The organism is Reichenbachiella sp., from assembly GCF_039941815.1.
In the GTDB taxonomy this organism is placed as follows: domain Bacteria; phylum Bacteroidota; class Bacteroidia; order Cytophagales; family Cyclobacteriaceae; genus Reichenbachiella.
On record NZ_JBDVDW010000008.1, the window covers coordinates 1 to 46,102 of the forward strand.

A 46,102-nucleotide genomic window follows, 5' to 3' on the forward strand; every position below is an offset into this window, starting at 1 on the left:
CCAATCATAAAGCACTTTGAAATAGACACTTAACATATATTTATTGAATCACCATAGCGGTGCTATGCCTCTTCAATATAAGTGCCTCTTTCTTTGCGCTTTATAGCTTTCATCACGATTCCTAATGCATAATCCAGGTTAGATGAAGTCTTAAAGAAAAACTTGAAGTAGCTATATATAATAACTTATCTACTTTTTACTTAATACGCATCAGTAGATTTACTGCACGATGCCCTGTTTCTTTAGTGTATAGGCCGCTGTAAGCCCTGCTAACCCACCTCCTATTATTACCACTTGTTTCCTCATGCAATTGAATTTCGTACTGCAAAATAGAAACTCTGTTGTTTAACTGACGGATATTTCACTACTATACAAAAGGATAGTTTATTGAATGATTTTATCTCAAGACGAAGCGTAAAGAAATACGCCATTTTATGTGTAGCTCGATATTTGATAAGACTTTCAATAAAAAACCAGCTTCAAATACTGAAGCTGGTCATAAAACCTTCTCTGTATAGGCAACAGACAACTAAACCAAATCATGGATTAGGCTTGCTCTATTTTGACTTTAGGATACCATACTCCGGTTTGTTTGGTTCGAGCCACGTATTCACTAAAGTCTTTGGCCTTCCTGCCTAATACACGTTCAATATCATTTGAAATTATTTGATTTTCAGGGTTGCCCAATACCTCTTTAAACAAATAACTAAAAAGCCAAACGTAATCATCAGGAAGTCCGGCATCTTTCATCATTGATTCATACATAGGAATAGAAACTGGCTGGAACGCAATTTCTCTATCCGTAGCCTTTGCAATCTGATCAATCACCGTTGCGAAGCTCAATTGATTAGGTCCCGTGACCGTTATCGTTTCGCTATTGTAGCTGTCTTCCATTAGAACTTTGGTGACTACATCGGCAATGTCCTCTACATCCACAAAAGGGATTTGAGCCTCCCGCATAGGCAGTGCCACATGTCCGGCCAATATCGGATCCAAGAGAAAGCTTTCGCTAAAATTCTGATTGAACCATGAGGCCCTGACTATAGTATAATTCAATCCAGAATCAGCCACGATCTCCTCGCAAGCTTCCGCTTCTTTTTCTCCCTTGCCAGACAAGAGTACCACTTTTTCCAACCCTTGTGCGAGTGCTTCTTCGGTTAGAAGTTTGATGGCGGTTTTTGCACCAGGCACCGCCAAGTCCGGAGAATAGACTATATATGCTCTATCTATTCCTTTTAAGACTTCTGCATAAGTAGATGGGTCATCCCAATCAAAGGCAGGATTACTTCCTCTCGAACCAATCCTTACCTGATGATTCGCCTGATTCAATTTTTCGACTACTCGGCGGCCGGTTTTACCTGTTCCTCCGATTACTAAGATGTTATGTGTCATATGTTTGATATTATATATGTGAATTTGATATTTAGGTATTTCTAGTATTTTGTACTTAATCCCAATGCAATTGCTGAAAGAATGAAGGAGATTATGGCAAAAACTGTTCTGTAGAGGTGCAGCTGATTCCAACCAGACTCGTAAAAGGTCCTAAAGCTGGCCAGTTTGTCCTTACCCATTGCATTCAGATTCATCACATCTAATTGATTGTTGAGCGGTACATTGCCGAGCGCGGTCACTCCTATTGTGCCTGTTAGGTAAATCAGTGCTGCTGATAATATCAGCCAGAAGGTAGGTTTGTATGCTGCGTATTGAAAAATACTACCCAGTCCCAAGAAGATAAAGCTTCCAAAAAATATGAAGTAAAAGACTGGATTGAGTATTGCCCGATTAATGGATTGCATCGTCTCTAAATATGAGGTATCAGATAAATTGAGTGTGCCGGGAATCACTGATACGGACCAAGCATAGAACAGACCTGCGGAAAGCCCTGTTAGAATTACTGATCCCATCAGCACAAATGTTTTAATTGTGATTTCCATAATTATTTGATTTTCTGTGTAATTAGCCATTCTTTTAATAGGCTATATTCTTCTTTTGATAAGTCACTTTCACCTTTGGGCATCCTTTGCTCAAGAAACACAGCCTTGTAGATTCGGGCCGCGCGTTTCCCCATATTTCGCTGATTGAACACCATGAAAGGATTTGACTTTCTATGACAGGTGTTGCACTTATTCTCAAGAATATTAAATGCAGAGCTCTGAAGGTTATTACCCATGCTAAAAGAGATAACTACCTCTTCTCTAGCCTTATATGCAGTGAGGAAAATTAGAGTCGCAGCGAGTAAACCTAACCACAGCGTGCCTGTTTTTATTAATTTCATAATGCTTTCAATTAGACTATGATGCAAATTGAAGCGAGAATGAAACTTATTCTTGACCGCTCAGGCCAATCTTTTGACAGTTTGCGCCAAATGGAGATTTAGTTGACTTTTCGAAACTCTACAGGAGACTGTCCCGTCCAGCGTTTGAAGGCTCGGTTGAATGCACTCTGTTCTGAGAAGCCTGTTTGAAAGGAGATTTCAGCTATGGAGTGGGTAGAATTTTTGAGCAAATCTTTGGAAACCTTTAACTGTATTTTTTGAATGATGTCCCTGACGGTCATGTTGTCTTCAGCGAGCCGTCTGGTCAAGGTTCTGTTACTCATACCAAGATGTTCGGCGAGCATAGCGACACTCGGAATTCCGCTTGGGAGTGCATCCATTACCAGCATTTCAACATCAGCGATAATTTTGCTTATTCTAACTTGGATTCCGCTCGTTTCTTCCGCTACGCGCTCGACCAAAAAAAGGTTTATCGCCGTATCAGCTTTTGCCGTGCGTAGCTCAAGGTCTTGAGTTTTATAGGCTAGATAGTTCTTTTCCTGATCAAACAAAATATCACAACTAAAAGCTTGCTGATGACTTTTGAGATTACTCGGGGCCTCATGTTGGAAACAAACACGTACTGGCGAAATGTCAATTTCGGTCATAGCCTGTAGGACTACCACCGCCGCTGAAAAAGTAGCTTCGTTCGACAAAGCAATTCCCTTTCGGGTGGGTTCACGGTGTAAATAAATATGAGAAACGTCAGGATTTTTTTCTACTTGAAAAATGTAGGTATCTGACAGCAACTTGAAATACCTTTCGCTGCGAGCAAAGATCTCACCAGCCCAAGAACACGTCCGCCAGGAGAGCCCAAGTACACCATAGTCCTCGATTTTCATTTCTTGTCCTACCCTTACCGAAAACCCAGGTCCTAATCGCTCATCCAATTTTTCATGAAGGGCAAAGAATTGATCCGCTGGTACTGCCTGGATCTGCTCTATGACATTGATAGAAGTTGGCAAGTCACTAAAATAATCCAAGGGTAATCCTTCTTTTATGGCGTGGTCAATGACCTTTCGATAAAGACTAGTGGAGATGTAATTCATCTATGCATTCTATTATCAACTCAATCAATGTTTTCTTGATCAGCGATGAAATCAAGTAGATAAATATAGCTTCACCATTCCGTTAAACTTACCAATAGTGGATTTAATTATCTTTAAAATACAAGATTACCAGAGGAAAGAGTAAGGCCAAGTTGACCATTTTGATGGGGATATAGACCAGTAATAATACTACTTCTAGAAGGGCTACAATTTGCCTGAGTTACATATGCATTTTTAAACAAAATGCCTTCCTCAACCAGACTAGACAACTCCGGAACAGATACTGCACTATCTCCATACATGGGGAGGTCTACTCCCAAATCATCAGCAATAATCAGCCGTACATTTGGTTTGTTCTGACTAAATACATTACTAGATAAGGCATGTACAACAAATATTAAGAATCGTTTTGCATGTTCAGATAATGCAATTTACGCTTCAAGTTAAGAATAATTAATCAAGCCCACCGGAGGATGGGATTAATTCTGAGTGTAACATTTACGCAAAGTTGTTGAATGCGGAATTCAACAATTATGACCTAAAAACATAAATACAATCTTTCTAAGTGATATGCAATCTTATTTTTCGAGCTTGTATATGCACTAGCGATTCAAAATAAACTTGCCGGCATGCAAGTATTCGCCAACCCACAGACGATAGATATATACCCCATCTGCCATATGAGTAGCATCCCATTCTACCTGATGAGCGCCAGCTTGCAATCGGTGGTCAATTAGCCTTGATACTTCTTGCCCATAGAGATCATAGATACCGAAGGTAACAATAGTCGCATTTTTCAGCTCCAGATTGAAGTGTGCCTTATTAGCAAAAGGGTTGGGATATACCTGAAGGTTGAAGTCAGCATGGTCTTCTACAGCCAAAGTATAGGCTTCTTCGTAGGGTTCGATCTCCGGAATAGAATCTACGACTGAGACAAGTTTCTCTAGCAGTTCCATGTCAATATCAGAAAGAAGTCCATCACCATCTATGTCACCAGGGTGACCCAATCCGTCTGTAAAAGTATTGAGCAAAGGAGCCAGGGCAAGAACATCTGACTCGTCTACTTGACTGTCTTCGTTTACATCTCCTACTGTGGCCAGCTTGGGTTCGATCATGATATAAGTGAGTGCTGTATCTTCTGGAGACAGGAAGGTATCGATGATACTCAGGGTGTCTGCCGATGACAATACGGCAAGTACGTCGTCATCAACACCGATAAGTTCATAGGTATAGGCACCAGGAACCGGTTTAGGTATCAATACCAGCTCCACGTTGCCATCGCCGCTATAGAAGGAGTTTGGGATTTCGTTGATTACACCAGTTTCACTGGTGTATCCCAATCTCCTGCCCAATGGGTCTGTAATCATAAAATCTACCGGATCAAAGAAGCCCTGAACCCACTGCTCGGTGTTTTCTAAGATTTGCTGACTTTTCACGGCATAGTTTAGTAATTGAGGGGAAAGAATGGGTACTTCGATTGTTGCGGAAAATGGATTGTTTGGGTCTGGTACTGTCACAGACTCAAGACTGTTTAATATAAATCCTTCCCCCCCGTTATGACCGGCTTGTTCTGCCGCCCATTCTACTAAACCAACACAGGTAAATGACCCTGATCCGCCCTTTTGAGCAGAGGGCGATAGTGTTTTTAATAAACCATCTAGGTCAAATCCTATAAACTGAAATTCTTGTCCCATCACAGATTGGATTTGTGTGAGCATCAGAGATGCTAAGTCTTCATCAATGGGAATTTGTACAAAATCTTTGACCGGGGACACTTCTCCCAGCTTGGCATCATACTCAAATGAACCTAAGGTATGCTGGGCCTGTACTCCTTCAAGGGTCGTAATATTGACTATATCATCGTCTTCGGCTGAATAATACTCTCCAGCATCATACCCCGGATGTGATTCATAGACCAGACCGTTAGTATAAAATCCTACATGATCAAACCCAGGGATTTCATCATCACCAAATCCCCAGCTCCCATCTTTTTCGCTATCTCTTTTCTCTCTAAACAAGAGTTGGGAGTTGGCTTCCACATAGCTTACATTGTCTATGGCAAACCCTGAAGGTTCGTTCTCAATCACTGAAATCGTCCAGCTCCCAATATTTCCTCCTGTCATTTTCAGATTTTCTATCCCAAATTCAGAATTGATCTTTTGCCCAAGTTTGTTTCCATCTACATCAAACCATTCTACCCTGGTGCTTCCAAATGCATCGAAGTATCCAGCATCAAATGAGAATGACTGTACGCCTACAGGGTTTCCATTGATAGGGTCGACAAAAGTGCCGGTAATAGATCCTTGAAAGATCGGGCTTCCTGAGAGAACCGGACTTGTGGGATTGGCACCATCTGAGGTGATAAATGGTGAAGCGCCGCTAAAAATAATACCGTAGGATTGGTACTGATTGGTGATATATGTGCCCGTCGAATATTCACTAAACGTGATGACTTGAGATTCATTTTGTTCAGCTTTCCTGAGGTATTCATTCCTTTCTTCTTCGGTCGTTTTATGGTAAGGTGAAGTAGATTGAGCGATGCCCTCCAGGGCAAAAAGTAAAACCAGATAGATTAGAAGTAAGTTTTTTTTCATGGCCATTCATTTAGGTTATTTATTATATGAGCAATTCACGTCAGTGAGCAATTGGCCTTTATTGTCAAAACTGGCAGTACACTGATAGGCGGGAATCACTCCTCGAGAGGTAATAGAGGTATACCAACTGCTGTCATTTCGCTGTACAGCATAAAGCAACCATCCATCTAATCGGATGTTTTTTTCCTTGATTTTGGATTCGAATTCCTGAACTTTAATCTTGATATCGGCATGACCAACAATTAGACAAATGGCATCATCATAGGTGATAGTAGTTGCTTGCGTCTGGTCACAATTCAATTCGTCCAGGCTTTTGACAAATAATTCATCAGAAAAACAACTTGTGAACAGTGTGATTATGAAACTCCAGGCGATAACTGAAAATGATCGAATCATTAGATTTTGTTTAGAATCACCGATAGCATACAAGGATGTCTATTAGTGAAAATTGATAGGTATAAAGTTTGGATTTATTATTAACTCAGACAATACCGAAATACAGGTATTTCTACTTAAAGAATGGGAAAATGGAGGGTGTCCTATCTACATAGGCCCGATATTCGTCATTCGTTTTGTATTTTTCTTCGAGCATGGGTACACCGGAAACGCTGGTGAGTAAATAGGTAATCAGCACCGGACTGATGATGGCCCATATCCCATGTTCTATCTCAAGTACCATTAGAAAAAGGCTCCACCACATCACAATTTCACCGAAATAATTGGGGTGTCTTGAGTATTTCCATAGGCCGGAGGAAAGTACTTTACCCGTATTTTTTCTTTTGAATGCACTGAGCTGATAGTCAGCTATAGCCTGCCACATGAAGCCCGCTATCCAGCCAACAATTCCGATCACCTGAAGTAAGCTCAAATAGGCCGACTCCTCTGCTATAGCAGCTACTATAATCGGACTGGATATAACTAATAGAATAAGCATCTGAAGGACAAAAACCTGCAGTAGAGATCGCCAGTAGAAGTGTTTGCCCCATTGCATTCTCCATTTTTTATATCGAAAATCCTCTTCTTTTTTGCTGTTTCTGATCCCGATATAAAAGCTCAATCGAAATCCCCATAGCACAACCAGAAGATATACAAGAAGTGCCAGAGGTGAAGTTGAACCGCTGATATAGAAGTACAGACAAACTAAAATAAACCCTATGCCCCAGCTTACATCAGCTACGTCGTTTCTTTTCAGAACTAGTGCGATCCCATAGTTGATTAGGGCAAAGCTCATGAGCAAGATCAGCAGGTGCCAAAGGATAGTTAGGAAATCCATTTTGTAATATAATAACCGGATAAGCTCACTGTGGAAGTGAGTACAATACCCCAGGTGATATCAACAAACACTACTTTTAGCGGCCAATCCTGTAGCGTCGCCAAATTGGTAAGGTCGTATGTGGCGTAAGTAAAAAAACCAAATAGTGCACCCAATGTCCAGGCTTTGGCTGCCGAGCTTTTTTCTACTGCTGGCAGTATTGCAAATATGAATATACCTATGATAAAAAGAAGGTAGAAAATAATGGCTGCGGGCCAATTGATTTTGTCTGCAAGGAAACTCGCTAATTGTTTATCATAGAACTTTTTGGCTATCAGACCAAGCCAAAGCAGGTCTACTGTGAAAAATACAATTGCGGTCAACAAGTAGCTTATGATCAGCTTATAGATTTGCAAATTGTTTTGATTTAAGGCTACCGATGAATAGAAAAAGACGCATTAAGAAATAGTGGCTTCAAATTCTCCATTGACTACTGAAATTACACCTCCCGATGTTTTCCCTTCAATGCAAGCTTCAAACGAAAATACTCCGCTCATGCATATCTCATTAGTCGGAGATACAAATTCTTGTAGGGTTATTACACCCGAGTTGGCAATATAAGTGATCACTTTATTGTTATCCCCGGCCACATCAATCGTAATGGTGTTGGACATAGATACTGCATAATCTCCTGGTCCTGTATAACGCGGGATTCCAAAACTCAGATTGATTCCATTGTGCTTGCCGATCACATACATGCCGCTAGGTGTAGAATAGGCAATAACGTTACCCATAGTATTTCCGTCCGCCTCGAAACTGGCATTCACCTCCCCCATCAACTGGCTTTTCACAAATTGAAGCTGACATCTGGTATCCAGTTCAGGCTGATTGCTGTCTAAGACCTTGTCGAAGGGTGGCGCTTCGCATGATGCAATGATGAATATTAATAATATTGGGGCAATGAAGTACTTCATTTTATGTAGGAATCTTTATCTAAATATACTAAGAAATAGTCTCATTCAATGAAATCAAGGGAGACATGCACACTTAGTCTAAGAATTAGTATTTGGCTAGGATACAACGCTAGACAAAAAAGAGTTCCTCGTCCATCCTACTATCAGTAGTTTAGTATAATTCCGAATACACCTTTCGTTCAACAATGGATTTTAAAACCAGAGAAGTAGTCAGTTCGCCGTAGGCAGCCAATCTGGTATTCAATTCTTCGAGGTGAGCCGGGTCACGGACATAACCTTTCATGAGCATACAATCATGGCCTGTAAGTTTATGACATTCACAAATCTCCGGTACCTTGGGGATAAACTCTTCAAAAGCCTGAACCTGACCGAATCGAATTTTGATAGAAATAAAAACACCCATCAGATATCCCAAACTTCTCATATTCAAACGGGCTTCGTAGCCATCAATAATTTGAGCGTTTTCAAGTTTTTGGATGCGCTCAGCTACCGTTGGTGATGTCATATCTACTTTTTTGGAAAGCTCTGTCAAAGGCATACGAGCATTGTTTTGCAATTCTTCTAAAATAATCCAGTTTGTTTTATCAATTTTCATTATTAAGTATTTAGTTGTTGTATACTTTAATATAGTAGGTAATTAATTATTTGTGCCAAATATATTAATTGTTGATGAAAGTCGACTCATCTAACTTTGCTTAGTCACTAATCATCACATAAAATGAATGTAAATCAATTGGATAAAAATGAATATGATCCATACTATCACAGGTATATTTCTCAGCTGTCGGCCGGCACTCCGCTCATAAAAGGATATGAGGATGGCAAACATGCGGTGTGCCGATTTTTCGAATCTATTCCCGAAGAAAAATGGGATAATCGGTACTTGCCAGGCAAGTGGACAATCAAGGAGGTCCTTCAACACCTGATAGATACAGAGCGAATTTTTATGTATAGGTGCTTCAGGATTGCAAGACTTGATGACACCCCATTGGCTGGTTTTGATCAGCAAATCTATAATGAGCCATCCGGAGCTACGGAGAAATCTATGCATGCGCTTTTGCATGAATTTACAACTACAAGAATCGCATCAATCAGCTTGCTTATTGGTCTGAATGAGCAATGTCTTAAACACATAGGGCAGGCAAATCAGTCGGCGATGTCCGCACGAGCCGCAGCATTCATTGTTATCGGTCATGAAATATGGCATATGGATATCATCAAAGAGCGATATCTCAAGGACCTTAAAATGAATGTCAATTAGTAATAGATCAAACAACAATAAAAATCCATCTCTATGAAAAAACTCGTACTCACTCTCCTATTGAGCACAGTCCTTTTCACTCCTGTCGTGAAATCTCAAGAAGTAAGATTAGCCACCGTTACAGGTCAAATCGTCGACGAAGAGCAACAGCCAATAGCAGTTGGCAATGTAGTCATACTCAACCCTGAAGACTCCACCATCATTACCGGAATGGTGTACATGGAGGGTGAATTTAGTCTAGCGGTTCCTAGTGAAAAAGATCTGCTTCTCAAAATTACATCCATCAGTTATATGCCTCATTTTCAATTAATTAATATACCTTATTCTAATCAAATTATAGGAATTGGCAGCTTTGAATTAAGAGCAGATATGCTCGCTACAATTGAAATCAACGCAAATCAGCAACTAATGGAAAAAGAAGGCTCAAATACGATTGTAAATGTGGCTAATACCTCTCTTAGTAATGCGGGTACCGCGCTGGATGTCATGCGCAACGCCCCGAAGATCGACATCAATAGAAATGGCCAGTTAGCCATTCTTGGTAAAGGTAACGCTATTGTCTATTTGGATGGCCAACGCGTGGCTTCGTCTACCCTATTGAATGGTCTTTCATCAGCCGAAATTGATCGTATCGAAATTATAGAAAACCCCACAGCGAAATATGATGCAGAAGGCAATGGTGTAATCAACGTTATCACAAAGTCAAAGAATGTTGAAGGGTACAAAATAGGACTGATTCAGGAAGTTGGCTATGGCAAGTATTTTAGATCCTTCTTTCAAGGAAACGTTTACTTCAAAGTCAAACGCTTAATGATTCAGGGAAATTATGGTATCAGACCTCAAACCTTGGGTAGCCGATTTAGACAATCCAGAGAACTATTGGATGAGTCGCAGTACTTTACCGACAACCGCTATCACCTAAAAAATCAGCAGCTTGGTCACAACTTCTCTCTACGTGCGGCCTATACTCTATTAGACAAGTTCAAAGTTGGGGTGAATTATACAGGTACCAAAAACATAACTGACAAAGAAGGTAACAACGACAGAATTGCCACGGTAAATGGGACCGAAAATCTAAATATTGGTACGTTGGTACTTGGTACTACAGATCAAAGTAGCAATACGGCTACGGCGTATCTTTATTACATCAATGCAGACAAAGGGATCAATTTTCAATTCAATCTTCAATATGCAGACTTCAAATTCGGTCGTGACGAAACCATAGATCAAAACATAAGAGAAAGCATGGTCGATTCCCGACTTCTACGACAAAGTCGCAATATCAATGACATTCGAATCTATACTGCGCAAGCGGATATGCAAAAAGTAATCAGTCAAAACTTAAATCTGGAAATAGGCGCCAAAAGCACCACTATCACCAATGATAGCCGTGTAAAGCTTAGCGAACTTGATGATGGTGCCAGCACACCGCTACCTGATTTTAGCAATAGCTTTAGCTATGATGAATCCATCACAGCTGGCTATGCTCAATTGAGTTGGAATCAAGGCGGTACTCAAACCGTAGCCGGTCTTCGAGGAGAATGGACCAATACGAATGGAATCACAGATGATCCGGAGGACGTACAGGCACTAAGCCGGACTTACTTCAATCTCTTCCCATCCGTGTCTATAAAGCATACGCTAAGCGAGAATTTGAGCCTTTCTGGTGCTTATTCTTATCGTATCAACAGACCTCTGTTTCAAGATATTAATCCCTATGTTTTGTATGTAGATTCGCTGGTTTCGTTGAGGGGCAACCCGGGGCTCTTGCCAGAGTACAGCCATGCAATTTCTGGTGAGGTCAATTATAAAACCTGGTCATTGGCGCTAAACTATACCTATAACAATCACAAGGTTAATCAAATCTTCAGGTCATTGGATGAGTCAAACCCGAACGTCATTTCGTTTGTCAAAGAAAATCTGGAATACACGCAGCTCTATTCAGCTACGATTTCTAAATCAGTAGTGTATAAGAGTTATTCCGCCAATTTCTTATTTGCAGGATTTTATGACCAGCATCAAATTACGGATACTCGGGGTCAGTTGAATAATAACAAGCCCGGGTATTACTTCCAGATCAATCAATTTTTAGATCTTCCTTGGCGTATGAAGCTAGCCACGTACATCAGATATACGTCCAATCGGGTCGATGGAGTGTATACCGACAATCCTATATCTTTTATAAATGTGTCTTGGAGCCGAAAATTTCTTAATGATAAATTATCGGTTCAGATTTGGGCCAATGATATACTCGATAGATTCAAATTCACTGGTGATTCCAATTTCAACAACATGTATATGACCTATCTCTCGGAAGGCGATTGGCGATTTGTAAAGGTGACCTTAAGCTGGAATTTTGGCAAACTAGGTGCCGCTGGATTTAACACTAAGAAAATCTCTCAAGAAGAGGTCGGCAGAATCAATAAAAATCAATAGTTCTTAAGCAATGGATTGTGTGGTATTATTGAGGAATTGGGCATGAAAAAAGGCAGCCTGGTCAAAGCTGCCTGATATCCCATTAGTATGGGATACGCCCACTCTATCTCAATATGAAAACTTTACTGTTGATACACTTCTTGTTCAATTAATTTATCACTATTATCACTAAATGACCGTGGTTCTTCTTTCAATATCTCCCAATCCAGAATATAACTCGCCGTGCTGCCTTTCTCTACCAGATGCATGGAGTTGGTGTAGTAGCCAGGAGTCTGGTCGACCTTGAATCTAAAGGTTCCGAGAAAATCGTTTCTACTTAGAAAATCGAAATCCCAAAGCTCGATTTCATTCCAGCCTTCTTCTACCTCCATGATCAGATTTACTGGAGCTACATCGCCTGTGTCTACACTATAATAAATAGCCCCTTTAGGCCATATTTTCTCACCTTTATGCCGAAGATACATTTCATCCTTATCGACTTCGTCTGGTAGCGTGCAATGCACTCTGTTCAATTTGATCCTTGGCATAACTGTCTGATTTTTTGTTTGAATGATTCAAATGTAAATCAGCAGAATCAAATTTTACATAAAATATCATTTATTGATTTTATTATTCACATAAACAAATACTTATACATAGTGTCTATTATCTGGAAAGAAAGTTTTCTATCAATGCAGTTACCTTTTCGCTTTCATCCTGCTGAATAAAATGTCCACTATTGTTGAGGATTTCAATCCTGAGATCGTTGTCTACATAGTCCCAGGTATTATTGTGAGATGGAGTGAGTGCATAAGGATCATTTTTGCCATGAATAATTAACACCGGCATTTTCAAATTTGGAAGTTCACGACTTCTGTTTACATATACTGGATCGTTAAGATTTTCCAGCGTAGGGAAATTAGCTCGGTAGTAGTTGATCATGGCTTCTGGATCAGATCGTCTAAAGGCTTCTTTGTACCTTTCTTTGGCGCTCTGGTCTTTGACCCATCCGGAAAACCAATTTTCCGTCAGCTGATTTCGAAATTTTTCTGATACGAAATAGTCAGCATACGACGGCTGCTTTTCTCCTGTAGATACCGGAGGTTTCTTATTACCGGCCTTCGGATGTGAAATACTCAAAATAACCAACTTTTCTACCAGGTCGGGGTATTTTGCAGCGACTTGCCAAGCAATGCCGGCTCCCCAGTCATGTGCTACAAGGCAGACCGATGTGACTCCCGTGTCTTGGATCACCGCTACGATATCCAGGATCAGCTCCTTGTAATCGTATCTATCCACTCCTGTTGGGCTATCACTCCTATTATATCCTCTAAGATCCATAGCAGCGACCCGATATTCATTGGAGAGAGAATTCATCTGATTTCTCCAAGTGTACCAGAAATCCGGGAATCCATGTACAAAAAGAACTACTTGGCCTTCGCCTTTGGTTACATAGTGAATCCGAACGCCGTCATTGTCAGCATAGTGATGTTCTACGGTCTCAAACAGTGTTTGATTGGAGGACGTTGGAGAGTTATCCTCTGATTCTTGGGCATTTGCTTTTGCAATGAAAAATAGAATTAGAAGAATAGCGATTACAAATCTTGACATGTTTTTTATGTGTTTATAAGCAAAGACGTAAAAGTTATCCTCTATAGAAAAACATTTGCAGTGAAGTCAGCAGATTCTGCAGTGTAGCATTGTACAATATTTAGTTTCAATTAAAAAATCTGAATATATAGACCATCTTAATCTCTTCAACATCTTTTAAACCTTGATTTTTAAAAGTTATTGATTACCTTAAATGGTTACAATTAAACCCTACTACTCTTTAAAACTAACCAACTCCTAAATAATGATCGGTCTACACTCGGATGCGGAAAAAAGCCTTTACGCCTCACTAAGTCATCTCTTCCATAGAAAGTTCAAAAATGAAGCCCAAGACCCTTTTGAGTTCAAAAGTGTATTTGAACCAAAATTAAGAAAGAATCTTGGTGAGGAAGCATGCAATCTTATTCTGGTAAAGGTCAAGCGAAATGATGGGATGACCTGGCTCAGTAATCAAATCGCTGATCTGGTCAGTAGCTGCGTCTCTGTTCCAAAAAAAAAGTGTTATCATAGTCTCATTTTAAATGATAATCGATTCTCATTACTGGTTGACCTTGTGGGTGAATTCAGATTTAAGTTAAAGTCGGATTTTTATTTAAAAACGAATTTTATTATTCCTAAAAGAATAGGTTTTTTTGTATCCTCCCTCATTTTTAATGTGCTGGCTGTACTAGGTCGTACGCCGCTACCAATTGTTCTCCTCATTTTGGCCGCCATTTTAATCGTAGGGTATTTTTTCAGAGGCGACGAATCGAATGAATACCAAAAAATATTTAATTCTATTAGTGACCCCGGGGAAAAAAAGCAGATCAACAGACTTGTGTCGTCCTTGTCATCCGACATGATAAAAGGGACATTTCCCAGAGTAATTATAGTTGACAACTTCGCCAATGCAGACAGTTTAACAAAAGCAACTGTTAGAAAATATTTCACCAAATACAAAAGAAAAACAGTCGGTTGGGAGACTTGGGTATTGCTGGAATACGACTACAATGCTCCTATGTATGAAAGCCTTTTGAATTTCCGAGCGAAATTCAATGACAATAATTTTAACCTGTCTTTTTTTGAGACCCAATACTTTGATATCAAAGTAAGAAACAGATTGATTGCTGAGTATAATTTAATTTCTGGAGGTGGAAAAATACCAATAGAGTCTAATAAATACCCATCTATAAAAAACCTGGTGGGATCAGTTGGAATTGATCCAGAAGAGCGGTTTTCATTTGAATCAACCATTTCTAATCTGGATTTCAATTTATTAAAACTTTGTTTTCTGCTATCCGGCAATACTTACTCCACCAACACGCCAATCGACGCTTCTGGATTATCATCTACAATATATCCACCACCAAATAAGAGTGATGATTTAAGCATTCTTCTAAAAATTATTTGGCCTGAATTCAAGAATCACTATCCCAGATCCAAAAATTTAAATAATGATTTGGATCGATTGAAGGCCAACTTTAGTAGTTACCTAATTGACAAAGAAAGACTCTTATTTAGTCCTAAGCTGTACGACCTTCTTAGAGATTATAATCTTACACATAAATTATTTGAGGAAGAAGAAATCCAATTGTTTCACTCTGTTTATTGGGGGCTCAAAAACAAAGGAAAGTTAATTCTTGAAACTTCCTGGTCGATCAAGTTGTACGAGCACCTTCGAAAGGCTCTGGACGATCCCGAGTTGCTCGCTGCACATGGGGCTATCAAATCATATAGCAAGGAGCTGATTTTTAAACTTTTGGAATCGCTCCGTAATACACCACAGGGGAATTCAGTTATTCCATTTGACTTAATTCAAAAGGCAATACCATTTCTCAAAGACGTCCAGAATGATCTTATCAGGCTACGAGAGTTTTCATGGGAGTTTTATTTGATACACCATGATACAGCCTATATCAATCAAATCAATCATATTGGTGCTATTCTACCAGATTCACCCAGGGCAATACATTTGGATAATGACAATCAGGAACTCAAGTACTTCTATCTCAGAAATATGATTGATCATATTCAAGAAATAGATGTAAAGGAATATCAGAAATTAGAACCTCTAATCCTCAGTATGTTTAGCTCATTTGTGAGATTGAACAAACCCAACAGTTTTACAAGTCTTCAATGCTTCAGTCTTGAATATGAAAAAGAGATTCTTGCGAATATTATCAGAAATCAATTCGTTGCAAATGAATTTTCCATATTGAACTGTGCCTATTCCATTTGGGCAAGTACCAACCTCCTGACAAAAAGGATCTTAGAAAATGACTCCTATCCAGATAATTGGAAATATCTTTTTGAAAGCCACTTAAACGCTCTGGTACAATTGAAAAATGAAGTCTCCAACTATGATTTTGAGGGCGCCGATTATCATGGCCATTTTGCATGGCATATTGGACATCTTATGTACAAAGCTTCCGGACTGGTTTTGACGCACACTTTGAAAAGTTCGGGAATTTTGGACGAAAAAGAATATAGAACAAAGCTCAGCGTGCTTTTTGAAATTGAAGGAGGGTCATCTATCGACACAGACTATATTATGCTGGAAGGCGAATTCAAAAACATTATTACTTTATGGAATTCTTTTGGATTTGCGACGCAGGCTAATATTTTCAGAATCATGTATGTAGAATACTTGTCTCATATGGAGGTCGAAAGCGACATTGATCTTTATCGACAGCATCAATTCAAACTCTCCTTTTTAAGTCTCCATAAGCAAAAACATCCCATCTGCTTATGGAGCCATGCGGTGCTCGCGAAATTATCCAGCAGCATTACGGAGTTGCAACTAAATCATAGAATGGAGATTTGCAATTTCGTTAATGAAAACTATCAAAAAAGAAAATTTTTCTATCACGAGACAATTGTAGAATTTGTGGTTGACAATAGTTTTGTTTCACGCGCTAATTACCTTAAAAGCAATACATTAAACGTCTTTAGCAAGGAATTTAGTTTTAATATTAAGTCAAATCCAAAGCAAACGAAACTTATCAAAGACAGCTTAATAAGAATAGGATATAGATTAATATTTGACATATTGAATAACGACGAAGACTTCAAAACCAATTTGAATAAAATTGCATCCTCATATCTCAACCAAGAAGAGCAAAAGGAAATTGAACAATCGTTGTTAAATGTAAAAGTATTCAATGACGCACACAGAAAACACACTACTCAAGAGCTAATTTCACTTTTGAACGAGCCTAGCAATCATACTCGTGAAAAAATGGAGGCCAGTATCTCTTATATTAACCGAAAAAATGAAGATGACCCAATTCCATTTGAACTAATTGAGAAAACGATTTTAACTCAGGAATTGGATTTGACAACTGATAACCTTGGATTCAGATTCTTCAATACCCTTTTATCACATAATTTTAAACCCACAACTAATGATGCGAATAGGATTATTGAAGCTTATAAAAGTAATGATCAGGATCTGACCGTAGAAGAGGCAATTAAGTTTTATACCACTCTAATAGCACATGATGTAGACGACAAAAAATATGTTAGCGAGCGATTGACGTTTTGGAACGAGGTCAATCAATGGATCAAAGATCAAAGAATGACTAACAAAAATCTACGAAGGATTCATGAATCAGAATACCTCGAATTACTGTGCAAATTATTTTCTGAAATCCCAAATTTCACCCAAATATCAATTAGTGTAAATTTTGAAGATTTCAATATCAAAGACCATTATAGTCAGGAAGAATTGAAAAACGAGTTTGCTCCTATTTTGAATGATAAATTCAATTTAAAATTTTACAAATTATCATCAAAATTGATGCCGCTGCCCCAGCCAACAGATTCACAGAAAGAACAATTGGAGTATTTGAATGAATTGGCCAAAGCCAACATTATCGCCGTGCTTGAATTAATGATTGAACACGCCTCATTAGAGTTCAAAAGTATTTACAAAACGTATTCTGAGTCGCTTACCAAAATTCTAGATCCGGAAACTAAAAAATACATGGAAATTGTGTAGCAGAATAAAGAATCAGTTTAACTCGTTTTTTTATAGTTGATTATAGCCCAGGTGTTGAAGAAAATAGCGAAACCAATAGTAGCAAGTATCTGAGTACGAATGTCGCTAAATCCACTTCCTTTCATGACGATCATACGAGTGACTTCTATAAAATGTGTGACTGGATTGAGTTTTGCCAGAATACGAGCCCATAGCGGCATACTGTCAATCGGTGTAAAGAGTCCGCTCATGAGTATAAATATCATCATAAGAAAGAATGCCAGCGACATGGCCTGCTGCTGACTGTTGGAATAGGTAGATACGAGGAGCCCCACACCTAGTATAGCTACCAGATACAAAGCGAGATAGCCATAGAGAAGTAATAGATCTCCGATCGGAATAATACCGTAAATCAATCGAGCTACCAGAAATAGACCGGTACTAAATACAAACACTCCAATTATCCAAAAGGGAATAAGTTTACCCAGGATAAAATGATGTTTTTTGATTGGAGTCACATTAATCTGCTCGATCGTGCCTACCTCCTTCTCCTTCACAATATTGAGTGCACACATGTATGCGCCTATCATGGTGACCAATATCGCGAGAATGCCGGGCACCATAAAAAATTTATAGTTGAGCATAGGATTAAACCTGTTGATAGTGTTTACCATTAGTATTGATTGAGAATTGGTCTGTTGCCGATTCTGCCAATTCAATTGAAGTTGCGCATTAAACTCACCGGTGACTTTGGATAGATAACCGCCACCTACAGAGGCTTTGGTACCGTTGATTGCATTTATGCTCAAGAAAATGCTTTCCTTATTTTCTCTAACCAAAGTTTTCTCAAAGCCCAATGGAATTTCAATCACTACATCTGCCCGATCTGATTCGATGTTGGAAAATCCCTGTTCAAAGTCATGACTATAATCTACCAGGACAAAATATCCCGAAGATGAAATTTTGGATACCAGCTCTCTGGACAATGAAGATCGATCCTGATCTATGATCGCTACATTGATGTTTTTGATTTCATAATCCGCAGCTAATGGGAGTACGATCAGCTGTATTATTGGAAGTGCCAAGATCATTTTCAACAGCGTAGGGTTACGGAAAATCTGCTTAAACTCCTTTTGAAGCAAATATCTGAGTGTCATCATGCGAGTCGAATTTTAAATTTTTTAATACTCAAAGCCAGCAAGAAAAAAGTCATCACGATCAGTACCAGGGTCTCCTTCCAGATGGCAGCCACACCCAGGCCCTTGATCATTACATCTTTGACGATAATATAGTACCACTTAGATGGGATAAAGTTGGCTATCACTTGCAAGGGCATTGGCATATTTTCTAATGGAAATAAAAAACCGGTAAACATCATAGTCGGCAGCAACATACCCATCAAGGAAATAAGCATAGCGGTCTGTTGGGAGTCTGTGACACTGGAGATCAGCAGACCCAACGACAAAGCCGTAATAATGAAGATGATACTGACTGAGATCAGTAGCCAAAGACTACCATTGATCGGCATATCGAGCAAAAACACGCTGAGTGCAAGAATAAAAATCAAGTTGACTATGGATAGTAATAGATAGGGCACTACTTTGGCCAAGATCACCATATAAGGACTAAATGGCGACACCAACAGGATTTCCATAGTGCCGTTCTCTTTTTCCTTCACGATGGATACCGAGGTCATAAGTACACAAATAAGAAGCAGTACCAGTGCCAATACACCTGGTACAAAATTGGTTGTCCCTTTTAACTCTGGATTATAAATATTTCTGGTCTCCAGCACAATTTGGACCCCGTAGGACCCAGTAGCTCTCGTTTGTTGAAAGTCGCTGATAATTGCTTGAGCAAAATTCACCAATGAGGTTGCTGTGTTGGGGTCGGATGCGTCAGCTATCAGCTGCAAATCAGCTCTTCCCTGATGCACCAAATCCTTCTCAAAATTGACAGGAAAGACCAACACCATTTTGACCTTACCCTTTTTGAAAGCCGATTCTATTTCCAAATGACTCAACAGGGATTCTTCCAAATCGAAGTGAGCGCTGGCTCGGAATCTTTCGATGATTTCCTGTGTGGCTGCATCTCTGGCGTAGTCCACAATGACCAGCTTCGAATCTTTGATTTCGTTGGTCAAAGCGAATCCAAAGAGGACGATTTGCACGACTGGAAGACCAAAAAGAAGCAGCAGCGTTTTCTTATCCCTGAAGACATGACGAAACTCCTTTTTTATAAATGTACCGAGCTGTTTCATTAGTTACCTGATCTTTTGGCCCCACGAGCCAATTCGTAAAATACCTGATCCATTGAGCTGGCACCATAGGTTTGTTTCAGTGCAGCTGGAGTGTCTAAAGCTTTGACATATCCATCCACCATCATCGAGAGCCGATGGCAATATTCGGCCTCATCCATATAGTGTGTGGTCACAAAAATTGTAATTCCACGATCGGCGGCTTCATAGATCAGATCCCAAAATTGCCTACGTGTGACAGGGTCTACTCCGCCTGTAGGCTCATCCAGAAATACAATCTTAGGGTCGTGAAATACTGCCACGGAGAAAGCCAGCTTCTGCTTCCACCCCAAAGGCAACGAACCGACCAGAGTGTCCTTTTCTCCGGTGAGAGACAGTTTTTCGAGCAGGCTTTTTATTCTCGCCTTTATCTCTATTCTCGCCATTCCATATATTCCACCAAAAAATCGAACATTTTCTTCAACTGTCAAATCCTCGTACAGCGAAAATTTCTGACTCATATATCCAATATTTTCTTTGATTTTTTCGGTCTGGGTATAAACATCATATCCGGCGACCGTAGCACTTCCTGAAGTCGGAATAGACAGTCCACAGAGCATGCGCATGGCCGTGGTTTTACCCGCACCGTTCGCACCCAAAAATCCAAAAATCTCACCTTTGTATACATCTATGGAGATGTCGTTGGACGCTATAAAATGGCCGAATTTTTTAGTGAGGTTTTGTGTCGATATTACTTTTTCGATGCTCATAGTTCTACATGAGATTGATAAAACAGTCCTCAATACTGGGCTGAATAGCAGAAATAGAAAGCCCATCAATCGAAATTTGATTGATCAATTCCTCTTTTAATTTTACATTATTGTCTTTCAATGTAATGTGGTGCTCACTACCAAAAGCATTGGCTGTAGCTACCAGATCGCTGGCTCTAAGTGACTTTAGCAACAATCCCATATCATCGGCATGGGCTGCAAATAAATGGGCAGGGTATTCACTCCGGATGATATCAGGCGTGTTTACCGAGAGTATTTTTCCTTCTTGAATCAAGGCTATCCTTTCACACAAGCCTGCCTCATCCATATAGGGTGTAGATACCATAATTGTAATCCCTTGTGACTTGAGCCTACCGAGCATTTCCCAAAATTCCTTTCGTGAGACGGAATCCACTCCAGTAGTTGGTTCGTCCAAAAACAACACTGTAGGCCTATGAATGAGCGCACAGCACAAGGCAAGTTTTTGTTTCATACCTCCGGAAAGCTGGCCTGCCCTACGATGTCGAAAAGGTTCGATCTGTACATAGATTTCCTTGATGAGGTCGTGATTTTCCTCTATTGTAGTTTGAAAAATATTAGCAAAAAACTGCAAATTCTCAAGAACTGTAAGGTCCTGATATAATGAAAACTTACCTGGCATATAGCCAATCTTGCTTCGTATGTACTTGTAGTCTTTCACCACTTCTTTACCATTGACCCAAGCCTCACCGGAATCTGCCAGCATCAAAGTTGTGAGGATTCTGAAAAGCGTAGTTTTGCCGGCTCCATCTGGTCCGATCAAACCGAATAACTCCCCTTGTTCTACATTCAGGCTTATATTATCAACAGCCGGTTGGTCTTCACCAGGGTACGTTTTACAGATTGAATTCAGTTGAATATCCATCTCATTCGCGATTAAAATACAACCTCTCCATACATACCGATTTTGTAGGTACCATCATTTTGAACGCGAACTTTGATCGCATAAACTTTATTGGCTCGTTCATCCTTTGTCTGAATAGTTTTCGGAGTAAACTCGGCCTTTTCGCTGATCCAATAGAGTATCCCGTCAGTCTGTTTATATCCTCCTTCGCCATCGTCAGTGTATACTTTCACCTTTTGATTTAGTTTGATGATGGGCAATTGATTACCTGTGACATATGCCCTTAAGGTCATTTGCTCCATGTCAGCTAATTTATAAATAGGCATTCCTCTGGACACTTGTTCATGTTGCTCTCTATAAGTCATTAAAACCGTTCCATGCATAGGGCTTTTTAACAGGCTCTTTTTGATCTGATCATTGATCTGCTCAATTTGTACTTCAAGTGGTCCTATTTCCCGGTCTATGCTTAGGGTATTGTTGTTTAAGGTAGATTTCTGCGCTCTGATGTTGCCTTTGATCACTTCTATCTCCGCCTGTATATCGTCGAGCTGTTTTGGCGTGGCAGCGTCTGACCTAATCAGGTTTTTTATTCTCACAGCCTCAATTTCTGCCGCTTTTAGCTTTTCATTCAAGGCTGAGAGCTGAGCCGATATATTAGGCTTTCTGCTGAGTATGGCTTCCATTTGAGCTTGTACCTGTTTCTTGCTCAGGTGCAGCTGTGTGGTATCGATGTAGCCCACCTCTGCATCTTGCTCTACTGTCTGTCCGTCTTTCAAATTGAATTGCATTAAAGTCCCTGAAACTTCGGCAGAAATGATTGTTTCTACGGCTTCAAAACTGCCTGTAGCATCGAATGCATTTGACTTGTCTTCACAGCCCGTGTAGGCCAGAAATACTATAATGTTTACTATTTGTATGCTCTTATTCATTGCCTTAAGATTTATCAATTTCCTGAAGTGAGTTTGTATCTATTTTTGATCCTTATTAATTCGATCTCATGAAACAATCTTTTTTGCCGTGCCTGATCGGCGTCAAGAACGGCTGATTTGTAATCATTAGAGGTGATCACACCCTGAGCCAGTTGCTCTTTGGCAGTGGAGATGATTTGCTCTCGCAAATCAACAATCTGCTCATCCTGCTGGATCAATTGATCCATTTTATCAATTTCGATGAAATGGCTATTTAGTTGCAGGTTGGTATTGAATAGAAATGTTGAGCGTTCTGTATCGATTTGTTGCTGATTCAATGCATAGATTTGCTTTTGTCCGGATGAACTATAATAATTTGACAGCCTCCAGGAAAGTCGCAGTCCACCGATATAAAAAGGCTCAAAATCATTACTTAGAAAATTGAGCGCTGGTCTACCCCACCCACTTTGTAGAAATAGGTTGAACTTGGGTAGGTTGTTTTTATTGATCAACTCACTTTGCACATCAAACGCTCGACTCCGAGCATCAAATAGACTCAGCTCTGGTCGATTAATCGTAGATTCGAGAGCAATCACCTGTGGAGTGACGAGCAATATTTCTACACTCAATTCCTGATCAACGAAAAGCCCGAGCATTTTTGAATAAGCCAATTTAGCCGCTTGAATCTCTGTCATTTTTTGCTGCAGCGTGAGCAATTCAGCTTTCAACAGATCCGCACTACTTTTAAGCGCTGTACCATGCGTCACTGCGGCGGCTATCGTTTTCAAACCAGATTCCAGATTACGCTGAGTGAGTTCAATTTGAGCTTGCTGATTTTGCAGCAGCAGAATACCAAAAAATAACTCACTCACTCTTTCTTTTATATCATAGAGTTGTACCTCGACCTGTCGTTGATCTATTTCATGACCGATTTGTGCTATTTTCTTCTGATGATTGATGACCATCAGATCAGTCAGTGGCTGCACGATTTCACCATATAATTTGTACTGATCCTTACTCAATACTGGTGACCCTGCCGTGGGCAGTGAAGTAACGGCAGACTGATAAGATGCCTGACCGCTAATCATCAATTGAGGTAGTTTCCCTTTTTGAAGATTGCTCATATTAAAATCATGTGCCTTGCTCAACAAGTCATATTGCCGGATAAGTGGATAATTATTCTCTGCTCGGATCAAACAGCTGTCCAGATGTAGCAATTGCTGGCCTTGCCCCAGGAGGTTCAAACACCATAAGAATAATGGCATACTCAGTATCCATTTGATTTTTTGCGATGTTATCATATCATTTTAATATTTTTGTTTTAATCATTTGATTAATTTAAAATCAAATTTTTTTAGGCTGAAATCATATCCTTAATCCATATTGGAATTAGCTCTTTACGTTCTTGCATCATTTTATTAAACTCTTTCTGTTCTACCCCCATAGCAAAATGAAACATCGGCCTGCCGATAAAAGGAAAAACAATCAACCCCATGAGGTTCATAAACAAATGCACCGGATTGAGCTTAGCACTTTTATCAGGTCCCAGTGTCTCAATGATTTGTTTGAATAACACAGAATTTTTTAGATGAGCACCAGCAGATACTTTTTTCACAAACTTCTCAGGATTGGATTGGAGCTCATTTAGTATAAACAAGGGCATGTTGGGCTGACTAATCAGCATATCTATATAGGCAGAAGCCAATGTATTGAGCTTCTCATCCAAGGAAGAAGCTTCGTCAAAGAATACTTTCATCATACTAGAGAAAAAGCCTTGCATACTTTCCATCATGATCTGTTGAAAGAGGTTTTCCTTGCTCCTAAAATAATAATTGACCAGGGCAAGGTTGATGTCTGCATGCTCCGCAATGTCCCGCGTTTTAGTAGCAGCAAATCCCTTTTGCATAAAAATCACTTTGGCTGATGCCTTTATTTTCTCCTCTGTAGACTCGTTTGTGCTCATCATTACCCTTTAGGAGTGGCAAAATAAATGATAATACAAGTATTAAACAAATATTTTAATCATTTGTTTAATTAGTAATAACCTCGATTGACCCACTCACCTTAGAAGAGTACTTATTATATTTCATTTTGTACTCGACTGGTGAGCAGCCTGTGAGCTTTCTAAATACACCTCTAAAAGCCTTACTGTCTGAGTATCCCACCTCCATCATGACTTCACTCACGTTCTGCGTGGTACGTTCCAGAGATTTTTTAGCAGCTTCTACTCTTACTCTTTGTACATATTCATAGGGAGTATTCTGTGTGGCAGCTTTAAATCTCCTAATAAAATTGCGCCGGCTCAGCGATACGACATCGGCCATTTGATCAATAGTAATCGAGTTAGAAAAATTCGATTCAATATAATCTTGAGCTTTTTGAATGGTGTCATCGCCGTGTCCTTTTTGCGCTTCGAAAATGACGAATTCTGACTGATTATACCTGTCAATATCTATTTCAAATAGTTTACTGGATAGGATGGCCATATCCCTACCGTTGTATTTCTCTATTAAATAAATGAGCAGATTTAAAAACGAAAAAGCCCCACCACTGGTATAAGTACCCTTTTCATCCGTGATGATCTTGTCTTGTTGGAATAAGACATTAGGAAACATGTCTTGAAATTGCTGGGTACCAATCCAATGTGTAGTGGCACGCTTGCCATCCAACAATCCTGTGTCGGCCAGTAAAAATGCACCCATGCATAGGCTGGCCACTTCTGCTCCACCCCGATACATATCATTGATCCAAGGTACAAAGTCTTTGTTGAGTGCCAGGGACTCCTGCATGTCCCCCATGATTGTGGTGACTACCACCAAATCTGTCTTTTTGACCTGATCTATAGTGACATGAGGATTGATGGTAAAAAGCCCCTCATAGAGTCGTGTTTCATGATTGAGTCCGACAAGTTGAATCTTATAGCAAGGAGGCAAACCTTGTGCTGCGAGAAAATTATTGACTTGACCAAATAGTTTGAATGTACCTACGATACTGCTGAGCACTACCGGGCCTTCTGGTACTATGACGGATATATGTTTCATAAATAGAATAAAATATTAAATCAAAGATATACGGCGGCCATGTCACTATCAACCCGTAAAGATGTCAACAATGCCCTCCAGCGGACATTCGATTTGATTTTACATTTGAGGCTCACAACTAAACTAAATTGTTATGCCTGATATTAATGTAAGTATTGTAGCCGTATTGGTGGCCGTAGTTGCCAACTTCTTTTTCGGATTCATTTGGTATACTCCGCTTTTTGGGAAAGCCTGGGCGAAAGAAATGGGGTTTGACCCTAATCAAAAACCATCTGGCAGGGCTATGGCCAAAGGAATGATTTTCATGGTGATAGGCAACTTTTTGTTCGCCTGGGTTTTTGCACATAATATGGCAGCCTGGAATCCAGTGACCTGGGGACTGCCTCCATCTGAAGTTTCTGCTGCTGCCAATGCCATGATGGCTGCATTTTTCACCTGGATGGGATTTTATCTACCTATGGATCTCGGTGCTGTAGCTTGGGAGCAAAAGTCCTGGAAACTATTCGGTATCAATACCTCGTATCATTTTTTGATGCTGGTGATTGCAGCTATGGTGCTTGCTCATATGTAATCTGCAGTAACTCCGGAAAACATAAAGACTTACTCGAAAGAGGTATTCAGATTTGAAAGAATTGTGGAAGAGGCCGAAGTCTAAATCTGTGTAAAAAAAGAAGGGTTACGTCCTCACGTAACCCTAAACCAACCTAACCTGATGCTAATGTAGCTCAAAGTATGCGCGCATACTAATAACATAACCATACATTCGACGGATGTCCAAATATTCTCGACAAAACGAGTAAAATGCACTACCAAAAATATTGGCTGATAGGAATTCATTGGCCAATGGAATCGAACAGCACGATTGACCCAATAGCGAGCAGATTCCATATACCTCTTACTCTCTTTTTGTATTTTTGGGTAGTGAAAAAGATTCGAGTGAATTTCCCGGGGTGATGAGCATAAATAAAATTCAGCTATTGGCTCTAATATCTACAGTAATTTATTGTGGATGTGTGGATGATTCGGATTCTAACCAGAGCTTAACTAAGCTGAATGAAATCCAACTCATTGGTAGTCACAACAGTTATAAGCAAGCCATAGAACAACCACTCCTGGACTATGTAGCAGAAATCACTACTAGATCTCTAGCTGAAAGCCTCGAGTATGAGCATATCTCATTAGAAGCACAATTGAATTTGGGACTTAGAAATCTCGAACTTGATTTATACTATGATCCGGAGGGCGGCAGATACACCAATCCACAGGGTCTTGATATCGTCATTGCCTCAGGAAATACACCGTTGCCCTATGATGAAGAAGGTAAACTGCAAGAGCCCGGACTCAAGCTTTTCCATGTACAAGATGTGGATTTTAGAAGTCATCACTTGTTGTTTAAGGACGCTCTAATATCACTCAAGAATTGGTCGGATGCCAACCCGGATCATACGCCAATATTTATACTGATCGAGGCTAAAGATGATGTGATCGAAATGACCATCGACCCTCTTCCATTTACCCAAGAAGCAATCGCAACTATAGACACCGAAATAAATGAGATATTCTCATCAGACCACCTGATCCTACCCGATCAGATTCGGGGTGGCGCTGAATCACTGGAGCAAGGCATGCTTGATCACGGCTGGCCCAGTCTGGACGAATCTAAAGGCAAGCTACTTTTCATTCTGAATGAAAATGAAACCAAAACGAACCGGTATCTGGAAGAATTTCCAGGTTTGCGCAACGCCACCTTATTTGTAAACAAGCCGGAGGGTCATCCTGAAGCGGCTATTATTATGGCCAGTAACCCGCTTACCAGATTTGATGACATTCAGCGTTTGGTCAGTAAAGGCTACATCGTCAGGACTCTTACTGACTCCGAAACGATTGAGGCACGCGCCAACGATCTTACCCGGTTTGCCAGTGCTCAAGCCTCAGGAGCCCAATTGATTTCTACGGATTTCTACTTGAGGCCTACCCTATTCGACTCTGATTATCAGGTGATTTTCGATGATGGCACCTACGAGCGCTTGATTGAATCGGGCAACTAGCACGGACACTGATACCAATCATCGCTGAAGATCATAACACTCAGTTTAATAACACCTTAGGCCTAACTTCATTTTTCTTAGCGTTTTTGATCATCATTTTGTTAAACGGGTCTATCCTGACCCTGTATGGCGGTTGATCAACTGTAATGGACAGTTCGACCTTGTTGCTTGTAAGCAAATGTTTTTTCAGATAAATGATTTGAGCCTCACCTTCTATATCCTTGGCAAAAACAGCTATTTCTATCCAGTCATTCACAAGGGCCGGCACTAATGTACCAACGCTATCGATAACTTGCTTTTGGAGATCCAAGGAAACACCGATTTCAAAGCTATCACCCTGCTGATCCATGACCTCGGCCTCCAAACCTTCGAGTTCATAAAGAGTCACTGTTTCAAAGAGACCATCCACCACATGCTGAAGGCTATCAGGTGTCACATGGCGTAGATATGGCATTAAATCTGCGGCGGTTGGATAATTGTCAGTCGTAGATTTAATAGCCCCATCAAAACTATTCCAATCTTTGATAAAACTTGAAAGGGCGCTGTTTACACTGTCTTCAGAAATGAAGTCATGTAGTGTAAAAAGACTTACCAGGCCTTTGCTGTAATAGATGTATTCTTGATTTGAATCCACCTCTATCAGGGGTCTCTCAAGGCTTTTTTCACTTGTTCTTCTTTTCAGATACTTGTTTGCTTGTTGATTGAGCAGCTGGTAGACTTTCTCCTCTGGATACTCATTTTTGAGCACCATCAATGCTGAGTATTGAGCCAAAGATTCGGAGAGCATGTCCATGCCTTTAACTTTCGCAGGATGGATGAGATGCCCCCACCACTGATGTGCCACCTCGTGTGCTGCAATATAAAATGCCATGTCTACGTCTGCTTCGTCATTGATATCCAATATGAATCCAACGCCTTCTGAAAAAGATATCATACCTGGAAATGATTGCGCTCTATTTTTGTAAATAGGTGACTCAACGATTCGTAATTGCTCATAGGGATAGGGCGCGAAATTTTCAGAATAATAGCTCAGCGCACTTTTCATTCCTTTCATCATACGACCCAAATTGTTCTCATGCCCTTTGTGATAGTATATTTCAAGATCGACCGAATTATCCAAGGTTGGTTCGCTCCACCGATCTGAAATGCTTTGGTATTCGGCAGACAATACTGAATAGAAATTGGACATTGGTTTATTCATTTTGTAATGAAAAAAGCTACGTGATCCATCTATCCACTGATCCAACAGTTGTCCTGATGTCACTGCGGTCTGGCTGGAATCGGTGCTTATGATCATTTCAAACTTGATCTGATTATCTGAATTACTGAGTGCATTATTTGACTTTGTGCTGTTCGCCATGCGATCTGCCAGTCCCGTACTTGGTGGTAAGCCCAGCGTACGGCGATCGGATTCGTCGTCCAATTCAATATCATATTGATATCCCAAGGTTGGGAAATGAAGGTTTTCTAGAAAGGTCCCATTGTTAACAACGATTGATGTCGATCCCTCAGTAAAACCTGCTGTATTATAGGTCTGCTTAAAAGACATCAGAATAGAGTCCCCCGGAGCCAGCATGTTCTCCAGGTGATAGATTAGGTATCCATAATTATCATAAGTAAAATCTGAATTCACCGGTCTGTCGAACTCCAAATAGTTGATATTCATTTGATCATCTGGATATTTTTGAATGTGAATTTGCTCGATAGAGCTATTGCTGTGGTTGACCAATAAATAAGATCCTTCGACTGTAAAATCTCTGGCGGCAGGATACAGCTCCAGCTCCATTTTCACCTCCGCAATAGTTGGTTGTCGCAATTCCGTCAAGGGTTTCAATGTTTTTTCATAGTCTGCCCTGTAGGCAATTTTTGAAGCACTGGTTGAATAAGTGTTCAGGATATTGGTATTGAAAAAAATATAACCTCCTGTAAGGATGAAAATACCCATGATCAGACTCAAAGATCGGACATATGATGACGTCATTCGAGACTTTGATTGATGCCATCTTGTTCGCCACGAAGTCTCTATGCCTCTGACGATAAAAACAGAAGCCAGCACCAGTAATACAATTGAAAATGAGATCCAATACACTTTGGACCAAACGAAGCCTTCTATGGAATGTCCATAGCCATTCATATCGGAATAAGTGGACAGCCCAGAACCGCCAAAAGAATATAAGCTGTGATCCCAGCCCAACAGTTTTAGCGGAAGCGTGATCACTACTGGAAATATCAAGACCACCAAGTGGCTCAAGAATTTATGATTGATCAGGGCTTGAAAAAAGAACGACAGGACTGAGAGTAAAAACAGGAATGGAAATATTTCCACAAAGAACCCTGTTAAGTATACGTCCAACTCATATTTGAAATATCCATTGACGGATTGGAAAATCATTCCGGCCAGAATCAAAGTCAAAATGAGCAAGGCGCATACCATCATCAATCCAATAAATTTGCCAGCGAAACTCACAAAGTCTGACATGGGCAAGGCGTCATAAACCCCGCTCATTTTCAATTCTCGTTCTTTCCAAATGAGTTCTCCTGAATAGAAAATAATAATGGAGAGAAAAAACAAAACGGTAAGTTCAAACAGTTCACCTACCAGGATAAAGGTCGTCGGATAGCTGTTTACTCCGTGGACGGTGCCCAGATTAAAGGAGTTGAGCACCAATGTTCCCATTCCACAAAGGACTATTGCCCAGAAAGGCACTTCCCTGACCACAGACATAAAACCGAATATCGAATGATGCAACAACTGCCGTAGTTGGGCCCATGGATCAAATCTTTGCGTAGGATTTGGCAGCACTAATGAATCACTAGCTTGATCTGACCGCTCGTCTTCCATGTACGCTTGAGCTTTGCCCGATTTACGTGCACGAACTGTACTAAATTGAAACCTATTAAATCCAATGAGCAGAGCGACCAAACCTATTCCAGACCAAATCAGCCTGTTGTATAAAAGTACTCCCTCCACGACGATCAATTCTGTCTGCCGTGCTTCTATGGACCATTCATGAGTGGCTATTCTTAAGGTTTGAAATGTAAAAGGCTCTACCAATGCTGTATAAAACAGATCATCAGCACCTATAGCCAGACTTATAGCAAACATATAAACCAGTAAAAAAAAGAAACCTTGAGTATATACCACGATGAGTTTTCTACTTAGCGCTCCACTCACAAAAAATATAGACCCACCAAAAAAGAGCGTGGGTAAAATCAAAAAGACAAAGGGCTGAAGATACGCCCACACATGAAATGGCAAACTGCTACTCTCCTTCCAAAACAGTAGATCTCCCAACATCATACCTAGCGGTAGCGCACAATAGATGCCGACCAGCACTACAAATGAACCAATGAAACGGCCTAACAGATAGTCCCTCTTTTTGATGGGGTTAACAAATAACAACGACTCCATTTGATGTTCGAAGTCTCTCAGCACTGGCACACCCATAATCATGGATGAGATGATCATAAACAATGCGGAGACTATTCCCATTACTCGTGCGATCACATAAGGAGAGTTTCTTTTGAGGGGAGCCAGTTCTTCTCCATGGAAAATAAAGTCTACGGCTACGACAGCAAAGAGTAAGACTATAATAAAATAGAGATAGGTCTCTGGTCGTTTTGCCCGGTATTTAATTTCAAATTTGAATATTTCAAATAACATGATGTGATTTCGTTTAGTATTGTCAGTGAGTGTAATAAATGGCTTGGACTGAGATGATCTTGCAGTCGTGCCTTGTCTTGATTTTTGTTCTGTTTTAGCCCCGCTTTTTTCCGAATATTTGCGAGAAATAAACATCTTCAAGTGAGGGCGCAACTGATTTGAATCCGCCTCCTGGATCTATCTCACTATGAATATGTATGATTGGCTTGCCCAGATACAGCCGTTCGGCCACTACATTGAACTTTTTGTGATAGCTCTCCAATTCGGTTTTAGCGATCTCTTTGCTGTATATTTTTCCCTTTATTTGATCTATGGCATCTGCAGGTCGTCCTGTGAGCAACACACGCCCACGATTGATCACTGCCATCTGAGTACACAATTCTTTTACATCTTCTACTATATGGGTAGATAGTATCACAATGGTATTTTCACCAAGTTCGCAGAGTAGATTGTGAAATCGGTTTCGCTCTGCTGGATCGAGTCCAGCGGTAGGTTCGTCCACTATGATTAGCTTAGGGTTGGAGAGCAAGGCTTGCGCGATCCCAAACCTTTGCTTCATTCCTCCCGAATATCCCTCAAGATTCTTCTTTCTATGTTCGTACAGATTGGTTTTATGCAGTAGGTTTTTTACGATCTCTTTTCGCTCTTTTCTTACAATCAATCCTTTGAGCACCGCCAGGTGGTTTAGTAAGACTTCTGCGGAGACTTTAGGATAGAGCCCAAACTCCTGAGGCAGGTAGCCCAACATCTGGCGTACCTCATTTTTTTGAGTCAGTACATCTGTGTCTCCGAGCATGACTGTACCTCCGTCCGCTTCTTGCAGTGTAGCCAAGGTGCGCATGAGCGATGACTTCCCTGCTCCGTTTGGACCAAGCAATCCAAAAAGACCCGTAGGTATCTGAAGTGAAACATTGTCCAACGCTTTGACACCGTTGGCATAGGTCTTTGATAGGTTCGAAATGATAAGATTATTCATTGTTTATGACTTTGTTTGGGATCAAACCTAGAATCATTGCGAGTGACTAGAAATAAATAGTGACAAACCACACAGAATTGGGGATACACAATTATTGGATCGAGTCCAAATGACTTTATCCCTTTTTTGAATCAGTTGATACTCATCTGCTGGTAGTTCATCAACTTCTTTGTCTGCTGTCTGATACTTAGCTAATATTGAGTATGAAATCAATAGTAGAGACAAGTAAAGGCTTCATTAGGCAATATTCGTATTGGGTATTTACCATAGGAATGGGCATCCTACTTGTGCTCTCCGAAGAGATATTAGAGGAACCATTTTTCTCTTTTGCTGTCTTCATCTATTGTGTGCTACTCACCTACTGGGCGGCACGCTGGCTATTTCGCCGTATTGGGATTTCTCTTTCTCAGAAAAGGGAAAAAGCAAGCACTGAGATACAACACCTTCAAAGTCAGGTGAGTCCACACTTCTTTTTCAATACGCTCAACAACCTATATGGCTTGATAGACAAGGATGCAAATCAGGCCAAAGAAATGGTACTCAAACTATCTGATCTCATGCGCTACAGTATCTATGAGGGTCAGAAAGAATGGGTAACTCTTGAGGAGGAACTGAGCTACATTCAAAACTATATCGAGTTGCACAGGGCACGATATCATAAGCATACGGACATTAAGGTCAACCTTCATATTCAGCATGAGGGTCTGGAAATTATGCCATTACTCTTCATTATATTATTAGAAAATGCCTTCAAACATGGCGTAGAAAATCTAAGGGAGAATGCCTACGTCAGTCTACATCTGATAGCCGGTGAAAATGAAATTAGTTTTGCGATAGAAAACAATTTCGATCCAGGTCAGATTGAAGACTCTCCTGGTATTGGGCTTCAAAATCTAAAGAGAAGATTACAGTTGGTGTATCCCAAAAAACATGTATTGTCCTATTCATCAAATGGTGATATATTCAAGGCACAATTGACCCTTCAGACTAAATGATAAGATATTTAATCATAGATGACGAGCCGATAGCTCATGAAATCATAGAAGGATACTGCGACTTGCTTCCCAATATGATCTTGCAGAAAAACTGCTATGACGCGCTGGAGGCACTAGATTATTTGAATGGTCACGAAGTAGATTTGATGTTTCTTGATCTCAACATGCCTAAGCTCAAGGGATTTGACTTTCTAAAAACACTCACAACACCACCCAAAGTGATCGTAACGACGGCTTATAGCGAGCATGCGCTCGAAGGCTTTGAGCTAAATGTGATTGACTATCTCCTGAAACCTTTCAGCTTTGAACGGCTCGTAAAGGCTGTCAACAAGGCAATTAGTACTACTTCCCAACTTAAGCCATCCGTTGAGCACAAGTCTAACACCATAGAGCGTATTTTTCTGCGAGGAGACAAGAAATATACGCAGGTTGATTTGCAGGACTTACTTTATTTGGAGGCCGCTGGTAACTATACAAAAGTCTATTCTACCAATGATATGATCCTGACCAGAGCCAAAATCTCAGATGTGCTGGAGATGATGCCTACCGGCCTTTTTTTGCAAGTGCATAAATCTTTTGCTGTCGCCTCCCGGCACATTGAAACGATAGAAGGCAATCGCATCACGATTGGAAAACATCAGATTCCGATCGGTAAGGTTTACCGTATGAATGTCAATGCTCTACTTGGCTAATAAGCTATAGCGAGTATTTATATTCTGGTATGGCACAACTCTATGATTTGCGAATTGATTATTTCATTTTATCTTGAGCGTTAATATGGACAACCTACACCAGCAACTATTCGATGAAAACCACATCGAAAAGGAGCAATATCAGCTTTTGGACTCGCTAAATCGGCGCAAAATCATCTCCTTATACTTTGAACTCAGATTGATACTGTACCTGGGCATCATGCTTTTCACAGCAGGGATCGGCTACATTATTTATCAAAATATGAGTGATATTGGACATCTGGCACTCATGAGCCTATTGGCCTTGAGTATCATAGTGGCCGGAGTTTATATTCACAAAAAATCAAAACCATACGCACCGGAAGTGGTGGAGGTCGAGCATTTCTATTTCGACTATGTCCTGGTACTAGTGGCACTGTTAATTGTCTCTCTCTTCACCTATATACAAGTCTACTATGATCTGGTTGAGTTGCTTGTCAGATGGACTTCACTACTGAGTGGTCTGTTGTTTTTATTTCTTGCCTATAGATACGACAATAAAATGGTCCTTTCTATGGGAATTACAGCTCTCGCAGCGGCCATAGGTCTCACGTTGTCTCCAGTAGATTGGTCCAGCGGAGAGTTGTTGGAAGGCTTCAATATTTATGTCATCAGTGTGGGATTTGGAATCATGTTGCTTGTATCGGGCTACTTCCTGGCACACAACGGCATCAAAAGTCATTTCAAATTCACTTATCATAATTTCGGTTTTTTTCTGATCTATTTCGGAGCACTCGCTTTGATGTTTGATTCTGATAATGAGGAACTTATAGCTTTCTCGCTCTTATTTTTTGCGATGTGTGTAGGGTACTACTGTTGGAGACAGAAAGAATTCCTATTCTTTCTCTATTCGTCTATTAGCGGTTATATCGCCTTTACCTATCTGTTCATCTCAATTGGTATCGATGCCGATCTGTATTTCTATTATTTTCCAATAAGTGCGATTGGCGGAGTCATCTTACTAGTCAAAAACCGAAACCACTTTTCAAATGATTGATAAATTAATAGCCTACCCCATAGGCGAGGTAAAAAAGAAGCTTGTCATAGCAAAAGCAAAGACATGGTTTGCCGCTGGATTGATTAAAGAAGATCAGTGGAAAGGTATCCAGGCTGGCTACAGTTCTGAGTTGTTTTCTCCAAGTATTTTCATGAGAGTGCTACTTTTTATTGCCACTTATTTCGGACTGACAACCGTACTTGGACCTGTAATATTGCTCGTAGCTAATCAAAGCATGGCCACCATTCGTATTGTGATCTTCATTGTAGGAGCAATTATCCTGGCTTTTACAGATCGTTCTATGATTATTTCTAAGAAACACTATAAGTCCGGGATTACAGAAGCGGGATATTACGCAGGATTCTCTTTCATTTACTTCGGGCTATTGGGGTTTGATCACAGCTCTGCACTAGTCTATTGGATCATAGCCATGCTGCTTGCATCGATCAGTACGATCAGATATATGGATCTGCTATCGCTGCTTGTCGCGACTTTATGTTTGACGGCCATTCTGTTTCTGACATTTGAACCGTATTTGTTTATACTCCCATTTATTATCATAATTGTATTTGCAGCCTTGTTTTTGCTGAGCCAGCAGATTCAAAAGAAGGTTGACTACCTACTTTGGGAGGATCATTTTATTCTTTTCGATAGCTTGGCTTTGCTACTTGTTTATCTAGGTGGAAATTATTTTGTAGTACGAGAACTGAGTATAGAAATGATGGGTATGGATCTCTCCAGTGGAGAAGACATCCCTGGTGCGTTTGTTTTCTACGGTCTTACCTTTATTACTCCTATAGCCTATTTAGTTTGGGGCATTAGTCAAAGGTCGGTGCTGTTCATTCGTATGAGCTTGCTTGCCATAGCACTATCTATATTCACAATTAAGTATTATTACAGCCTGGCTCCCTTAGAAGTGACCATGACTGTCGGTGGTGGCCTTTTGATACTGATTTCATTGGCATTGATTAAATACCTAAAAACCAGTCCATACGGCTTCACTCGGGAACAAATTGTTCAAGGCAAATGGGACAATACAGACCTCGTAGCATTGGTAGCCTCACAAACATTAGGGCCGCAAGATATCGAGGAGCCCGAAAGTGTGTTACGGAAAGGCGATGGTAAGTTCGGCGGTGGTGGAGCCAGTGGGGATTTTTAAGTCCCTTGATGATAATCAACAAAGTGCTCATTCTAAGAGAATTAAGATTCCAGTCCTCAACTCTGTATTCTTTTTATTATTTTGATGAAAAGAATAATATATGAAGAATCTCATCGGTAAAGTAAAAGACGGAATCAACAAATCACCAGAAACGCTAAAGTCTGTATATGGCGATGCTGTATCTAAGCTCAACAGCGGACTTAGTAAAATTGGAAATATGGGTACCGAAGCCAAAAACAAGGTTTTGGATTTTACCAATGAAATCATCTCTCTGCTGCCAATACTTGAAGAGTTTGGCTATAAGACCACTGAGCTTAGAGTCGGGGTGTCGATTCCCCCTACCATAGAAATCGATGTGCTAAAGGTGAAAGAAATATCCAAAGAGGAACATGATGAAAAATTGCAGCTTTATAAATCTCGCAACATGTTTAATCTGATCCTAAAAGCACTGGAATCCGCATTATCCATTCAAGACAGACTAAGTATTGGCGATGATTACTATCATGAGTTTAGCCTACAGATTTCCATTCCTCCCAATATCGGGATCAAGTATAGACTCAAAGAAAATTTGGAGAAAATAGCTCTTATCGAGCAAAACAAAGTGTCATAAATCTCAGACCTCAATTCAATACTAAGCCAATGTGAGTTCACTGAGCTGATTTTCATATTGCTCGTCGTAAAATAAAGTAGGTGCCATCAATTTCTTAATTGCTTTTTCTAATTGCGTATAGTTGGATTGCTGAATATGCAATGGGATTTTATATAAGCGATCATCCTTCTTATCAAATGGACAAGTCACCTTAGAATTATAAAGATATGGAATGAGCGTTGGGCTACAATTCATCGCTATCCGGTCAATTTGATATTCATCAAGAAGCTTCGTCAATGACGTATTAATATTCTCAAAGAACTCTATGGTAGAGGCTAGTCTAACGCGAGATCCAGCACGAGATTTCCCTTTCTTATTCAGATATTTGATCTGGCTTACCCCTTGCTTTTTGCGCGTCATATATGCCGAAAAGGTAGTATGATAAACTGCTGATTTGGATTCCATAACTATGATTGCGGCATTTCCAGATTCAATACTGAGGTAAAGCACACGTGAAGGATCAGGCTGTAAAAATAAATCTGACTGCAACGACATATGCAAAGGAAGTCGCAGATAGCCTACGCTTTCCTGCGATCCCAATCCAAGTTCGATAACATGCTTGCGATAATCATAGCCATAGGCCAACTTAGAATTTCTGATTCTCTCCAGCAAATCAGGAAATGGCTGATCAAATAAATTAATGCTCTTTTGGGGCATGGATGAATCACAATGATTTAGAAACGCAAGATATCATGATCCTTGTAACAATCCCATTTCCCAAGATTAGGATCAATGCAATTATCTACCTGCCACCACAAACATTCTGCCCGAGCGTGTACCATTAATCGCACTCCAGGCGGATGTAAGGAGTAAATCTATTTTACCATCTCCGTTTATATCTCCTAACCCTGTGGTATCGAAACCCAGGGTCTCTCCTACCACTTTTCCGGTCAGTGTCCGCAAGATAGAGCCATCCTTACCGGAATAGACATAGACCTTTCCTCCTGATGGAGCCGCCGATGCATGCTGCCATGCTCCAATGACCAAGTCATCGAAACCATCGTAGTTTGTATCTCCCGCATCAGCCACTCCAATACCAAAACCATCTCCGGCAGATTCTCCAGTTAATACTAAGAGCGCGCTACCATCCGACCCAGAATGGATATAGGCTCGTCCAGTAGATCTTCCTAAAGCAGTATTAGCGAAATCTGAGGCATATACATCTGGTATGCCATCACCATTGACATCCCCGACTACGGATAAAAACATACCTCCTAATTGGCTTCCAGTCTCGTCTGCATCTATTGTGAAAAAAGAAGACTGCTTAGTTCCTTTATAGACATAAACCTTGCCTCCTTTGCTGGCTCCCGCACTTGGTGCCCCTATGATCAAGAGGGATTGTCCATCAGAAGTTTTTCCTCCAATGGCAGCTCCAAATCCATCGCCAATACGCTCACCTTCCCACTCCTGAAGTACAGTTCCATCTGCTCCTGAGTACAAATATACTTTTCCGGCATGCTCTATTTTGTCGCTATTAAACGGCCCTCCCCATACTTGATAAGGCTCACTAACAAGAACATCAGCTCGTCCGTCTTGATTTACATCTCCAACTCCCCGTACACCAATTCCAAACGCTCCCTTGCTGTCTTTTCCTGACCATTCGTAAATCACCTGACCATCGGCACCAGAAAAGACCAACGCTTTGTTGATATAAGGAGCCCCGGCGACCACATCTGGAATACCGTCGCCGTTTACATCTCCGGCAGCCTCTATACTCATGCCAAGTTGACCTTTAGCTTCTTTTGCGGCGTGAGACCATATTAATTCGCCTGTAGCACCAGAGAAAACGTAGATTTTACCTGCGTTGGCCGCGCCTTCATTGCTTGTAGGCGCAGAAGTGGTGAGATCCATGATACTGTCACCATCCACGTCGCCTATGTTTCTACCTATCCAACCAAACTGATCGTTTTCGTTTTCGCCGCTCCAGTCATGAATGATCTCTGCACCTTCCTCGACAAAAGGATCAGCATATTCTTCGAGTGTTGGGAAAAGCTGCTTGTATCTTGGATCGTCTTTGAGAAATGCTGCAGCAGGATTGTTTCCTACGTTGGTGATATTGACCGTGCCCTCTGCTTTGACTGCCATAAGTGTCTTAAATGCGTCGTCTTTGTTCTCTGTCAAGGCATAGGCCAATCCAAGATTGAACCGATCATTGCTATTTTCCGGCCTTATTTTCACCGCTCGTTCATAGTAGCTCAATGAGTTTGCATAGTCCTTTTGTCTCCTGTAAGCCAAGCCCAGCATGCTCAATGCTCCGCCATGCTCAGGTTGTGTCTCGAGCACTCCGTTTAAGTCATTGATGGCTTCTTCTACTTTGCCGGTATTTAGTTTTTGAAAGGTAGCCTGCACTATCTGATCGGGATTAGGCTGAGCAGTTGTCCGTGTGTGAGTGGCTAAGATAAGTGCAAGAAGAGTGAGTGATACGAAGTTTTTCATTTCGATGTTTATTTGAGTTTTGATTAAAATTGAAACTCAAACCTTACTCAAAGGTAAAAACCGATCATCATTTACTAAATAAGGTATTTGAACGGCTATTTTATTTCTCAAATAGGAAATACGTTTATATCGGTGTTAGGTATTGATTATTTATTTATGAGGCTCGATACATATTTTGATTTCTCTCGCTTGATGCCGAGTGGAATAATTTCAAAAACCTCTTTAAATGTAAAGTTAATATTGAAGTAGCTACCAAAATCCAGCCCTGATTCTCGCATATCTTCATCGCCTATCTCATAGAACCATGAGATACTGATTTTATATCCATTGGATTTCATCTCGTTCAATTTATTCAAAAAAGTATAGAGACATTTCGCAGAGCTGGTGTTAAAATACACGAAAGCGAGGTTTACTTTTAATTCGGATTGCAAATCTACATCATCGACAAAACTGAGACTTCGAGTGACAGCATTGTAAAACTTTAGTGGATTCTCCGGACTGCATTTACCTCTTAAGTCAATTATTCCAGAGTTGATGTCAACATATACAGACGGGGTAACAACAGACGGCTTTATAAAATACTTCTTCATTATACGATATTATTTTGAAGGTAGCTCCTTAGAGTTAATAGAAGAATAGCGCTTGTATTCTATTAAAGGCACTTGAATTAATAAATGACATCACATTCTGAAAATATATTTACTCTTCACTTAGGAGCATGAAACCAAATTTGGCCATAGAGCCTAGTGATGGGTATAAAAGAGAAACCAAGAATAGATAAATGATGATATTTCTTCACCGTGGAAATCCATGCGATGGACAGGAAGCGAAATTGCTATTTCACTATAGTATAGAGATATTTGAGTGTGACGGCATTGGATGAAGCTATCTGCTGAACATCACCTGACATGTCATTTGACGTGAGTTGGTTATTGTAAACCAAAAACAAATCATGGCCTTCTCTAAAGTTGTAACGCAATCGAATATTGCTACTTAAATTCTCCTCCAGACTATTGTATTGTACAAAAGCCAACATGGACAAATGGATGTCGAGCGCTGTGGTCAGATTAATACTTGCGATGCCGGCTTCGATGGATTCATCGCTTTCGCTAAAATGGATATAGTTGTGTTCAAATCTCATACCGAGAGATAAATGTTTGGATACGTTCCAGAGCGGACTGAAGCTAAGAGATCGTCTAAATCCATTGAAAAATGTCCCAAATTCTATATCTGTGGTGGTTCGAAAATTATTGGCTGGAGAGGTGCTGTACGACAGGGTGACCCTATCATAGCTATACTCATCGATGGGAATCAATATTCTATTAAGAAAATTAAAATCATCAACCAGTTTGATGTACAAGTGAGCATATTCGATGCTCACTGATGCTCGAGTTAGAAAATCAAAATTCACCCCACCACTCAATGTGTAGTCTCTCAAGATATGACTGTCATTCTGATAAATTACATTAGCAGATACGTAGGGTGTGTATCGGAGTAATAGGCCATGACTTTCCAGCAATTTGCCATATCGAAATCCCTGCGAGAGACTGGTGATATTCTTTCTAAAGATGAACCCCATAGCTGGATTATAAAGTTCTCCTATTCTGCTGTATTCAGTATTATAACCAAAACCGTCCAGTGCTCTTTTTTCCCAAAACACATATGCTGTACCTTCATCCTGTATTGAGACGTCTTGTGCTTCATCGGATGTATCACTTACGGTATGAGCCCACTTTACAGAAAGATAATCTGAGGCCGTCAGTCTAAAAATACCATCCAAACCATAACTGATGTTTCGATCACCGGAATTGTTTATTCTTGAAGTCATCATTCCCCCAATAAAGGAATAATTATTGAATAACTGATTTCTAAACCGTAGCACGCCAAAGTTTTCGCTGTCCAGTGTATCTAAACTTGCAGTCTGCAAATCCATAAGACCGATATCAAGTTTTTTGACTCTGCCAGTCACGCGCATGCCTCCTAGAATTTTAATGGGTTCTCCTCTATCCGAAAGACCAATTTTTCTACTATAGAAAAGTCGGGTGTTTCCACCTGTGTTAAAAGCGAAAATGCCGGACCTTTCTTGAAAAAATTGACGTTTTTCGGGAAAAAACAATGAAAATCTGGTGAGATTGACTTGGGTAATATCCGCTTCTACCTGGGCAAAATCAGTGTTTAGAGTTGCATCAAGCGTCATGTTATTGGAAAGACTATATTTAATATCCAGACCAACCTGGGTATCGGTGCTAAATTCTGAATTGCCGTCTGATAGTTCGTGCTGCTCTACTCCGGAGACTACGAAGGGAGCTACATACAGCGGTCTTTTACTACGCAACCCTTTGAACAGAATCTTTTGCGCCTTGGAGGCTTTCATTCGTGCAAAATTCCATTGGGGAGGAATCGCCGGAAAAATGAGTCGCTCGTTGAGCGCACTAATTCTTCTATGGATAATCAGTCCCATGATTACATCTCCATTGTCATTTTCATCAAATCTAAGGGTCGTAAATGGTATTCTAATTTCGCTAAACCACCCATCTTCATTGATTGTGACCGCCGTATCCCAGAAGGCATTCCAGCTGGGATTATAAAATGAATCGCCTTCTGCATCATTGATCACTTCTGCATCCTGACGATTGCCAGTAGGCGTAGTCGAAAAATTGAGCATATTCTCATTGTCGTTGTAGGAATCTATGAGCACGTTGAAAAAGTCTCCTTCCAAATCCAAATCTCTAATCATAGAATTTCCCTGTATGTCTTGAGCATTTCTGGTATACATTTTACCAGAGAGATATAGATATTTTTCATCGTACCCTACTCGAATCTCTGTATGTTCTGAAGGTGATTTACCAAAAACAGGGCTGTAGGTTACTAATGGCAAAGGTGACAATTCGTTCCACCCGGACTCGTCTATAACTCCATCGACCACAATTGATCCGGTAATTCTTTGAATGACAAGAGTATCTGTAGGCTGAGCATGTAGGATATTAGGAGAGATTAGTCCAATGGTAAAAAGTATAATTCTATTCATATCATCAATCATTTGGTAAGCTACATCCACGGCTTTATGGCCAATATTGAGATGTTTACGGCTCAACAAAAGATTAATCGTAAAAATGTGATGAAATGAAATGATAAGAAAGATGAATGAAATTAATAGATAATCGCATTATGCATTAAAATGGCGAATGGAAATGAACGTAAACCAATAATAGTCAACAGAATACTTATCTCAATTCTAAGTTACCAACCTCATAAAATTTGAAAAAATACCAATCAGGGCAACCCTATTGCTTATTTTCAGTATCTATTTATATTTGTCTTACAAATAACAAACTAATACAATGAAGGGAACTCATCTTGGAGAATTCGAAGAGCTAGTTTTATTGTCTACAGCTGTATTGGATGGCAATGCCTACACAGTCACAATTGTGAACGAAATCAAAGAAAAGAGTGCAAGGCAGCTAACGCTAAGCGCTATTCATACTGTATTGGTGCGGTTAGAAAAAAAGGGGTACCTCCTTTCTTACATGGGTGGTGCAACTGCAGAACGTGGAGGTCGGCGACGCAGGCTTTACAAAATCACAGCACAAGGCTATCAACAATTGAATGATGTACGAGAACTCAGAAGTAAAATGTGGGCCGGCATGCCGAGATTGAGTTTTGATTTTTCCTCGTTTCAATTGAAGTTCTAACGAAAAATAAAAATTGACTGATTTGTCTTACAAAACATACATAAATAATGAGTCGTAATGCACCACCTGCTTGGATAGATCGGCTTCTGGAGTGGTATTGTTCGGATCGGTATCTCGAAGAGGTCCAGGGGGATTTGCACGAGTGGTATGACCACAACTCAGCCCACGGTAATAGACGAGTGGTGAATCTTCGATATTTCATTGCGGTACTGCAGTATTTCTCATTATTTAGAACCAAATCATTTCAAAAACTCATTAACAACTCAAATTTCTTATCTATGAAAAGTGTCCTACTCCTCACCATTAGAAATTTCAAAAAGAACAAATTTACTGGAAGCGTTCGCATGATCAATCTCGTGATTGGCATTGGAATCTTCTTGATAGCACTGATCTACGCCAAATACGAATTGGCATATGACTCCCATCACGAGCGTGCAGATAATATTTACCGCGTAGGCTATGCCTTCGAATCCAAGCCTTGGGCTGCTACTCCTGTGGGCGCAGGCATTTACGCATTGGAAAACATACCAGAAGTTAAGAACATGACCAGGTTTCTGCGAATCTGGGATACCTCATTCAAGTTCGGTGAACGGCAATTTTATGAAGCCGGCGGTTTTATGGTAGATAGTACTGTCTTTTCTATGTTTTCCTATCCCATGTTACAAGGAGACCCAAAAACGGCCCTTAAAGAAAAAATGTCAATTGTGCTGACTGAAAGTCTGGCTCGAAAGTACTTTGGTGAAGAAAACCCAATGGGAAAAATTATTGCTTTGTCTCTCGACTATGACAATGAAAGCGGTGAGCAAGGAACTAGAATAGTGACTGGTGTGATTGAAGATATCCCTGAACAATCTCATTTGAAATTTGATTTTTTATGCCCTGCACACACGATGAAAGACAGTCGATTGCGAGAATGGCGCAACTTCTGGGTGTATACCTATGTCGAGGTTGAGAATCAGGATGCCGTAGAATTGACCAAGGCAGCACTAAAAAGCAAATTTGTTTCCTTGAGAAACATGGATCAAGAGGAAATGGATAAGATGACCGCGGTACTAACTCCGTTGAAGAAAATACACCTTTACAGCAATCATGAAAAAGAGTATGCAGACAATGGTAATATTTTCTATGTGTATATTTTGTTTTCGATTGGGCTATTTGTACTGATTGTATCAAGTATCAATTTCATTAATCTCAGTATCATACATGGACTCGATCGTGCAAAGGAAATAGGTCTCCGCAAGACGATTGGTGCCAGTAGATTCCAACTCATTGTACAGTTTATGAGTGAGAATTTGTTTCTGCTAATTATCGCATCTGTACTATGTGTCTTTGTACTGACAGGCCTGGAGCCATGGATTCTCCATTTTTCAGGCCTTGACCTCCCGCTCAGTATGATTACTAATCCAGGCAATTTGCTATATCTGGGCATTCTCATCTTTTTGCTACAGGTAGTTAGCGGTATATACCCAGCCCTGGTACTTAGTCGATTCCGACCGGCTGAGATTATAAAATCTGGTGGGCAATCAATCCCTATGAAACGGATAGGACTGACAAGAAAGGCACTAATCGTGATGCAGTTTGCCATCTCCCTTGTTTTGGTAATAGGCTCCATTATCGTCTATCGTCAACTAGACTATATACAAAGCAAAGACCTTGGATTTGAAAAGGATCAGGTACTGCTCGTCCCTCTCAACTCTTCTGTCTCCAAATCTTTTGAAGCCTTAGAAAATGAGTTGCTTACAATGCCAGGCATACGCTCGATATCGACTTCATCTTCTGTGCCTGGTTACCGAATTATGATGCAAGGCCTTATGGAACTGGGAGCTGAAGAAGAAAGTAATACCAGACTTCTCTTTGCAGATGATACTTTTAATGAAACGTATGATATAGAGCTTTTGGCAGGCCGGTCGTTCCAAACCAGTTTGCCGGAGGGCGTAAGGGAATTTATGCTAAATGAAACCGCAACTAAGAAAGTATTTGGTACAAGAGATCCAATTGGAAAAACAATAATAGCATCGCGGGATACAGGTCGGGTAGTCGGAATTGTCAAGGATTTCAATTTTAAATCGCTCCATTCTGAAATCGACCCATTGACCATTGCAAGTTATCACGGGACCCGATTTGGCTATGCTTCGATCAAATTTGAACCCAGATATACCGAAGAGGTTCTGGCCGCTGTAGAAGAAACTGGCAACAAGGTATATCCTAACTTGCCGCCGCTGAGTTATGAGTTTCTTGATGATCGTTTTGAGGTCTTGTATCTTGCAGAAAGCAAACTCAAGGGATTGGTTTTGGGATTTTGTATCATCACCATCCTACTGACTGTATCGGGTATACTTGGCATCGCCACCTATTCAGCCAAGAAACGAGCGAAAGAAATAGCAATCAGAAAAGTATTAGGTGGGACTTTAACAGAAATGATCGGCATTCTATCCAGGAGTTTTATTTATCTACTCTTGATTTCACTTTTGATAGGACTTCCAGGAGCCTTCTTTCTTTCTGATTGGTGGCTACAGGATTTTGCCTATCGCATAGCTATTACACCTATCACGTTTGTGTTGTCCACGTTGATCATGGGCGCTTTGATCCTATTAAGCTTTGGTTTTATGACTTTCAAAACAGTTAGGACTAATCCCGCAGAGGTATTAAAGAGTGAATGACGAACTGTTCGTCACTCATTCAACACTTCAAATCATTTGCTTTTTGATAAGGCGTCTGGCTTCATACTTTTGAAATCATAACAATCAAAAATCAAAATACGATGAAAAAGAACATGATATGGTCGGTCCTACTGCTGCTATTCACACTGGCTTGCGGGACGACTCAAAACATTGCCGAATCAGAAATTAAAAATGGAGAATCTCCTATTTCAAATGAGCAGGTACTCTCAGCCTGGGATCGAATGACTGGAATGGTGGTCGAATCAACTAAAAAAATGCCCGCTGATCACTTTGAATTCTCTCCAATAGACGGTTTGGCTACCTATGGAGATTTGGTAAATCATACTGCAGGTGCTAACTATCTGTTTGCTGCTACAGTAAAACTCGAGCGACCAGAAAGAACAGAAATCGATACAGGCAGTAAAAAAGCTGTAATAGAGAGCTTGGAAGCATCATTTAAATTTATTCGAGATGGAATTGTAGGATTGAGCGATGAGGATCTTGTTGAAGAAATTGAATGGTTTGGCTCAAAAATGTCTAGACTAAATGCCATTCTGACAATGACGGATCACTTGCAAAGAGAGCATGGCAAGAACATTACTTATTTGAGATTGAAAGGCGTAGCTCCAGAGAGGTCTGCCGGATGGTAAGCTTGTTACTCGACTGACCATCTCAATTAGTATTTAATCTGAAATATGCATTAGATAATCTATTCCAATCATAAAGCACTTTGAAATAGACACTAAACATATATTTATTGAATCACCATAGCGGTGCTATGCCTCTTCAATATAAGTGACTCTTTCTTTGCGCTTTATAGCTTTCATCA

The 46,102-nt window shown here is 40.3% G+C and carries 40 protein-coding genes; 13 read left to right on the forward strand and 27 right to left on the reverse strand.

Annotated features, from left to right (window positions below; translation table 11 throughout):
* Positions 1-546 precede the first annotated feature (546 nt).
* The 11 genes from ABJF11_RS00240 to ABJF11_RS00290 form a co-directional block, all read right to left on the reverse strand.
* A complete protein-coding gene (locus tag ABJF11_RS00240; RefSeq protein ID WP_348117082.1) occupies positions 547-1,392 on the reverse strand; it encodes an NmrA family NAD(P)-binding protein in 846 nt (281 codons plus the stop codon).
* A 41-nt stretch (positions 1,393-1,433) separates the two neighbouring features.
* Positions 1,434-1,934 carry a DUF1772 domain-containing protein gene (locus ABJF11_RS00245; RefSeq protein WP_348117083.1) on the reverse strand — a complete coding sequence of 167 codons (501 nt, stop codon included), beginning with the start codon at positions 1,932-1,934 and terminating at the stop codon, positions 1,434-1,436.
* A 2-nt stretch (positions 1,935-1,936) separates the two neighbouring features.
* Positions 1,937-2,275: a hypothetical protein gene (locus ABJF11_RS00250; RefSeq protein WP_348117084.1), complete on the reverse strand. Its 339-nt coding sequence runs from the start codon at positions 2,273-2,275 to the stop codon at positions 1,937-1,939.
* 98 nt (positions 2,276-2,373) lie between these two features.
* Positions 2,374-3,363 carry an AraC family transcriptional regulator ligand-binding domain-containing protein gene (locus tag ABJF11_RS00255; protein WP_348117085.1) on the reverse strand — a complete coding sequence of 330 codons (990 nt, stop codon included), beginning with the start codon at positions 3,361-3,363 and terminating at the stop codon, positions 2,374-2,376.
* A 113-nt stretch (positions 3,364-3,476) separates the two neighbouring features.
* Positions 3,477-3,794: a sulfatase-like hydrolase/transferase gene (locus tag ABJF11_RS00260; protein WP_348117133.1), complete on the reverse strand. Its 318-nt coding sequence runs from the start codon at positions 3,792-3,794 to the stop codon at positions 3,477-3,479.
* Between the two features lie 171 nt (positions 3,795-3,965).
* A complete protein-coding gene (locus tag ABJF11_RS00265; protein ID WP_348117087.1) occupies positions 3,966-5,957 on the reverse strand; it encodes a T9SS type A sorting domain-containing protein in 1,992 nt (663 codons plus the stop codon).
* A 15-nt stretch (positions 5,958-5,972) separates the two neighbouring features.
* Positions 5,973-6,353, reverse strand: a complete 381-nt coding sequence (locus tag ABJF11_RS00270; RefSeq protein ID WP_348117088.1) for a hypothetical protein — start codon at positions 6,351-6,353, stop codon at positions 5,973-5,975.
* 112 nt (positions 6,354-6,465) lie between these two features.
* Positions 6,466-7,230: a DUF1295 domain-containing protein gene (locus tag ABJF11_RS00275; protein WP_348117090.1), complete on the reverse strand. Its 765-nt coding sequence runs from the start codon at positions 7,228-7,230 to the stop codon at positions 6,466-6,468.
* A complete protein-coding gene (locus tag ABJF11_RS00280) occupies positions 7,218-7,625 on the reverse strand; it encodes a DUF2177 family protein (protein ID WP_348117091.1) in 408 nt (135 codons plus the stop codon). Before ABJF11_RS00280 ends, ABJF11_RS00275 begins: the two co-directional genes overlap by 13 nt.
* A 42-nt stretch (positions 7,626-7,667) precedes the next feature.
* On the reverse strand, positions 7,668-8,183 hold the full coding sequence (locus ABJF11_RS00285) for a hypothetical protein (RefSeq protein WP_348117093.1): 516 nt from the start codon (positions 8,181-8,183) through the stop codon (positions 7,668-7,670).
* A 151-nt stretch (positions 8,184-8,334) separates the two neighbouring features.
* On the reverse strand, positions 8,335-8,778 hold the full coding sequence (locus ABJF11_RS00290; RefSeq protein ID WP_348117094.1) for an Lrp/AsnC family transcriptional regulator: 444 nt from the start codon (positions 8,776-8,778) through the stop codon (positions 8,335-8,337).
* A 123-nt stretch (positions 8,779-8,901) separates the two neighbouring features.
* Here ABJF11_RS00290 and ABJF11_RS00295 point away from each other — a divergent pair, with 123 nt between their 5' ends.
* Together ABJF11_RS00295 and ABJF11_RS00300 are read left to right on the forward strand one after the other, a co-directional pair.
* A complete protein-coding gene (locus ABJF11_RS00295; RefSeq protein ID WP_348117095.1) occupies positions 8,902-9,444 on the forward strand; it encodes a DinB family protein in 543 nt (180 codons plus the stop codon).
* A gap of 33 nt (positions 9,445-9,477) precedes the next feature.
* Positions 9,478-11,880 (forward strand): outer membrane beta-barrel protein, encoded by a 2,403-nt coding sequence (locus ABJF11_RS00300; RefSeq protein ID WP_348117096.1) that lies wholly within the window; start codon positions 9,478-9,480, stop codon positions 11,878-11,880.
* Positions 11,881-12,002: 122 nt separating this feature from the next.
* Here the strand turns inward: ABJF11_RS00300 and ABJF11_RS00305 are convergent, their stop codons facing one another.
* Positions 12,003-12,407, reverse strand: coding sequence for a hypothetical protein (locus ABJF11_RS00305; RefSeq protein WP_348117097.1), 405 nt, complete (start codon positions 12,405-12,407; stop codon positions 12,003-12,005).
* A gap of 118 nt (positions 12,408-12,525) precedes the next feature.
* Entirely contained in the window at positions 12,526-13,470 is a 945-nt protein-coding gene (locus tag ABJF11_RS00310) for an alpha/beta hydrolase (RefSeq protein WP_348117099.1), read from the reverse strand.
* Positions 13,471-13,714: 244 nt separating this feature from the next.
* Here ABJF11_RS00310 and ABJF11_RS00315 point away from each other — a divergent pair, with 244 nt between their 5' ends.
* A complete protein-coding gene (locus ABJF11_RS00315; RefSeq protein ID WP_348117100.1) occupies positions 13,715-17,449 on the forward strand; it encodes a hypothetical protein in 3,735 nt (1,244 codons plus the stop codon).
* A 17-nt stretch (positions 17,450-17,466) separates the two neighbouring features.
* Here the strand turns inward: ABJF11_RS00315 and ABJF11_RS00320 are convergent, their stop codons facing one another.
* The 8 genes from ABJF11_RS00320 to ABJF11_RS00355 all read right to left on the reverse strand — a co-directional run bounded on the left by ABJF11_RS00320 (position 17,467) and on the right by ABJF11_RS00355 (position 25,266).
* Positions 17,467-18,588, reverse strand: coding sequence for an ABC transporter permease (locus ABJF11_RS00320; RefSeq protein WP_348117101.1), 1,122 nt, complete (start codon positions 18,586-18,588; stop codon positions 17,467-17,469).
* Entirely contained in the window at positions 18,585-19,688 is a 1,104-nt protein-coding gene (locus tag ABJF11_RS00325) for an ABC transporter permease (RefSeq protein ID WP_348117102.1), read from the reverse strand. Before ABJF11_RS00325 ends, ABJF11_RS00320 begins: the two co-directional genes overlap by 4 nt.
* The gene (locus tag ABJF11_RS00330; RefSeq protein ID WP_348117103.1) at positions 19,688-20,434 is read right to left on the reverse strand and encodes an ABC transporter ATP-binding protein; all 747 of its coding nucleotides are present in this window, start codon (positions 20,432-20,434) and stop codon (positions 19,688-19,690) included. The genes ABJF11_RS00325 and ABJF11_RS00330 overlap by 1 nt, the downstream gene beginning before the upstream one ends.
* Before the next feature lie 4 nt (positions 20,435-20,438).
* Positions 20,439-21,338, reverse strand: a complete 900-nt coding sequence (locus tag ABJF11_RS00335; protein WP_348117104.1) for an ABC transporter ATP-binding protein — start codon at positions 21,336-21,338, stop codon at positions 20,439-20,441.
* Between the two features lie 11 nt (positions 21,339-21,349).
* Positions 21,350-22,246 carry an HlyD family efflux transporter periplasmic adaptor subunit gene (locus tag ABJF11_RS00340; RefSeq protein ID WP_348117105.1) on the reverse strand — a complete coding sequence of 299 codons (897 nt, stop codon included), beginning with the start codon at positions 22,244-22,246 and terminating at the stop codon, positions 21,350-21,352.
* A 14-nt stretch (positions 22,247-22,260) separates the two neighbouring features.
* Complete coding sequence (locus tag ABJF11_RS00345) at positions 22,261-23,526, reverse strand: TolC family protein (protein WP_348117106.1); 1,266 nt, start codon at positions 23,524-23,526, stop codon at positions 22,261-22,263.
* Between the two features lie 53 nt (positions 23,527-23,579).
* A complete protein-coding gene (locus ABJF11_RS00350) occupies positions 23,580-24,191 on the reverse strand; it encodes a TetR family transcriptional regulator (RefSeq protein ID WP_348117107.1) in 612 nt (203 codons plus the stop codon).
* 64 nt (positions 24,192-24,255) lie between these two features.
* Positions 24,256-25,266, reverse strand: a complete 1,011-nt coding sequence (locus ABJF11_RS00355) for a helix-turn-helix domain-containing protein (protein ID WP_348117109.1) — start codon at positions 25,264-25,266, stop codon at positions 24,256-24,258.
* Positions 25,267-25,399: 133 nt separating this feature from the next.
* Between ABJF11_RS00355 and ABJF11_RS00360 the strand changes: the two genes are divergently transcribed.
* Positions 25,400-25,837: a DUF1761 domain-containing protein gene (locus ABJF11_RS00360; RefSeq protein ID WP_348117111.1), complete on the forward strand. Its 438-nt coding sequence runs from the start codon at positions 25,400-25,402 to the stop codon at positions 25,835-25,837.
* Positions 25,838-26,219: 382 nt separating this feature from the next.
* Entirely contained in the window at positions 26,220-27,314 is a 1,095-nt protein-coding gene (locus ABJF11_RS00365) for a phosphatidylinositol-specific phospholipase C1-like protein (RefSeq protein ID WP_348117112.1), read from the forward strand.
* A 40-nt stretch (positions 27,315-27,354) separates the two neighbouring features.
* Here the strand turns inward: ABJF11_RS00365 and ABJF11_RS00370 are convergent, their stop codons facing one another.
* Both ABJF11_RS00370 and ABJF11_RS00375 read right to left on the reverse strand, forming a co-directional pair.
* The gene (locus ABJF11_RS00370; RefSeq protein ID WP_348117114.1) at positions 27,355-30,978 is read right to left on the reverse strand and encodes a M1 family aminopeptidase; all 3,624 of its coding nucleotides are present in this window, start codon (positions 30,976-30,978) and stop codon (positions 27,355-27,357) included.
* 94 nt (positions 30,979-31,072) lie between these two features.
* Positions 31,073-31,954: an ABC transporter ATP-binding protein gene (locus ABJF11_RS00375; protein WP_348117115.1), complete on the reverse strand. Its 882-nt coding sequence runs from the start codon at positions 31,952-31,954 to the stop codon at positions 31,073-31,075.
* Positions 31,955-32,157: 203 nt separating this feature from the next.
* Between ABJF11_RS00375 and ABJF11_RS00380 the strand changes: the two genes are divergently transcribed.
* The 5 genes from ABJF11_RS00380 to ABJF11_RS00400 all read left to right on the forward strand — a co-directional run bounded on the left by ABJF11_RS00380 (position 32,158) and on the right by ABJF11_RS00400 (position 36,446).
* A complete protein-coding gene (locus ABJF11_RS00380; RefSeq protein WP_348117116.1) occupies positions 32,158-32,949 on the forward strand; it encodes a histidine kinase in 792 nt (263 codons plus the stop codon).
* Positions 32,946-33,641: a LytTR family DNA-binding domain-containing protein gene (locus tag ABJF11_RS00385; protein ID WP_348117117.1), complete on the forward strand. Its 696-nt coding sequence runs from the start codon at positions 32,946-32,948 to the stop codon at positions 33,639-33,641. Before ABJF11_RS00380 ends, ABJF11_RS00385 begins: the two co-directional genes overlap by 4 nt.
* 85 nt (positions 33,642-33,726) lie before the next feature.
* Positions 33,727-34,677: a DUF2157 domain-containing protein gene (locus ABJF11_RS00390; protein ID WP_348117118.1), complete on the forward strand. Its 951-nt coding sequence runs from the start codon at positions 33,727-33,729 to the stop codon at positions 34,675-34,677.
* Positions 34,670-35,836, forward strand: coding sequence for a hypothetical protein (locus ABJF11_RS00395; RefSeq protein ID WP_348117120.1), 1,167 nt, complete (start codon positions 34,670-34,672; stop codon positions 35,834-35,836). The genes ABJF11_RS00390 and ABJF11_RS00395 overlap by 8 nt, the downstream gene beginning before the upstream one ends.
* Positions 35,837-35,936: 100 nt before the next feature.
* Positions 35,937-36,446, forward strand: a complete 510-nt coding sequence (locus ABJF11_RS00400; protein ID WP_348117122.1) for a hypothetical protein — start codon at positions 35,937-35,939, stop codon at positions 36,444-36,446.
* 21 nt (positions 36,447-36,467) lie between these two features.
* Here ABJF11_RS00400 and ABJF11_RS00405 read toward each other — a convergent pair whose 3' ends face one another.
* From ABJF11_RS00405 to ABJF11_RS00420, 4 genes are all read right to left on the reverse strand, one after another.
* Positions 36,468-37,142 carry a hypothetical protein gene (locus tag ABJF11_RS00405; RefSeq protein WP_348117123.1) on the reverse strand — a complete coding sequence of 225 codons (675 nt, stop codon included), beginning with the start codon at positions 37,140-37,142 and terminating at the stop codon, positions 36,468-36,470.
* 81 nt (positions 37,143-37,223) lie between these two features.
* On the reverse strand, positions 37,224-38,921 hold the full coding sequence (locus ABJF11_RS00410; RefSeq protein ID WP_348117125.1) for an FG-GAP-like repeat-containing protein: 1,698 nt from the start codon (positions 38,919-38,921) through the stop codon (positions 37,224-37,226).
* A 146-nt stretch (positions 38,922-39,067) separates the two neighbouring features.
* Entirely contained in the window at positions 39,068-39,511 is a 444-nt protein-coding gene (locus ABJF11_RS00415; protein WP_348117126.1) for a DUF1987 domain-containing protein, read from the reverse strand.
* Positions 39,512-39,756: 245 nt separating this feature from the next.
* Positions 39,757-41,949, reverse strand: a complete 2,193-nt coding sequence (locus ABJF11_RS00420) for a DUF5916 domain-containing protein (protein ID WP_348117128.1) — start codon at positions 41,947-41,949, stop codon at positions 39,757-39,759.
* A 313-nt stretch (positions 41,950-42,262) separates the two neighbouring features.
* Between ABJF11_RS00420 and ABJF11_RS00425 the strand changes: the two genes are divergently transcribed.
* The 3 genes from ABJF11_RS00425 (at position 42,263) to ABJF11_RS00435 (ending at position 45,923) form a co-directional block, all read left to right on the forward strand.
* Positions 42,263-42,613, forward strand: a complete 351-nt coding sequence (locus ABJF11_RS00425) for a helix-turn-helix transcriptional regulator (RefSeq protein WP_348117129.1) — start codon at positions 42,263-42,265, stop codon at positions 42,611-42,613.
* A gap of 47 nt (positions 42,614-42,660) precedes the next feature.
* Positions 42,661-45,273, forward strand: a complete 2,613-nt coding sequence (locus tag ABJF11_RS00430; RefSeq protein ID WP_348117130.1) for an ABC transporter permease — start codon at positions 42,661-42,663, stop codon at positions 45,271-45,273.
* Between the two features lie 101 nt (positions 45,274-45,374).
* Positions 45,375-45,923 carry a DinB family protein gene (locus tag ABJF11_RS00435; RefSeq protein WP_348117132.1) on the forward strand — a complete coding sequence of 183 codons (549 nt, stop codon included), beginning with the start codon at positions 45,375-45,377 and terminating at the stop codon, positions 45,921-45,923.
* Positions 45,924-46,102 lie beyond the last annotated feature (179 nt).

Excerpts from the sequence above, each read along its gene's own strand:
- ABJF11_RS00380 (WP_348117116.1), top strand. The coding sequence starts at position 32,158 with ATGAAATCAATAGTAGAGACAAGTAAAGGCTTCATTAGGCAATATTCG.
- ABJF11_RS00365 (WP_348117112.1), top strand. The coding sequence starts at position 26,220 with ATGAGCATAAATAAAATTCAGCTATTGGCTCTAATATCTACAGTAATT.
- ABJF11_RS00340 (WP_348117105.1), bottom strand. The coding sequence starts at position 22,246 with ATGAATAAGAGCATACAAATAGTAAACATTATAGTATTTCTGGCCTAC.
- ABJF11_RS00320 (WP_348117101.1), bottom strand. The coding sequence starts at position 18,588 with ATGATGACACTCAGATATTTGCTTCAAAAGGAGTTTAAGCAGATTTTC.
- ABJF11_RS00375 (WP_348117115.1), bottom strand. The coding sequence starts at position 31,954 with ATGAATAATCTTATCATTTCGAACCTATCAAAGACCTATGCCAACGGT.
- ABJF11_RS00250 (WP_348117084.1), bottom strand. The coding sequence starts at position 2,275 with ATGAAATTAATAAAAACAGGCACGCTGTGGTTAGGTTTACTCGCTGCG.
- ABJF11_RS00245 (WP_348117083.1), bottom strand. The coding sequence starts at position 1,934 with ATGGAAATCACAATTAAAACATTTGTGCTGATGGGATCAGTAATTCTA.
- ABJF11_RS00335 (WP_348117104.1), bottom strand. The coding sequence starts at position 21,338 with ATGGATATTCAACTGAATTCAATCTGTAAAACGTACCCTGGTGAAGAC.
- ABJF11_RS00315 (WP_348117100.1), top strand. The coding sequence starts at position 13,715 with ATGATCGGTCTACACTCGGATGCGGAAAAAAGCCTTTACGCCTCACTA.
- ABJF11_RS00275 (WP_348117090.1), bottom strand. The coding sequence starts at position 7,230 with ATGGATTTCCTAACTATCCTTTGGCACCTGCTGATCTTGCTCATGAGC.
- ABJF11_RS00430 (WP_348117130.1), top strand. The coding sequence starts at position 42,661 with ATGAGTCGTAATGCACCACCTGCTTGGATAGATCGGCTTCTGGAGTGG.
- ABJF11_RS00405 (WP_348117123.1), bottom strand. The coding sequence starts at position 37,142 with ATGCCCCAAAAGAGCATTAATTTATTTGATCAGCCATTTCCTGATTTG.
- ABJF11_RS00415 (WP_348117126.1), bottom strand. The coding sequence starts at position 39,511 with ATGAAGAAGTATTTTATAAAGCCGTCTGTTGTTACCCCGTCTGTATAT.
- ABJF11_RS00400 (WP_348117122.1), top strand. The coding sequence starts at position 35,937 with ATGAAGAATCTCATCGGTAAAGTAAAAGACGGAATCAACAAATCACCA.
- ABJF11_RS00410 (WP_348117125.1), bottom strand. The coding sequence starts at position 38,921 with ATGAAAAACTTCGTATCACTCACTCTTCTTGCACTTATCTTAGCCACT.
- ABJF11_RS00350 (WP_348117107.1), bottom strand. The coding sequence starts at position 24,191 with ATGATGAGCACAAACGAGTCTACAGAGGAGAAAATAAAGGCATCAGCC.
- ABJF11_RS00305 (WP_348117097.1), bottom strand. The coding sequence starts at position 12,407 with ATGCCAAGGATCAAATTGAACAGAGTGCATTGCACGCTACCAGACGAA.
- ABJF11_RS00270 (WP_348117088.1), bottom strand. The coding sequence starts at position 6,353 with ATGATTCGATCATTTTCAGTTATCGCCTGGAGTTTCATAATCACACTG.
- ABJF11_RS00325 (WP_348117102.1), bottom strand. The coding sequence starts at position 19,688 with ATGAAACAGCTCGGTACATTTATAAAAAAGGAGTTTCGTCATGTCTTC.
- ABJF11_RS00285 (WP_348117093.1), bottom strand. The coding sequence starts at position 8,183 with ATGAAGTACTTCATTGCCCCAATATTATTAATATTCATCATTGCATCA.
- ABJF11_RS00240 (WP_348117082.1), bottom strand. The coding sequence starts at position 1,392 with ATGACACATAACATCTTAGTAATCGGAGGAACAGGTAAAACCGGCCGC.
- ABJF11_RS00390 (WP_348117118.1), top strand. The coding sequence starts at position 33,727 with ATGGACAACCTACACCAGCAACTATTCGATGAAAACCACATCGAAAAG.
- ABJF11_RS00300 (WP_348117096.1), top strand. The coding sequence starts at position 9,478 with ATGAAAAAACTCGTACTCACTCTCCTATTGAGCACAGTCCTTTTCACT.
- ABJF11_RS00385 (WP_348117117.1), top strand. The coding sequence starts at position 32,946 with ATGATAAGATATTTAATCATAGATGACGAGCCGATAGCTCATGAAATC.
- ABJF11_RS00255 (WP_348117085.1), bottom strand. The coding sequence starts at position 3,363 with ATGAATTACATCTCCACTAGTCTTTATCGAAAGGTCATTGACCACGCC.
- ABJF11_RS00290 (WP_348117094.1), bottom strand. The coding sequence starts at position 8,778 with ATGAAAATTGATAAAACAAACTGGATTATTTTAGAAGAATTGCAAAAC.
- ABJF11_RS00310 (WP_348117099.1), bottom strand. The coding sequence starts at position 13,470 with ATGTCAAGATTTGTAATCGCTATTCTTCTAATTCTATTTTTCATTGCA.
- ABJF11_RS00425 (WP_348117129.1), top strand. The coding sequence starts at position 42,263 with ATGAAGGGAACTCATCTTGGAGAATTCGAAGAGCTAGTTTTATTGTCT.
- ABJF11_RS00295 (WP_348117095.1), top strand. The coding sequence starts at position 8,902 with ATGAATGTAAATCAATTGGATAAAAATGAATATGATCCATACTATCAC.
- ABJF11_RS00420 (WP_348117128.1), bottom strand. The coding sequence starts at position 41,949 with ATGAATAGAATTATACTTTTTACCATTGGACTAATCTCTCCTAATATC.
- ABJF11_RS00360 (WP_348117111.1), top strand. The coding sequence starts at position 25,400 with ATGCCTGATATTAATGTAAGTATTGTAGCCGTATTGGTGGCCGTAGTT.
- ABJF11_RS00355 (WP_348117109.1), bottom strand. The coding sequence starts at position 25,266 with ATGAAACATATATCCGTCATAGTACCAGAAGGCCCGGTAGTGCTCAGC.
- ABJF11_RS00330 (WP_348117103.1), bottom strand. The coding sequence starts at position 20,434 with ATGAGCATCGAAAAAGTAATATCGACACAAAACCTCACTAAAAAATTC.
- ABJF11_RS00345 (WP_348117106.1), bottom strand. The coding sequence starts at position 23,526 with ATGATAACATCGCAAAAAATCAAATGGATACTGAGTATGCCATTATTC.
- ABJF11_RS00395 (WP_348117120.1), top strand. The coding sequence starts at position 34,670 with ATGATTGATAAATTAATAGCCTACCCCATAGGCGAGGTAAAAAAGAAG.
- ABJF11_RS00265 (WP_348117087.1), bottom strand. The coding sequence starts at position 5,957 with ATGAAAAAAAACTTACTTCTAATCTATCTGGTTTTACTTTTTGCCCTG.
- ABJF11_RS00370 (WP_348117114.1), bottom strand. The coding sequence starts at position 30,978 with ATGTTATTTGAAATATTCAAATTTGAAATTAAATACCGGGCAAAACGA.
- ABJF11_RS00435 (WP_348117132.1), top strand. The coding sequence starts at position 45,375 with ATGAAAAAGAACATGATATGGTCGGTCCTACTGCTGCTATTCACACTG.